Source organism: Nonomuraea sediminis (assembly GCF_018531495.1).
GTDB classification, from domain to species: domain Bacteria; phylum Actinomycetota; class Actinomycetes; order Streptosporangiales; family Streptosporangiaceae; genus Nonomuraea; species Nonomuraea sediminis.
Window position 1 is genome coordinate 169,846 of the sequence record NZ_JAHDTI010000010.1, and the last position, 57,066, is coordinate 226,911.

Annotated in this window: 50 protein-coding genes (2 of these 50 cut by a window edge); 26 read left to right on the forward strand and 24 right to left on the reverse strand. The window is 71.3% G+C overall.

Annotation, left to right across the window (positions count from 1 at the left end; translation table 11 throughout):
• The 4 genes from KIK09_RS35410 to KIK09_RS35425 form a co-directional block, all read left to right on the forward strand.
• Window positions 1-589, forward strand: partial view of an MFS transporter gene (locus KIK09_RS35410; protein ID WP_214323800.1) — the final stretch only. Its footprint begins 629 nt before the window's first position; only the last 589 of its 1,218 coding nucleotides appear in the window; its start codon lies off the left edge, out of view; it ends in the stop codon at window positions 587-589.
• 80 nt (window positions 590-669) lie between these two features.
• The gene (locus tag KIK09_RS35415) at window positions 670-1,077 is read left to right on the forward strand and encodes a YciI family protein (protein WP_214323801.1); all 408 of its coding nucleotides are present in this window, start codon (window positions 670-672) and stop codon (window positions 1,075-1,077) included.
• On the forward strand, window positions 1,074-2,219 hold the full coding sequence (locus tag KIK09_RS35420) for an RNA polymerase sigma factor (RefSeq protein ID WP_214323802.1): 1,146 nt from the start codon (window positions 1,074-1,076) through the stop codon (window positions 2,217-2,219). Before KIK09_RS35415 ends, KIK09_RS35420 begins: the two co-directional genes overlap by 4 nt.
• Before the next feature lie 326 nt (window positions 2,220-2,545).
• Window positions 2,546-2,782 (forward strand): cytochrome P450, encoded by a 237-nt coding sequence (locus tag KIK09_RS35425; RefSeq protein WP_214323803.1) that lies wholly within the window; start codon window positions 2,546-2,548, stop codon window positions 2,780-2,782.
• 4 nt (window positions 2,783-2,786) lie between these two features.
• Here the strand turns inward: KIK09_RS35425 and KIK09_RS35430 are convergent, their stop codons facing one another.
• The gene (locus tag KIK09_RS35430; RefSeq protein ID WP_214323804.1) at window positions 2,787-3,719 is read right to left on the reverse strand and encodes a LysR family transcriptional regulator; all 933 of its coding nucleotides are present in this window, start codon (window positions 3,717-3,719) and stop codon (window positions 2,787-2,789) included.
• A gap of 100 nt (window positions 3,720-3,819) precedes the next feature.
• Between KIK09_RS35430 and dnaE the strand changes: the two genes are divergently transcribed.
• Both dnaE and KIK09_RS35440 read left to right on the forward strand, forming a co-directional pair.
• Window positions 3,820-7,371, forward strand: coding sequence for a DNA polymerase III subunit alpha (gene dnaE, locus KIK09_RS35435; RefSeq protein ID WP_372455728.1), 3,552 nt, complete (start codon window positions 3,820-3,822; stop codon window positions 7,369-7,371).
• Entirely contained in the window at window positions 7,368-7,664 is a 297-nt protein-coding gene (locus KIK09_RS35440) for a DUF6300 family protein (protein ID WP_214323806.1), read from the forward strand. Before dnaE ends, KIK09_RS35440 begins: the two co-directional genes overlap by 4 nt.
• Window positions 7,665-7,667: 3 nt before the next feature.
• On the opposite strand, the gene KIK09_RS35445 is transcribed toward KIK09_RS35440, so the two are convergent.
• Window positions 7,668-8,252, reverse strand: coding sequence for a TetR/AcrR family transcriptional regulator (locus tag KIK09_RS35445; RefSeq protein WP_214323807.1), 585 nt, complete (start codon window positions 8,250-8,252; stop codon window positions 7,668-7,670).
• A gap of 116 nt (window positions 8,253-8,368) precedes the next feature.
• On the opposite strand from KIK09_RS35445, the gene KIK09_RS35450 reads away from it, so the two are divergent.
• Window positions 8,369-8,944, forward strand: a complete 576-nt coding sequence (locus KIK09_RS35450; RefSeq protein WP_214323808.1) for a TIGR03086 family metal-binding protein — start codon at window positions 8,369-8,371, stop codon at window positions 8,942-8,944.
• Here the strand turns inward: KIK09_RS35450 and KIK09_RS35455 are convergent.
• From KIK09_RS35455 to KIK09_RS35465, 3 genes are all read right to left on the reverse strand, one after another.
• Complete coding sequence (locus tag KIK09_RS35455; protein WP_214323809.1) at window positions 8,941-9,330, reverse strand: cupin domain-containing protein; 390 nt, start codon at window positions 9,328-9,330, stop codon at window positions 8,941-8,943. The genes KIK09_RS35450 and KIK09_RS35455 overlap by 4 nt on opposite strands.
• Window positions 9,331-9,344: 14 nt before the next feature.
• Window positions 9,345-10,490, reverse strand: a complete 1,146-nt coding sequence (locus KIK09_RS35460) for a serine hydrolase domain-containing protein (RefSeq protein ID WP_308164485.1) — start codon at window positions 10,488-10,490, stop codon at window positions 9,345-9,347.
• A 295-nt stretch (window positions 10,491-10,785) separates the two neighbouring features.
• A complete protein-coding gene (locus KIK09_RS35465; RefSeq protein WP_214323810.1) occupies window positions 10,786-11,754 on the reverse strand; it encodes a helix-turn-helix domain-containing protein in 969 nt (322 codons plus the stop codon).
• A gap of 101 nt (window positions 11,755-11,855) precedes the next feature.
• On the opposite strand from KIK09_RS35465, the gene KIK09_RS35470 reads away from it, so the two are divergent.
• Window positions 11,856-12,875 carry a saccharopine dehydrogenase family protein gene (locus KIK09_RS35470; RefSeq protein WP_214323811.1) on the forward strand — a complete coding sequence of 340 codons (1,020 nt, stop codon included), beginning with the start codon at window positions 11,856-11,858 and terminating at the stop codon, window positions 12,873-12,875.
• Between the two features lie 27 nt (window positions 12,876-12,902).
• On the opposite strand, the gene KIK09_RS35475 is transcribed toward KIK09_RS35470, so the two are convergent.
• From KIK09_RS35475 to KIK09_RS35505, 7 genes are all read right to left on the reverse strand, one after another.
• Window positions 12,903-13,616, reverse strand: a complete 714-nt coding sequence (locus KIK09_RS35475) for a TioE family transcriptional regulator (protein ID WP_214323812.1) — start codon at window positions 13,614-13,616, stop codon at window positions 12,903-12,905.
• A gap of 75 nt (window positions 13,617-13,691) precedes the next feature.
• Window positions 13,692-14,822, reverse strand: a complete 1,131-nt coding sequence (locus KIK09_RS35480; protein ID WP_214323813.1) for an ABC transporter ATP-binding protein — start codon at window positions 14,820-14,822, stop codon at window positions 13,692-13,694.
• Between the two features lie 10 nt (window positions 14,823-14,832).
• Complete coding sequence (locus tag KIK09_RS35485; RefSeq protein ID WP_214323814.1) at window positions 14,833-15,642, reverse strand: DeoR/GlpR family DNA-binding transcription regulator; 810 nt, start codon at window positions 15,640-15,642, stop codon at window positions 14,833-14,835.
• A gap of 4 nt (window positions 15,643-15,646) precedes the next feature.
• A complete protein-coding gene (locus KIK09_RS35490) occupies window positions 15,647-16,660 on the reverse strand; it encodes an NAD(P)-dependent alcohol dehydrogenase (protein ID WP_214323815.1) in 1,014 nt (337 codons plus the stop codon).
• A gap of 5 nt (window positions 16,661-16,665) precedes the next feature.
• The gene (locus KIK09_RS35495) at window positions 16,666-17,544 is read right to left on the reverse strand and encodes a carbohydrate ABC transporter permease (protein ID WP_214323816.1); all 879 of its coding nucleotides are present in this window, start codon (window positions 17,542-17,544) and stop codon (window positions 16,666-16,668) included.
• Window positions 17,541-18,473: a carbohydrate ABC transporter permease gene (locus KIK09_RS35500; RefSeq protein ID WP_214323817.1), complete on the reverse strand. Its 933-nt coding sequence runs from the start codon at window positions 18,471-18,473 to the stop codon at window positions 17,541-17,543. Before KIK09_RS35500 ends, KIK09_RS35495 begins: the two co-directional genes overlap by 4 nt.
• A complete protein-coding gene (locus KIK09_RS35505; protein WP_308164486.1) occupies window positions 18,474-19,931 on the reverse strand; it encodes an extracellular solute-binding protein in 1,458 nt (485 codons plus the stop codon). It lies immediately after the preceding gene.
• Between the two features lie 142 nt (window positions 19,932-20,073).
• On the opposite strand from KIK09_RS35505, the gene xylB reads away from it, so the two are divergent.
• Window positions 20,074-21,492, forward strand: a complete 1,419-nt coding sequence (gene xylB, locus KIK09_RS35510; RefSeq protein ID WP_214323819.1) for a xylulokinase — start codon at window positions 20,074-20,076, stop codon at window positions 21,490-21,492.
• On the opposite strand, the gene KIK09_RS35515 is transcribed toward xylB, so the two are convergent.
• The gene (locus tag KIK09_RS35515; RefSeq protein WP_214323820.1) at window positions 21,467-22,939 is read right to left on the reverse strand and encodes a mannitol dehydrogenase family protein; all 1,473 of its coding nucleotides are present in this window, start codon (window positions 22,937-22,939) and stop codon (window positions 21,467-21,469) included. The two genes, xylB and KIK09_RS35515, sit on opposite strands and share 26 nt — an antisense overlap.
• A gap of 38 nt (window positions 22,940-22,977) precedes the next feature.
• Entirely contained in the window at window positions 22,978-24,390 is a 1,413-nt protein-coding gene (locus KIK09_RS35520) for a serine/threonine-protein kinase (RefSeq protein WP_214323821.1), read from the reverse strand.
• 201 nt (window positions 24,391-24,591) lie between these two features.
• On the opposite strand from KIK09_RS35520, the gene KIK09_RS35525 reads away from it, so the two are divergent.
• Entirely contained in the window at window positions 24,592-26,160 is a 1,569-nt protein-coding gene (locus KIK09_RS35525) for a carboxylesterase/lipase family protein (protein WP_214323822.1), read from the forward strand.
• An 8-nt stretch (window positions 26,161-26,168) separates the two neighbouring features.
• On the opposite strand, the gene KIK09_RS35530 is transcribed toward KIK09_RS35525, so the two are convergent.
• The gene (locus tag KIK09_RS35530) at window positions 26,169-26,597 is read right to left on the reverse strand and encodes a VOC family protein (RefSeq protein WP_214323823.1); all 429 of its coding nucleotides are present in this window, start codon (window positions 26,595-26,597) and stop codon (window positions 26,169-26,171) included.
• A gap of 50 nt (window positions 26,598-26,647) precedes the next feature.
• Between KIK09_RS35530 and KIK09_RS35535 the strand changes: the two genes are divergently transcribed.
• Complete coding sequence (locus KIK09_RS35535) at window positions 26,648-27,307, forward strand: TetR/AcrR family transcriptional regulator (RefSeq protein WP_214323824.1); 660 nt, start codon at window positions 26,648-26,650, stop codon at window positions 27,305-27,307.
• Window positions 27,308-27,488: 181 nt separating this feature from the next.
• On the opposite strand, the gene KIK09_RS35540 is transcribed toward KIK09_RS35535, so the two are convergent.
• Complete coding sequence (locus KIK09_RS35540; protein WP_214323825.1) at window positions 27,489-31,877, reverse strand: cation-translocating P-type ATPase; 4,389 nt, start codon at window positions 31,875-31,877, stop codon at window positions 27,489-27,491.
• 83 nt (window positions 31,878-31,960) lie between these two features.
• Window positions 31,961-32,590: a hypothetical protein gene (locus tag KIK09_RS35545; RefSeq protein WP_214323826.1), complete on the reverse strand. Its 630-nt coding sequence runs from the start codon at window positions 32,588-32,590 to the stop codon at window positions 31,961-31,963.
• Between the two features lie 433 nt (window positions 32,591-33,023).
• Here KIK09_RS35545 and KIK09_RS35550 point away from each other — a divergent pair, with 433 nt between their 5' ends.
• Window positions 33,024-33,821, forward strand: a complete 798-nt coding sequence (locus tag KIK09_RS35550; protein WP_214323827.1) for an endo alpha-1,4 polygalactosaminidase — start codon at window positions 33,024-33,026, stop codon at window positions 33,819-33,821.
• Window positions 33,822-33,866: 45 nt separating this feature from the next.
• On the opposite strand, the gene KIK09_RS35555 is transcribed toward KIK09_RS35550, so the two are convergent.
• Window positions 33,867-34,658, reverse strand: a complete 792-nt coding sequence (locus tag KIK09_RS35555) for a class I SAM-dependent methyltransferase (protein WP_214323828.1) — start codon at window positions 34,656-34,658, stop codon at window positions 33,867-33,869.
• 129 nt (window positions 34,659-34,787) lie between these two features.
• On the opposite strand from KIK09_RS35555, the gene KIK09_RS35565 reads away from it, so the two are divergent.
• A complete protein-coding gene (locus tag KIK09_RS35565) occupies window positions 34,788-36,005 on the forward strand; it encodes a sensor histidine kinase (RefSeq protein WP_250574283.1) in 1,218 nt (405 codons plus the stop codon).
• Here the strand turns inward: KIK09_RS35565 and KIK09_RS35570 are convergent.
• Entirely contained in the window at window positions 35,980-36,621 is a 642-nt protein-coding gene (locus KIK09_RS35570; protein WP_275956376.1) for a response regulator, read from the reverse strand. The two genes, KIK09_RS35565 and KIK09_RS35570, sit on opposite strands and share 26 nt — an antisense overlap.
• 92 nt (window positions 36,622-36,713) lie before the next feature.
• Between KIK09_RS35570 and KIK09_RS35575 the strand changes: the two genes are divergently transcribed.
• The 7 genes from KIK09_RS35575 to KIK09_RS35605 are packed head-to-tail and all read left to right on the forward strand — an operon-like array spanning window position 36,714 to window position 46,193.
• Window positions 36,714-36,899, forward strand: a complete 186-nt coding sequence (locus KIK09_RS35575) for a DUF6229 family protein (RefSeq protein ID WP_214323832.1) — start codon at window positions 36,714-36,716, stop codon at window positions 36,897-36,899.
• Between the two features lie 16 nt (window positions 36,900-36,915).
• A complete protein-coding gene (locus KIK09_RS35580) occupies window positions 36,916-39,729 on the forward strand; it encodes a type 2 lanthipeptide synthetase LanM family protein (protein WP_214323833.1) in 2,814 nt (937 codons plus the stop codon).
• Window positions 39,730-39,734: 5 nt separating this feature from the next.
• A complete protein-coding gene (locus KIK09_RS35585; protein WP_214323834.1) occupies window positions 39,735-41,585 on the forward strand; it encodes an ABC transporter ATP-binding protein in 1,851 nt (616 codons plus the stop codon).
• On the forward strand, window positions 41,582-42,919 hold the full coding sequence (locus tag KIK09_RS35590; RefSeq protein ID WP_214323835.1) for an FAD-binding oxidoreductase: 1,338 nt from the start codon (window positions 41,582-41,584) through the stop codon (window positions 42,917-42,919). Before KIK09_RS35585 ends, KIK09_RS35590 begins: the two co-directional genes overlap by 4 nt.
• 44 nt (window positions 42,920-42,963) lie before the next feature.
• A complete protein-coding gene (locus KIK09_RS35595) occupies window positions 42,964-43,287 on the forward strand; it encodes a PadR family transcriptional regulator (RefSeq protein ID WP_214323836.1) in 324 nt (107 codons plus the stop codon).
• A complete protein-coding gene (locus KIK09_RS35600) occupies window positions 43,284-44,081 on the forward strand; it encodes a hypothetical protein (RefSeq protein WP_214323837.1) in 798 nt (265 codons plus the stop codon). Before KIK09_RS35595 ends, KIK09_RS35600 begins: the two co-directional genes overlap by 4 nt.
• A 33-nt stretch (window positions 44,082-44,114) precedes the next feature.
• The gene (locus KIK09_RS35605) at window positions 44,115-46,193 is read left to right on the forward strand and encodes an alpha/beta hydrolase (RefSeq protein ID WP_214323838.1); all 2,079 of its coding nucleotides are present in this window, start codon (window positions 44,115-44,117) and stop codon (window positions 46,191-46,193) included.
• Here the strand turns inward: KIK09_RS35605 and KIK09_RS35610 are convergent.
• From KIK09_RS35610 to KIK09_RS35625, 4 genes are all read right to left on the reverse strand, one after another.
• Window positions 46,183-47,457 carry an arginine deiminase gene (locus KIK09_RS35610; RefSeq protein WP_214323839.1) on the reverse strand — a complete coding sequence of 425 codons (1,275 nt, stop codon included), beginning with the start codon at window positions 47,455-47,457 and terminating at the stop codon, window positions 46,183-46,185. The two genes, KIK09_RS35605 and KIK09_RS35610, sit on opposite strands and share 11 nt — an antisense overlap.
• A 92-nt stretch (window positions 47,458-47,549) precedes the next feature.
• On the reverse strand, window positions 47,550-48,497 hold the full coding sequence (locus tag KIK09_RS35615) for an NAD(P)/FAD-dependent oxidoreductase (protein WP_214323840.1): 948 nt from the start codon (window positions 48,495-48,497) through the stop codon (window positions 47,550-47,552).
• A gap of 73 nt (window positions 48,498-48,570) precedes the next feature.
• Entirely contained in the window at window positions 48,571-50,220 is a 1,650-nt protein-coding gene (locus KIK09_RS35620) for an FAD-binding dehydrogenase (RefSeq protein ID WP_214323841.1), read from the reverse strand.
• A gap of 78 nt (window positions 50,221-50,298) precedes the next feature.
• Window positions 50,299-51,123 (reverse strand): alpha/beta hydrolase, encoded by an 825-nt coding sequence (locus tag KIK09_RS35625; RefSeq protein WP_214323842.1) that lies wholly within the window; start codon window positions 51,121-51,123, stop codon window positions 50,299-50,301.
• Window positions 51,124-51,200: 77 nt separating this feature from the next.
• Between KIK09_RS35625 and KIK09_RS35630 the strand changes: the two genes are divergently transcribed.
• The 5 genes from KIK09_RS35630 to KIK09_RS35650 all read left to right on the forward strand — a co-directional run bounded on the left by KIK09_RS35630 (window position 51,201) and on the right by KIK09_RS35650 (window position 55,737).
• Complete coding sequence (locus KIK09_RS35630) at window positions 51,201-52,028, forward strand: AraC family transcriptional regulator (protein WP_308164487.1); 828 nt, start codon at window positions 51,201-51,203, stop codon at window positions 52,026-52,028.
• A gap of 114 nt (window positions 52,029-52,142) precedes the next feature.
• On the forward strand, window positions 52,143-52,724 hold the full coding sequence (locus KIK09_RS35635) for an ArsR/SmtB family transcription factor (protein WP_214323843.1): 582 nt from the start codon (window positions 52,143-52,145) through the stop codon (window positions 52,722-52,724).
• The gene (locus tag KIK09_RS35640) at window positions 52,724-53,974 is read left to right on the forward strand and encodes an MFS transporter (protein WP_214323844.1); all 1,251 of its coding nucleotides are present in this window, start codon (window positions 52,724-52,726) and stop codon (window positions 53,972-53,974) included. Before KIK09_RS35635 ends, KIK09_RS35640 begins: the two co-directional genes overlap by 1 nt.
• Window positions 53,975-54,073: 99 nt before the next feature.
• A complete protein-coding gene (locus KIK09_RS35645) occupies window positions 54,074-54,493 on the forward strand; it encodes a YciI family protein (protein ID WP_214323845.1) in 420 nt (139 codons plus the stop codon).
• A gap of 5 nt (window positions 54,494-54,498) precedes the next feature.
• Window positions 54,499-55,737 carry an RNA polymerase sigma factor gene (locus KIK09_RS35650; RefSeq protein WP_214323846.1) on the forward strand — a complete coding sequence of 413 codons (1,239 nt, stop codon included), beginning with the start codon at window positions 54,499-54,501 and terminating at the stop codon, window positions 55,735-55,737.
• A gap of 54 nt (window positions 55,738-55,791) precedes the next feature.
• On the opposite strand, the gene KIK09_RS35655 is transcribed toward KIK09_RS35650, so the two are convergent.
• Window positions 55,792-56,394 carry a TetR/AcrR family transcriptional regulator gene (locus KIK09_RS35655; protein ID WP_214323847.1) on the reverse strand — a complete coding sequence of 201 codons (603 nt, stop codon included), beginning with the start codon at window positions 56,392-56,394 and terminating at the stop codon, window positions 55,792-55,794.
• An 82-nt stretch (window positions 56,395-56,476) separates the two neighbouring features.
• Here KIK09_RS35655 and KIK09_RS35660 point away from each other — a divergent pair, with 82 nt between their 5' ends.
• Window positions 56,477-57,066, forward strand: the 5' portion of a protein-coding gene (locus tag KIK09_RS35660) for an oxidoreductase (RefSeq protein WP_214323848.1). The gene runs 295 nt beyond the window's last position; only the first 590 of its 885 coding nucleotides appear in the window; the start codon lies at window positions 56,477-56,479; its stop codon lies beyond the right edge, outside the window.

Sequence of the window (57,066 nt, forward strand, 5' to 3'; positions counted from 1 at the left end):
GCTGTCCACTCCGGCCCGCCGGGCCGTCTACCTGTCGATGTGGGTACCCAACGGCCTGGTGGTCGGCTGCGAGGCGCTGTTCGTGCCCTACGCACCGCAGGCCGCAGCCGCGCTGTTCGTCGCGGCGGCGCTGGGCATGCTGTTCGGCGATCTGGCCGCCGGACGGTTCCTGTCGCCGGAGGCACGGCGGCGGTTCGTCACCCCGCTGCGGTTCTTGCTCGCGCTGCCGTACCTGCTGTTCGCGTTACCGCTCAGCACGCCGGTCGCGGTCGGCGCCGCGGCGGTGGCATCGATCGGCTTCGCGTCCACGCTGCTGCTGCAGGAGCGCCTGATCGCGCTGATCGGCGAGGACGTCCGCGGCCAGGCGCTGGGCCTGCACGTCACCGGGATGAAGGCGATGCAGGCGGTCGGCAGCACGCTGGCCGGTCTGATCGCGCAGCACCTGCCCGCAGGTGCGGCAATGGCCGTGATGGCGGTGGCATCGCTTGCCGCCACCGCCATGCTCAGTCGAGGTCTGCGGCTGTCGGATGGAGAACCGCTGCCTGAGCAAGCAGATGACCGGGTGGTCCGCGCGGCTGAACGCCGCTGATTCAGTGGATCTCGAGAAAGCTCCGTCCCGGGAGTGAACAAGGCCACAATGGGCCTGTACCACACCAAGGGAGAAACACGATGGCCAAGTACCTGCTGCTCAAGCACTACCGGGGCGCGCCGGCAGCGGTCAACGACGTGCCGATGGAGCAGTGGACGCCGGAGGAGTTCTCGGCCCACGTGCAGTACATGCGTGACTTCGCCGCCCGGCTAGTGGGCACCGGCGAGCTCGTCGACCATCAGGCGCTCCTGCCGGAGGGCACGTTCGTCCGCTACGACGGAGAGGGGCGGCCGCCGGTCACCGACGGCCCGTTCGCCGAGACCAAGGACCTGATCGCAGGCTGGATGGTGATCGACGTCGACACCTACGAGCGGGCGCTCGAGCTGGCCGGCGAGCTGTCCGCGGCTCCGGGCGCGGGTGGCAAGCCGATCCACGAGTGGCTCGAGGTGCGCCCGTTCATGGCCGAGCAGCTCACGGTGATCGAGTGAACGAGTCGCTGCTGCGGGAGCTGGTGCCCGCGGTGATCAGTGTTCTCGTCCGTCGTGGAGCCGACTTCGCGGCGGCCGAGGATGCCGTGCAGGACGCCCTGGTCGAGGCCGTGCGCGTGTGGCAGGACGACCCGCCGCGGGACGCCAAGGGCTGGCTGGTCACCGTTGCCTGGCGCAAGTTCCTCGACGCCGCCCGCGCAGAAACCTCGCGACGGCACCGCGAGCTACGCATCGAGAGCGAGCCCGCGCCCGGCCCGGGCGAGGCGGTGGACGACACGCTCCAGCTGTACTTCCTGTGCGCTCACCCGTCCCTGACACCGGCATCATCCGTCGCGCTGACGCTGCGGGCGGTCGGTGGTCTGACCACGCGTCAGATCGCGCAGGCCTATCTCGTGCCGGAGACGACCATGGCCCAGCGCATCAGCCGGGCCAAGCGCACCGTCTCGGGCGTACGGCTCAACCAGCCGGGTGACGTCGCCACCGTGCTGCGCGTCCTCTACCTCGTCTTCAACGAGGGCTACTCCGGCGACGTCGACCTCGCTGCCGAGGCGATCCGGCTCACTCGCCAGCTGGCCGTAATGACCAAGCATGAGGAGGTCGCGGGCCTGCTCGCGCTCATGCTGCTCCACCACGCCCGGCGTCCGGCACGGACGGGCCCCGACGGCAGGCTCGTGCCTCTTGCCGAGCAGGACCGCGGCCTGTGGGACACCTGCCTGATCGCCGAGGGCGTCGACGTGCTCCAGGCAGCCCTCGCCCGCGACCGGCTGGGCGAGTTCCAGGCCCAGGCGGCCATCGCCGCGCTCCACGCCGACGCCCGCACGGCCGGGGAGACCGACTGGGTGCAGATCGTCGAGTGGTACGACGAACTGGTGCGCCTCACCGACAACCCGGTGGCCCGCCTCAACCGGGCCGTCGCGGTCGGCGAGGCCGACGGCCCGCGGGCCGGGCTGTCCGCCCTGGCGGAGCTCGACCCCGACCTGCCCCGGCACACCGCCGCCGCGGCGTACCTGCACGAGCGTGACGGTGACCCGGTGACCGCGGCCCGGCTCTACGCCGAGGCCGCCCGATCAGCGCCCAACCTTCCCGAACGCGACCACCTCACGCGACAGGCCGCACGGCTCAACGCCCAACTGCGCGGTTGAGCGAACGGCTGTCGCCGCGCGCCGTACAGGCCGAGGATCGTCAGGACAGCAGGGAAGGCGGCTCGAGTGGTGGGACGATCTCCCGCGTCGAGCGCGTGAGGAGACGGTGGCGTCCCCGAGACGGAGCGCGGTCCGGACAACGAACGGAAGAAGATCTACGCTTCGGCGACCACGCCAGACCTCTCCGCGACCAAGTACGCCCCCAAGGTCCGCGGCTTCCTCGCCCGGCTCTTCGCCGATTCCAACGCCGGCAAGCCGTTGATGCACGAGTACTACCAGAACTACTTCGACCTCTACTGGGACCTCCACCTTGGTTCGAGCGGACGATGACGAACAGCCCGGACACGGCGGACGGCGGCCCGTTCACGCCACTCGACCGCTACGTGATGGAGCTCTTCCGTACGGTTTCCCCGAACGGAGGCAGCCTGTCGACCGTGAGCACCGAACGTGGCGCCGAGCCCGGCCTGGGCAGTGTCATCACCCCGCACCCTCCGGCGAGCCGGGACCCCCGGCACTGGCTCGACCCGGAGGGGTTCGATCCCGGCTTCCGGCAGGGGCCGTGAACCTTCAGGTGAACGCGGTGCGGTCGGGGGCCGGGAGCCACTGGCGGTCCGGGTCGAAGGGGCGGAAGTTGTCGGCGACGAAGCGGATGAGCCGGGCCAGCACCGGGTGATGGTTCTGCTGGTGGTAGATCAGCGAGCACGGGTACACGGGCACGGGGTCGACGATCGGGATCTGGACGGTGCGCGGATGCCAGGGCAACCGGCACCCGACCCCGACGAGCGCGACGCGTTCACCGGAGCCGATCTTCTCGACGAAGTACTCCCAGCCGAAGTCGGGCCCCGAGGTGTCGATCCGGATGTCGAACTCCTCACCCAGGAAGGCGTAGAACTCGGCCCACTCGCTGTCAGGGACGTTGCCCGGCATCCACATGGTCGATCCGGCCAGCCGTACCATCTCGACCTCCCGCAGGCCGGCGAGAGGGTGATCGCGGTCGACCAGCAGGTGCACCGGCTCCAGGCACGAGGGCACGGACCGGAGGTCCTCCTCCAGGGTCCCGCTGACGCGGGCGAAGGCGGCGTCGATGGACCCGCGGGAGAGCGCGCCGCGCGCGGATCTGAGCCCGTTGGAGGTGATGACGTCGATGTCGACGTCCTCGACGGCCTGATGGAAGGAGCGGATCAGCTCGACGGAGATGAGCCGGGTGTCGAGCACGTCGACCCTGAGCGAGCGGCGCCGGCCGCGTAGCACGTCGAGCGCCTGGTCGGCGATGCCGACGAGGGCGCGCGCGTGGTGCAGGAACGCCCTGCCGTCCTCGGTGAGGTCTGCCCCGTTGCGCGAGCGGAAGAACAGCCGGACGCCGAGATCGGACTCCAGCTTCGCGATCCGCTTGGAGACGGCCTGCTGGCTGATCCCCAACTGGGCCGCGGCCTCGCTGAAGGAGCGGTCCTCGGTGACGGCCACGAAGGCGCGTATCGCTCCCAGGTCCAGATCTGGCACAACCGGTGGTTGTGAGCCGTCGGCGTGTTGATTGTTGGACAACCCTGCCTGCTCTCGGGTCGAATGCTCGGGTTCCCGAGGGAGCCTACAACTGGGAGTGGTGGTTTCGGTGGGGTCATTCGTGCATCTCCACGTGCACACCGAGTACAGCATGCTCGACGGCGCCGCCAAGGTCGGCCTGCTGATGGACGAGGTCTCCCGGCTGGGGATGCCGGCCGTGGCGATGACCGACCACGGCAACGTGCACGGGGCGTACGAGTTCTACCAGACGGCACGCAGGACGGGCGTCAAGCCGATCATCGGCATCGAGAGCTACGTCGCCCCCGCCTCGCGGCACCACCGGCAGCCGGTGTACTACAGCGACGACCTCGCGCTGCGCCGGTCGGACGACGAGACCGGCGCGGGCGGTGACGTGTCCGGGCGCGGCCTGTACACGCACATGACCATGTGGGCGGCGGACGCGCGCGGCCTGCGCAACCTGTTCCGCCTGCAGTCGAGGGCGTGGCTGGAAGGGCATGTCCAGAAATATCCGCGCATGGATGATGAATTGCTCGCCGAGCACGGCCAGGGCGTCATCGCCACGACCGGCTGCCCGTCAGGCGAGGTGCAGACCAGGCTGCGCCTCGGCCAGTACGGCCAGGCCGTCGAGGCCGCCGCCCGATATCGCGACATCTTCGGCGCCGAGAACTATTTCCTGGAACTGATGGACCACGGCCTGGCCATCGAACGACGCGTCCGCGACGACCTCCTCAGGCTGGGCAAGCAGCTCGGCCTCCCACCGCTGGCCACCAACGACTCGCACTACGTCACCGAGGACCAGGCCAGGGCGCACGACGTGCTGCTGTGCGTGGGCACGGGCAAGCGGCTCGAGGACGCCAACCGGTTCCGCTTCAGCGGCAGCGGCTACTACCTCCAACCCGCCGATCGGATGCGCGCGCTCTGGGACGAGGAGGTGCCGGGTGCCTGCGACAACACGCTGCTGATCGCCGAGCGGATCGGCGACTACGGTGACGTGTTCGCCCACCGGGACCTGACCCCGCGCTTCCCCGTTCCCGAGGGCGAGACCGAGTCGAGCTGGCTGCGCATGCAGACCCTGGAAGGGGCGCGGAAGCGCTACGGCGCGCAGCCGCCGCGCGAGGTGCTCGACCGCATCGACTACGAACTGTCGGTCATCGACACCATGGGCTTCCCCGGCTACTTCCTGGTCGTGGCCGACATCTGCGGGTACGCCAGGGACCACGGCATCGGCCTCGGCCCCGGCCGCGGCTCGGCCACCGGGTCGATCGTCGCCTACTGCACGGGGATCACCCAGCTCGACCCGATCGAGCACAAACTGATCTTCGAGCGCTTCCTCAACCCCGAGCGCATCTCCATGCCCGACGTCGACCTCGACTTCGACGACCGGCGGCGCGACGAGATGATCGACTACGTCACCCGCAAGTACGGCGACGACCGGGTCTGCCAGATCGTCACATTCGGCACCATCAAGGCCAAGGCCGCCATCAAGGACTCGTGTCGCGTGCTCGGCCTGCCGTACGCCCTGGGCGACCGGATCACCAAGGCCTTCCCCGCGGCGGTGGGCGGCAAGGAGATCCCGCTGGCCGCGATCCACGACGGGCAGCACCCCCGCCATGGCGAGGCGGCCGAGCTGCGGCAGATGTACGAGCAGGATCCCGAGGTCAAAGGGGTGATCGACACCGCGGCCGGCATCGAGGGGCTCACCCGCGGCACCGGGATCCACGCCGCGGGCGTGATCCTGTCCAGCGAACCGCTCATCGACGTGATCCCGCTGGTCAAGCCCAAGGCCGACGGCCCGGTCATCACCGGGTTCCCGTTCACCCAGGCCGAGGACATGGGCCTGCTCAAGATGGACTTCCTCGGCCTGCGCAACCTCACCGTGATCGGCGACGCGATCGCGGGCGTCCGCGCCAACAAGGGCGTCGACATCGACATCTTCGACGTCCCGATCGACGACGCCACGACCTACGAACTGCTGGCCCGCGGTGACACGCTCGGCGTCTTCCAACTGGACAGCGGCGGCATGCGGGTCCTGCTGAAGCTGATGCAGCCGACCACGTTCACCGACATCGCCGCGGTGAACGCGCTGTACAGGCCCGGCCCGATGGAGATGAACGCGCACACCAACTACGCGCTGCGCAAGACCGGCAAGCAGCCGGTCGAGCCCATCCACCCCGAGCTCGGGGAGGCGCTCGAGCCGATCCTGGGCGACACCTACCACCTGGTCGTCTTCCAGGAGCAGGTCATGGCCATCGCCCAGCAACTGGCCGGCTACTCCCTCGGCGCCGCCGACATGCTGCGCCGCGCGATGGGCAAGAAGAAGAAGGAGGTCCTGGACGCCGAATGGGACCGCTTCTCCACGGGGATGCGCGAGCGCGGCTTCTCCGCCGGGGCGATCCGGGCGGTCTGGGACGTCCTGGTCCCCTTCAGCGGCTACGGCTTCAACAAGTCGCACACCGCCGGGTACGGCCTGGTCTCGTACTGGACCGCCTACCTCAAGGCCAACCACCCCTGCGAGTACCTGGCCGCGCTGCTCACCTCGGTCGGCGACGACAAGGACAAGATGGCCGTTTACCTGGCCGACTGCCGGCGGCTCGGCATCAAGGTGCTGCCTCCCGACGTCAACGCCAGCCTGCTGAACTTCGCCGCCGTCGACTCCGACATCCGCTTCGGGCTGGGCGCCGTGCGCAACGTCGGCGCCGGCGTGGTGGACGCCATCGTCGCCACCCGGGAGGCCGAAGGCGCCTACACCGACTTCAACGACTTCCTGGCCAAGGTCCCCTCCGCCGTCTGCAACAAGCGCGTCATCGAGTCCCTGGCCAAGGCCGGCGCCTTCGACAGTCTGGGCCACCACCGCAAGGCCCTGGTCGCGATCCACGAGCAGGCCGTCGACGCCGTCATCGACGTCAAGCGCAACGAGGCTCGTGGCCAGGACTCGCTGTTCGGCGAGCCCGCCCACAGCAGCGCCTTCTCGATCGCGATCCCCGAGGGAGAGTGGGACAAGGCCACCCTGCTGACCTACGAGCGCGACCTGCTCGGCCTGTACGTTTCCAGTCACCCGCTCGACGGCGCGGAACGCGTCCTGGAGGCCAACCGCGACACCACCATCGCCGGCCTGCTGGCCTCCGGGAGGCAGGAAGGCGCGACCCGCCTCAGCGGCATCATCTCCGGCCTGCAACGCAAGGTCACCAAGCAGGGCAGCCCGTGGGCGATCATCACCCTCGAGGATCACGACGCCGCCGTCGAGTGCCTGATCTTCCCCAAGACCTACACGCTGTACGGCGAGGCCCTGGCGCAGGACCGGGTGATCTCCGTACGGGGACGCATCAACGTACGCGACGAGTCGTTGAGCGTCTACGGCGAGGAGATCACCCTCCTCGACGTCTCCCAGCCCGACACCGAGCCACCCGTGGTGATCTCGATCAGGGAAACCCAGCTGAACCGGCGCCTCGTCCGCGAGTTCAAACACATCCTGGCCACCCATCCCGGCCGGGCGCCCGTCCACGTGCACCTGCACCGCCCCGGCACCACCGGCCTCCTGCTGGACCTCCAGCCGTTCCGGATCGCGCCGGAACCAGCGTTCTACGGCGACGTCAAGGCCCTGCTCGGCCCCGGCGCGATCGGCCACGCATGACCGGCGACTGGCCATGCCCCCGCTGCCACACCGACAGCGTCCTCGCCGTCCTACGCCTCCCCCACACCTGGACGAACAAGGTCCAGTGCATCAGCGAAATCCTCCTGTGCGCCCGCTGCGACGCGAACGACCCCCTGGTCACCTTCTTCACCGTCCACGGCACCGCCCGGCCGGACAACGCCCTCCAACTGGCCCGCGCCCTGCAGAACTGGGCCGCTAACGCCCGACCCCCGAAGCCGGACGAGAACGCCCTGGTAGCCGAAACCGAGGCCTGGCACCGCGGCGACCTGTGAACCTCACGGAATCCGTTCGGGAGTGAGTAGGCGGGTGACCAGGCTGTTGACGTAGGCGGGGGTGAGGGGGCCGGTGCCGAACAGGATGCGGACGTACATCGGGGCCAGGAGGTGGTCGAGGATGTCCAGGCCTTCCGGGGGGTGTTCGCCTCGGGTGCGGGCGCGGTCGAGCATGACCTGGAGTTGGCGTCCGCGTTCGGCGAGGAAGGCGTCGCGTGCCTGGACCCCGGCGTCTCCCGCCGTGGACAGGGCGATGACCAGGCGGAGTACTGCCAGGCCGTCGGGGCCGCTGACGTCGCGGGCGACGTTGGCGGCGTAGGTGCGCAGGTCGGTGTCCAGGCTGCCGGTGTCGGGGATGGGCGAGGTCGTGGTGAGCCAGGTGATCGCGACGTCCGTGAGCAGGGCTTCGAGGTTGCCCCAGCGGCGGTAGACGCTGGTGTCGGCCACGCCTGCGCGGGCGGCGACGTCGCCCACAGTGAAGTTGCCGTAGCCGCGTTCGGCGATCAGGCCGGTGACCGCTTGGTGGACGGCGGCGCGGACGCGGGCGCTGCGTCCGCCTGGGCGACGGGCTCGCTCCTGTTCCTGCATGCGGCCACCTTAACGCAGTCATGACTTGCGTTTGCGTGAGCGCGCCCCCTACAGTCCTCCTAATGCAGCCCTTGACTGCTTTATGAGGTTCCTGAACACAGATGTGGAGTATCGAGATGAGCAGCGTGATCGACCGGATCGACCAGGCCATCGCCATGACGGCCGGCATCGTCAAGGGCATCACCGACGATCGGCTCGCCGCCCCCACGCCCTGCCCGGAGTGGGACGTGCGCACCGAACTCAACCATCTGGTCGGCGGCATGCGGATCTTCGCCGCCGAGCTCACGGGCACCGATCCCGCCGGCGCGCACGAGGACGACTGGCTGGGCGGCGACCCGCACGCCGCCTTCGCCGTCGCCGCCGACCTCGATCGCGCGGCCTGGCACCGCCCCGGCGCCCTGGAGACGACCGTGCGCCTGGGGTTCGGTGCCGTCCCCGGGCCGATGGCCGCGCTGATCCACCTCACCGAAGTCCTGGTGCACGGCGTGGACCTGGCCGTCGCCACCGACCAGGAACACCTCGTCGACGAGCAGGCCTGCGAGCACCTGCTCACCACCATGCGCGGCATGGACTTCGACGCCTTCCGCCGCCCCGGCATGTTCGCCGCCGAAGCACCGGCCCCCGCCGGCGCCCCGGCCCATCGACGCCTCCTGGCCTTCCTCGGGCGCGACCTCCAACCAGCCGCCTCCTAAGGTCCGGTTCGCTTCTGGAGTCGGGTGCCGTGGGGCAGGGTGATGGTCAGGATGTTGCTGGGGACGTCCAGTTCGATGCGGTGCCAGCGTCCGCGCGGGACGATGGCGGCGGTTCCGGCCGTCAGCCTGATCACTTCCTCTTCCTGTCCGGGCAGCTCCGGGCGGAGGTAGAGGCGGATCTTCCCGATCAGGCAGGACACGATCTTCTCGGCCTCGGGGTGGATCTCCCAGTGATCGGCGTGGACGTCGGCGTCGGTCTTCGCGTGGAAGGCCGTGAGCTGCCAGGCGTCCTGGTCGGGGTCCTTTGCCGGCTTCCTGGCGTGGATCGTGCCGCCTTGGCGAAGGTGGATGGAGGAGGCGAAGAGATCGATCGGGACGACGGTCATGTCATCACCGCAGTTCAGCCCTCGTAGAGCGCTTGCCGGGTGAAGGCCGACAGCGCGTCGTCGATGGGGTGGCGTTGCGGCCTGCCCGAGGAGTCCGGCTCGTTCCACCTGGCGAGGTTCAGCGCGACGGACAGCTGCCGCTTGCCGTCGGCGCTTGCCAGGGACATCGTCACGGCTCCCCAGGCCGTGCCCTCGTGGCCCCAGAAGGTGCCGCAACCCGGGATCTCGACCTTCTGGAGACCGAGGCCGTACTCGATCGTGCGCTGCCCGTCCTGGGTCCGGACCGGGACCGTACGCCGCATCTGCGCCAGCGAGGAAGAGTTGACGATCTCGCCGCCGAAGAGCATCCCGTAGAAACGGTTGAGATCCTCCGGGGTCGACACCAGGGCGGCCCCCGGCCCCACCCAGGACATGTCGTAGACGCTGTAGTCGCGCGGCGGGTCGATCAGGCCGTACATCGCCTCGTACATCCGCGGGTGCGGCCCCTCGAGACGCGGCCCGTCAGGGAACGTGGTGTGCCTGAGCCCGGCGCGGTCGATGACGTTCTGAGTGATGCACTGCTCGGCAGTGGTTCCGGTCACCTGCTCCAGGAGCAAGCCGAGGATCAGGTAGTTGGTGTTGGAGTACACCCCCGGCGAGCTTCCGGGCTCGCCTACGGCGGGCGCCGTGAGCCCCATCTCGATCAGCTCGGCCGGGCTGAAGCTCCTGAGCCGGTTGTCGTCCAGGCTCTCGGGCGAAATGTCCGGCAGGGAAGGAAGCTTCGCGAGGGACGGGAACGCGTAGGGCAGGTACTCGGCGAGGCCGCTGGTGTGGTTGAGCAGCATCCGAACCGTGATCTTCTCCCCGCGCTCCCCCGGCACCAGCCACGGAAGGTGGTCGCCGATCGGCGCGTCGAGCCGGATCCGCCCCTTCTCGACCTCCTGCAGGATCGCGGCGGCGGTGAAGGTCTTGGTGATGCTGCCGACGCGCTGCAGCATGTCGGGCGTGACGGGCTCTCCGGTCCTGACATCGGCGACGCCCGAAGCGCCGCGCCATACCCGGTCGCCATCGCGCACCTCGGCGTACACGCCCGGCATCCCCGCGCGGTGGACGCCGTCCAAGGCGGACTTCAGCGCCGCGGGATCGAAACCGGTCGTCGAGCTCGGGCCGGCGGCCGGCACAGCACTCGTCTCCTCAGGTGCGGGAACTGCCGCCACCAACCCCGCGCTCGCGGACGTCTCCACTCGGTTCTTCAAGACAGCGGTCCTCTCGTGATCAATCCACGGGTACGGCAGGCCCCGTGGATCCGCATGACCGCAATCGTCGTCCAGGCGCTGCTCAGGGGCGTCGCACAGGCGAAGTCATCTGCCGCTACTGCCCCGGGATCAACGACCGGCCTGCCTACGACGCCGGGAGTACTCACCTACGCCGCAGGCATGACCGGGCACGGCGACACCGACCAGGGCAGCCGCCGGCTCATGGGCGGTCGTACGGTGACCCGCCGGCGGTCCTGGCGCGGAAGGTGCGGCGGTAGGTGTCCGGTGGCACGCCGACCGTCCGGCTGAAGTGGCGGCGCAGCGTCGTGGCGGTGCCCATGCCGGTGGCCGTCGCGATGGCGTCGACGCCGTCGTCGGTCGTCTCCAGCAGCTCCTGGGCGTGGCGGATCCGCTGGGTCAGCAACCATTGCAGCGGCGTCGTCCCGGTCACCGACCTGAAGTGGCGGCCCAGGTTGCGCGCGCTCATGCCCGCCTGCCTGGCCAGGTCCTCCACGGTCAGCGGCTGACCCAGCCGTTCGATCACCCAGGGGAAGAGCCCGGCGAGCGGGTGGTTGCCCGGGGCGGGCACGGGAGTGGTGACGAACTGGGCCTGGCCGCCGTCCCTGTGCGGCGGCACGACCAGGCGGCGGGCGACCGCGTTGGCGACCGACGAGCCGCGGTCGAGCCGGACGAGGTGCAGGCACAGATCCATGGCGGCCGCCTTGCCCGCGGAGGTGAGCACGCTGCCGTTGTCCACGTAGAGGACGTCCGGATCCACCTCCACCTGCGGATAGCGGGCGGCCAGGACGCGGGTGTGCGCCCAGTGGGTGGTCGCCCGCCTGCCGTTCAGCAGCCCCGCGGCGGCCAGCACGAACGCGCCCGTGCAGAGGGACACCACCCGCGCGCCTGCCTCGTGGGCCGCGCGCACCGCGTCGACCAGGTCGGCGGGCGGATCGACGTCGACGTCGGCCCAGCCGGGAATGATCACGGTGTCCGCACGCGCGAGCCTGTCCAGGCCGTGGTCGGGCTCCAGCAGGAACCGCCCGGCTCGCACGGTGCCTGGCCCGCAGACGACGAGGCTGTACCAGGGGTCCGCCACGCCGTCCGGGGCGGTGCCGAAGACCTCGTATGCCATGGACAGTTCGAGGTGCAGCATCCCGTCGGTGACGGCCAGCGCGACAGCGACCATGTCCGGAATTGTATGCATCATGGCGTTCCAGACGCTCACGGTGAGATGCCCGCCTTCGCCAGGATGGCGGCGGCACATCATGCGAGCGCGGGGAGAAACCCATGAAGTCGGTGGCGGTATTCGGTGCTTACGGGCACACAGGGCGGTTCGTGGTGGCGCGGCTGCGGGAGCGCGGCTTCCTCCCGGTGGTCTCCGGCCGCGACGCCGGCAAGCTCGCGGCGGCGCACCCCGGACTCGACGCCCGCCCCGCGTCCGCCGACGACCCGGCCTCGCTCGACCGCGCACTGGCCGGTACGGTCGCCGTGATCAACTGCGCCGGGCCCTTCGCCACGACGGCCGCTCCCGTGATCGAGGCGGCACTGCGCGCCGGGATCCCGTACGTGGACGTGGCGGCCGAGATCGAGGCCAACCTCGACACGTTCGCGCACTTCGCCGACCGGGCCCGCGCCGCCGGCACGGTGGTCGTCCCCGCGATGGCCTTCTACGGCGGGCTCGGCGACCTGATGGTCACCGCCGCGATGGGCGACTGGACGGAGGCCGACGAGGCGCACATCGCGTACGGGCTGAACAGCTGGCACCCCACCGAGGGGACCCGAACCGCGGGGGCGGTCTCCCGCCGGCGGCGGGACGGCCGGCGCGTCCGCTACACCGGCGGGCGGCTGGAGTACCGCCACGACGACCCGCCGGCCCTGGAGTGGACCTTCCCCGCTCCGATGGGTCCGCGGGCGGTCATCGGCGAGTTCACGATGGCCGACGTCGTCACCGTCCCCAGCCACCTGCCCATCCCCGAGGTGCGCACCTACATGACGGTCGAGGCGGCCAGGGACGTGTCGGCCCAGGACACGCCGGCGCCGGTCGCGGCCGACGAGCACGGCCGGTCCGCGCAGACGTTCCTCGTCGACGTCGTCGTACGCTCGGGCTCGCGTGAACGGCGAGCCGTGGCGAGCGGCCAGGACATCTACGCCGTCACCGCGCCGCTCGCGGTCGAAGCGGTCGAACGCATCCTCACGGGACGCACCAGGACGACCGGCGTCGCCTCCGCCGGTGAGATGTTCGACGCGGCCGACTTCCTCCGCGCGCTGTCCTCACACCTCTCCCTGGAACTCCTCGCGACCGCCTGAGCAGGTCACGCGGGCGTGGAGGCCGGGTCATGCCGGTCGGTCGGTGAGGTAGGCCTCCAGAGCGGCGGCGGCGGTGAGCATGGCGCGACTCCTGGTGGCGAGACGGGCGTGCCAGTTGCGCAGGGTCGACTCCAGCGGTGCGACGCCTCCGGCGGAGCGGACCTGGGCGATCAGCGGGGCGATCTGCTCCAGCAGGTAGCCGCCCCGTCTGAGCTGGTGGGCCAGCCGGGCGTCGCGTACGTCGGACGCGCTGTAGACCCGGTAGCCCGTCAGCGGGTCGCGGCGCGGCTGGACCAGGCCGGCGTGTTCCCATTTGCGCAGCGTGGCCGGGCGAAGACCGAGCCTCTTCGCCAGGGGGCCGATGAAGGTGTCGCCGCGTTCCTGCGGCACGGGGGCCAGGTCGCGGAGCGCGGCTTCGACGGCCTGCAGGGTGCGGCGGTCGTCGAGGAGCTGGGCGTGGCTCTCGTCGATGATCCGCAGCGCGTCCTCTGTCACGTCCCGGTTGATCGCCTGCATGATCGACGTGGCGGTCGCGTGGCCGTGTCCTGGCACGAGGGCGAGGAAGGCGCGCAGGGCTTGTGCGTGCAGCGGCGTGTAGGTCCGATAGCCGTGAGGGGTGCGTTCGGCGGCGGGCAGGATGCCCGCCTCCTCGTAATTCCTGACCGCCTGCGTGGACAGACCGTGCTCGCGCGCCAGGTCGACCGGCCTGAGGCGCTTGACGTATTGAAGGTTTCGTCCCATGACCCTGCCGATATCGCGGAAAAGCTTACAAAGCAGTTCCACGATACCGTCACAGGGCTGCAACCTCGTCGGCGATCAGGTGTCGTGGTCTCCGGCGGGCAGTCGCTGGCCGGTGACCGCGGAGAACAGGCGCTCCTTCCCGGGACGGATGCGCAGCCGTACCCGCTCGCCCTTGGCCGGCGGCGCGTTCGGGTCGACCCGCGCGATGACGGTCTGGTCCCGCAGCGCCGGATCGTCGGTGTCGACGTACTGGCCGTACAGGAAGGCGTCCGAGCCGAGCTCCTCGACGACCGTGACGACGACGGGGAAGGTCGACTCGCTGGTGTCGCCCTCGCCGACCACGTCGACGCCCTCGGGCCTGAAGCCCAGGATGACCCGGTCGCTGCCTTCGTGCTTGAGCGCCTGCAGCGTCTCGCGCGGCAGCAGGATCCGCATGTCGCCGAGGACGGCGTGCTCGCCGTCGACGCGGTACTCCGCGAGGTTCATCGCCGGAGAGCCGATGAAGCCGGCCACGAACACGTTCTCCGGGTGCTGGTACAGCTGCAGCGGCGTGTTGACCTGCTGGAGCAGGCCGTCCTTGAGCACGGCCACCCTGTCGCCCATCGTCATGGCCTCGACCTGGTCGTGGGTCACGTAGACCGTCGTCGTCCCGAGCCGGCGCTGCAGGGCCGCGACCTGGGTGCGGGTCTGCACGCGCAACTTGGCGTCCAGGTTGGACAGCGGCTCGTCCATCAGGAACACCTTCGGCTCGCGCACGATCGCCCGGCCCATGGCCACGCGCTGGCGCTGCCCTCCGGACAGCTCCTTCGGCTTGCGGTCCAGGAACTCCTCCAGGTCGAGCAGGCGCGCGGCCTCGCGGACCCGGCGGTCGCGCTCCTCCTTCGGCGCCTTGATCACTCGCAGCGCGAATCCCATGTTGTCGGCCACGGACATGTGCGGGTAGAGCGCGTAGTTCTGGAACACCATCGCGATGTCCCTGTCGCGGGGCGCCAGATGGGTGACGTCACGCTCGCCGATGCTGATCCGGCCGCCGTCGACCCGTTCGAGCCCTGCCAGCATGCGCAGCGACGTGGACTTCCCGCAGCCCGACGGCCCCACGAGGACCAGGAACTCGCCGTCGGTGATGTCGAGGTCGAGCGCGTCCACCGCGGGTCGTACCGTTCCCGGGTAGACGCGAGTCGCCTGGTCGTAAGTGACTTTCGCCATCGGTCTCTCCTTACATTCGCGGCCGGCCGTACGGGACGTCGACGAGCAGCAGGCGGGCGCCGAGCCTGCGGACGGCCCGCTCCTCGTCCTGCGGTACGCCCCGATCGGTGATCACGGCGTCGTAGGCGCTGACGTCGCGGTGGCTGAAGGGCGCGTGGCGGCCGAACTTGGTGGAGTCCACGAGCAGCAGGTGCTGCCCGGACGCGTCGAGCATCGCCTCCTTGACCGCGGCGTGGCCCCGGATCGGGTGGTAGAGGCGGCCGCGGGTGATGGCGACCGCCGACATGAGCGCCAGGTCTGCGTGCAGCCGCTGCAGGGCGCGTGACACCTCGGGCCCGACCGTCGAGTCGAAGACGCTCTGGTAGTCGCCGCCCAGCAGCACCGCTTCGCTGCGCTCGGTGGCGGCCACGATGCGCGCGATCAAGACGGAGTTGGTGACCACCGTGTAGGCGCCGCGCTCGTCGAGCCGCCGGGCCAGGGGGAACAGCGTCGTGGAGTCGTCCATGAGGATCACTCCTCTGGGCGGCAGCAGCCCCAGGGCGGCCTCGGCGATCGCTTCCTTCTCCGCCAGCCGGACCTGCCTGCGCAGTTCCGCGGGGACCTCGGTGGTGACGGCCGCGACGATCACCGCGCGGCCGCGGTACTTGCGCAGCAGGGAACGGCCGGCCAGCGCGTCCAGGTCCCGATGCATGGTCATCAGGCTGACGCCGAACTCCCCCGCCAGCTCGGCGATGCCCGCCTCCCCCGCTGCGGCGACGCGCGTGAGCACCGCCCGCCGTCGCTCCTCGAGGCCTGCGGTCGTGGTCCTGGCTCTCGCCATGCCATCACTCCAGGGGTCGTACAACGGTCTTGACCACCTCGGGATGTCGGCTACCTGCCCTGAGCGCGTGTTCCACCTCGTCCAGGCCGTGGTGGCCGGTGACGAGGGCGTCCAGCGTGACGCGTCCTGAAGCGGCGAGCGCGATGGCCTGCGGCCAGGTGTTGGCGTAGCGGAAGGTGCCCGTGACCTCGAGCTCGCGGGTCTGCACGTGAGCCAGAGGCAGCGGGATCTCCTCGCCGCCCATGCCGACCAGGACGACGCGTCCCGCCCGGCCGACGGCACGGATGGCCTCGCCGACGGCGGCCGGATGGCCCGAGCACTCGAGCAGCACGTCGGGCTCGAACCCGGCGTCGGACAGGCTGTTCTCGCGCACGTCGAGGGTCTCGCTCGCGCCGAGCTCGCGTGCCAGGCGCAGGCGGGCCATGTTGATGTCGGTGATCATGACGTCGGTGGCGCCGAAGGCGAGCGCAGCCTGCATGCACAGCAGCCCGACCGGGCCGGCGCCGGTGACGAGCACGCGGCTGCCCGGCTCGACCCGCGCCTTCCTGCAGGCCCACACGCCCACCGACAGCGGCTCGATCAGGGCGGCCGCGTCGTCGGACAGGCTGTCGGGAACCGGATGGGCGAACTCCTCGTGCAGCGTGACGTATTCGCAGAAGGCGCCGTCGATCGGCGGCGTGCCGAAGAACCGCATCCCGGGGCAGAGGTTGTACCTGCCGGCCCGGCACTGCACGCAGGTGAAGTCGGGCACCCCGGGCTCCAGCGACACGCGCTGCCCCCGCCGGTGGCGGGTGACGTCGGAGCCGTCGGCGACCACGGTCCCCGACGGCTCGTGCCCGAGCACCAGTGGCGATTCGACCACGAAGTCGCCGATCCGGCCGTGCTCGTAGTAGTGCACGTCGGAACCGCACGTTCCGACGGAGGCGACCTGGACGAGCACCTCCCGCGGGCCCGGCTCGGGCCTGGGCCGCTCCTCCAGCACGATCTTGCCGACGCCATGCAGTACGGCCGCGCGCATGCGTCCTACTCTCCGGTCACGGCACCGAGGGTGAGCCCGGTGACCAGCCATTTGCGCACGGCGAGGCCGGCCAGCATCATCGGCACGACCACGATCGTCCCGATGGCGGCGAGCTGGCCCCAGTCGACACCGGTCTGGGTGACCAGCTGGGAGGCGGCGATGGGCAGCGTCTGCGAGTTCGGCCCGGAGAAGACCACCGCGAAGGCGTAGTCGTTCCAGGCGAAGACCAGGCACAGGATGAAGGTGGTGACCAGTCCCGACTTGGTCAGCGGCAGGATGACCGTCCAGAAGGCCTGCCAGCGGGTGCAGCCCGCGACGAGCGCCGACTCCTCAAGCGACGGCGGCACCTCGGCGAAGAACGCGCTCATCAACCAGATGGCGAACGGCAGGTTGAAGGTGAGGTAGGCGAGCACCAGCCCGGGAATGGAGTCGATCAGCCCGAGCCCGCGGAAGATGAGGAACAGCGGGAGCACGATGGCGGCGATGGGCGCCATACGGGTGGAGATGATCCAGAACGACACGTGCCGCTTCCCGTGCATCGTGGTCCGTGCCAGGCCGTATCCGGCGAGCGCGCCCAGGCTGACCGCCAGGATCGCGGAGATCCCGGCGGCGAGCACGCTGTGCCAGATGTAGGGCCACAGGTTGTTCGCCCCGGTGAACAGGTTGCGGTAGTTGTCTATCACCGGCTGGAACAGGAACACCGGCGTGGACGCGGTGACATCCTTGGAGTTCTTGAAGGACGACATCACCATCCAGATGAGCGGGACCAGCGTCCAGAGCAGGGCCAGGACGAGGAGGATCGCCACGATCCAGCGCGAGCGGCGGCTGCTCTCCTCCAGCGGTGACTGCGGCACCCCTCGCGGAGCGGCGGTAACGGTGGTCATCGGGTCAACCCCCTCACGTCCAGGATCCGGACGAAGGTGCGGGCGATGAAGATCGAGAAGGCCAGCATCGCGAGACCCATGGCCGCGGCGTAGCCGAGGTTGAAGAAGCGGAACGCGGTCTCGTACAGCAGCACCGGCACGATCTTGGTCGCGTCGGCGGGCCCGCCGCCGGTGGTGACCCAGATGATGTCGAAGTAGCGCACCGCGTCCATCGAGCGGATGAGCAGCGCGACGAGCAGCACGTTGGCGATCGCGGGGAAGATGATGTACCGCAGCGTCAACCATCCCCTGGCGCCGTCGACGGCGGCGGCCTCGCGCACCGACTGGGACACGCCGGTCAGCCCCGCGAGCGTGATCAGGGCGATCAGCGGCGTCCACTCCCAGACGTCCATCAGCACGACGGCGGCGAAGGCGCTGATGGGCGTGCCGAGGATGTCCCCCGAATAGCCGAAGCCGTGCAGTATCCAGGCGTAGAGCCCGAAGGTCGAGTCGGTGAGATAGCGCCCCAGCAGGCCGACGATCGAGGGCGCGGCGAACATCGGCAGCAGCAGCAGGCTGAGCAGGATGCTGCGGCCACGCAGCACCCGCCACAGCAGCAGTGCCAGGCCGACGCCCAGGCACATCTCCAGCCCGACCGTGAGCACGAAGTAGACGATCGTGCGGAGCCAGGCCATCCACAGATCGCCGTCGGTGAAGAAGCGAACCCAGTTGCCCAGGCCGATCCAGTTGAGATTCACCCCGCCCAGCAGCCGCACCCGGGAGAAGCTCATCGCGATCAGCGCGAGGAAGGGCAGGATCGACAGCGAGGCCAGCAGGATCAGGCCGGGCGTCATCATCTTGCCTTCGAAGCCGATCCGCCTCTTCGGAGCGTGGACCTCGGGCTTGGCGTATTGGCCGACCATCGGGGTCGACACCGCACGGTGAGCCATCTAAGCCACCCACCCTCGCGCCACGATCGTGTCCACCCGCCCCTTGATCGAGCGCATCGTCTCCTCCGGCGACGCGCCTCCGGTGAGCATCCGGGACAGCCCGGTGAAGATCGCGGTGTTGCACTCGTTCCACATCGGGATCTTGGGTCGCAGGCCGATCTTGTCGGGCTGCCAGGCCTGCCGTACGGCGGCGGCGGTGAGCATGTTGGGCATCTGCGACGGCCGGTGCTCGGCGGCGCGTACCTCGGGGAGCTCGTAGACGGACGTGCGTGTCGGTGTGCCGCCGCCCGCCTTGCTCTTGAGGTTGGCCAGCTGCGTCTGCGGCGCGGTGGCCCACACGATGAACAGCCAGGCCGCGCCCCGCTCGTGGGGCAGCGTGTTCGCGCTGATGCCCACGCCGGTGCCGCCGTACATGTTCGCGGTGCCCGCCGGGCCCTTGGGCAGCGGCGCGTAGCCGGCCTTGCCCGGCATCACCTGCTCGTTGCTGGCCGCGAACTCATGCCAGTTCGGGCACATCGCCAGCCGGCCGCCGCGGAAGGCGGCACCTACGCCGTCCCAGTCCCACGTCTTGGAGGCGGGGTCGGCGATGGCGAGCAGGCGGTTGTAGAACTCCGCGCCCGCGATCGCGGCCTCGGAGTCGAGGCGGCACGGGCCCGGGTCGACCGCTCCCAGCCGGCCGACCTCCTTGCCATGGTCGAAGTAGGCGCCGCCGTAGGACCACAGCACGTTGCTGAAGTCGTTCATCAGCGAGTCGTGCTGGCGTGCCTGGTGTCCGGTGCCGTACTTGACGTCCGCCGTCGCGTTCTTGCCGAACCAGTCGGCGATCTTGTAGTACTCCTCCCACGTCCGCTCGCCGCCCGGGGTCGGATCGAACCCGAGGTCGTTGGCCATGCGGTCGTGGTACTTGGTGAACAGGTCCTGCCGGAACTGCCAGATCATCGTCGGCGCGTCGTACGGCAGCGTGTAGATCGGCTCAGGCTCGACGAACTTGCCGGCGGCGTCCAGCTGGGCGGGGATGAAGTCACCCCAGCCGCCGGGCAGGTCGGGCAGGTTCGGATCGGCCTGCATCGTGCGCAGGTTCACCAGCCCTTTGTGGTATGGCGCGAGCACCTGGTAGGGGTCGGCGTAGATCACCTGGTACTGGGCCCGGCCGGAGGCCAGGTCCAGGGCGACCCGCTGGACCAGCGCGGTCAGCTCGAGCGTCACGATGTTGACGTTGATCCCGGTCAGCTTGGTGAACGGGCTGAGGTCGGCGGCGATGGCCGCGGTCGGAGCGGTGTTCTCCGAGATGAAGTTCAAGGTGGCGCCCTGGAACTGGCGCCACTGGTCGCCGCCGCTCATGGTGCGCGGCGCGTCGGGGCGTGCTCCGCAGGAGCTGAGGCTCCCGGTGAGGCTCAGCGCGGCCCCCGCCGCCAGAGCGCCACGGAGGACGTCACGTCTGCTGGGTTGTTCGTCCACTGTCCACTGCACCCCCTCGCTGTGCAGTAGGTAAAGCAATGAAAACAGGTTTTCTCGTATAAACATCAAAGTAAACGTATATGTGAGATTTTCTCCTTAATAATATGATATTTTGGTTTTCGCAGGTCAGGAGCGTTGAGCGATGACATTGGTCGCGGGCGTCGACTCGTCGACCCAGAACTGCAAGGTCGTGATTCGGGACGCCGAAACCGGGCGGCTCGTCCGCTCCGGCAGGGCCGGTCACCCGCCAGGCACCGAGGTGGATCCCGCGCGATGGTGGGAGGCTCTGCGGGCCGCGATCGCCGAAGCCGGCGGGCTCGACGACGTCGCGGCGATCGCGATTGCCGGCCAGCAGCACGGCCTCGTCGCTCTCGACGCCGGCGGCCGCGTCATCAGGCCGGCGCTGCTGTGGAACGACACCCGATCGGCCGCCGCCGCCCGCGACCTGGCGTCAGAGGTCGGCGCCGAGGACTACGCCCGGCGGACCGGCACCGTGCCCGTTGCCTCGTTCACGGCCAGCAAGCTGCGCTGGCTGCGCGACCGCGAGCCGGACCACGCCGCCGCGGTGGCCGCCGTCGCGCTGCCGCACGACTGGCTGACCTGGCGGCTGCGCGGCCACGGTCCGGCCGGCTCGCCTCTCGGGCCGGATCTCGACGCGCTCGTGACCGACCGCTCCGACGCGAGCGGCACCGCCTACTGGAACCCGGCCACCGGCGACTACGACCTCGAGCTCTTCGAGCGGGCGCTGGGCCACCCGGCCATCCTGCCGCGTGTCCTCGGGCCTTGCGATCGTGCCGGTACGGTCGCCGGCACCTCGACCGTGGTCGGCCCGGGCGCGGGCGACAACGCGGGCGGGGCGCTCGGCCTGGGCGCGGGCAGCGGCGACGTCGTGGTCTCCATCGGCACCAGCGGCACCGTCTTCGCCGTGACCGGTCACCCCACGCGCGACGAGAGCGGCACCGTCGCCGGATTCGCGGACGCGAGCGGCCTGTTCCTGCCGCTGATCGCCACGTTGAACGCGGCCCGCGTCCTCGACGCCGTGGCCCGGGTCCTCGACGTCGACCACGAGGAGCTCGGCAGGCTGGCGCTCGAGGCCCCGCCAGGCTCCAATGGCCTGGTGCTCCTGCCGTACTTCGAAGGGGAGCGCACGCCCAACCTGCCCGACGCCACGGCCACGCTCTTCGGGCTCACGCTCGCCTCGACGAACCGGCCGTCGCTGGCGCGCGCGGCGATCGAGGGCATGCTGTGCGGCCTGACCGACGGGTTCGAAGCCGTCCGCGGCCAGGGGGTCGAGAGCGACCGCGTGCTGCTGATCGGCGGGGCGGCACAGAACACCGCGGTGCAGCGCATCGCCGCCCAGACCTTCGCGTTGCCGGTCGTCGTCCCCGAGCCCGGCGAGTACGTCGCGGACGGCGCGGCCGTCCAGGCGGCGTGGGTGCTCACCGGGGAGCGCCCGTCCTGGAAGGTGTCCATCGCGGCCGAACCCACGCCCGACCACCGCCTGGTCATCAGGGAGCAGTACGCCAGGTACGCGGTCAGCCCGCGAGCTGACGCACCGTAGCGCGGGCGCCGTTCGTGTGCAGCGACTCGAGCGCCCGCAGGTACGGCTCGACGAACCGCTCGTCGTCGACGAGGTCGCCGAACAGCTCGCGGTTCTCGATGAAGGCCGTGGGGTGCCGGCGCTGGGTGCGCGCGGCGGCCATCAGCTGGTCCTTCAGCGGGTCGACGACCGTGATCGGCTCGCCGGCCTCGTCGACGCCCTCCGCGTACCGCGCCCAGCTGGCCACCACGGCGGCCGCGCGGGTCACCGTACCGCCGCGGGACAGTTGCTCGCGCACCACAGGAAGCAGAAATTTCGGGATGCGGTCCGACGACTCGGCGCACAGCCTCGCCAGCGTGTCGCGCACCTCGGGGTTCGCGAACCGCTCGATGAGGGTCCGCTTGTACGCCTCGAGGTCCACGCCGGGCACCGGGCGCAGCGTCGGCGTCGCCTCGATGTCCATGTAGTCAAGCAGGAACCGGGCGATCGCGGGGTCGGCAGCGGCCTCGTGGGCGTACCGGTAGCCGCTGAGGTAGCCGAAGTAGCACAGCGCCTGATGGCCGGCGTTGAGCAGGCGCAGCTTCATCAGCTCGTACGGCTCGACGTCCGCCACGACCTGGACCCCTGCCTCCTCGTACGGCGGGCGTCCGCCGGGGAAGTGCTCCTCCAGCGCCCACTGCGTGAACGGCTCGCAGACGACGGGCCAGGCGTCCCTGATGCCGAACCGCTGGGTCAGATCCTCGCGGTCCTCGCCGGTGGTGACCGGGGTGATGCGATCGACCATCGAGTTGGGGAAGGCGACGGTGTTCTCGACCCAGTCTCCGAGACCGGGGTCGACCAGGTGGGCGAACGCCGAGAACGAACGCCGGGCGACGTCCCCGTTGCCCGGGATGTTGTCGCACGACATCACCGTGAACGGCGTGATCCCGCGGTCCTTCCTGCGGCGCAGGGCCTCGGCGACCAGCCCGAAGACCGTGGCGGGCAGCGCGCCGGGCGCCAGGTCCGCCTGGATCGCCGGGGACTCCGCGTCGAAGGCGCCGGTGACGGGATGGATGTTGTAGCCGCCTTCGGTGATGGTGAGCGACACGATGCGCACCGCCGGGTCCGCCATCTTCTCGATGACCGCTTCAGGGTCGTCGGGGGCGAAGAGATACTCCGTGATCGAGCCGATGACGCGGGCCTCGCGGGTTCCGTCCGGATGCTTGAGGACGAGCGTGTACAGGTCGTCCTGGGCGGCCAGGGCATCGCGCATCCGCGCGTCGCCCGGCAGCACGCCGACGCCGCAGATCGCCCAGTCGTGCGCCTTTCCCTCGTTCATCAGCCCGTCGAGGTACATCGCCTGGTGGGCGCGGTGGAAGCCGCCCACGCCGAAGTGCACGATGCCGACCGTGAGCCGTGACCGGTCATAGGAGGGCACCGCCACGCTCTCGGGCAGGGTGGCGAGGGTCTCCTCTGTCAATGCTGTCACGCAGAGAGCATGGCCAGCTCACGGACCTTCAAACGTGATCAGTTCTGGCCGGTGTACTTGGCGAGGTAAGGAGAGTACTGGCAGCTCGCGGAGGCGAAGCGGCCGCGGCTGGAGTGGTCCTGGACCACCTTGCCGTCGACGATGATGCTGCAACGGATGGTCCCGTCCGCGAGCCCGGTGTTCGCACCGATGGTCAGGAAGGTGAACGTGCGCGCCTTGAGCTTCATCGTCCATGGCAGCTTCGTCGTCTGGGAGGACGAGCCACCGTCCGGGTGCGAGTAGAAGATCGTGCCCGTCGGCACGGTCCCGGTCACCTTGTAGACGATCTGGTGGACCTCCGGCTTGGTGGGCGAGGGCGTGGGAGTGGGAATGGACAGCGGGGATATCGCGATCCCACCCAAGGGTCTTCGAAGCCACCACTGGTCGACCACGATGTAGGCGACGGATGCGAGCACGACCACCGCGAGGACCGCCGCGCCCGCGATGACCAGTCCTTTCGAACCGCGCTTGCCGGACTGAACCTGCGTCGGCGCAGCGACGTCCACCCGGGTAGGCGGAGCGGTGTCGACCCTGGTAGACGGCGCGGGCGGGAGCAGGACGGTGCCCGCGGGGGCGTTCCTCCGCAGGAAGGACGCCACCGCGGCCGCGCTCGCCGGACGATGCTCCATCGCCTTGGCCAGGAGGTCGAAGACGAGCCGCTCGAGCTCAGGAGGCGCATCCGGCCGCCGCTCCCGGACCGAGGGCGGGGCCTCGTTGAGGTGTGCGTAGAGCAGGCCGGGCAGCCCCGAGGGGGAACGGAAGGGAGGAGAGCCCGTGAGGAGTTCCTGCAGGACGCAGCCCAGGGCGTAGAGGTCGGACCGGGGGTCGGCCGGCTCGCCGCGGAACTGCTCGGGAGCCATGTAGAGCGGGGTGCCGATGGAGCCGCCGTCCTGGGTGATCCTGGTCGCGGCGTCGGCGAGCCCGGCTATGCCGAAGTCGCAGAGCTTGAGGCGGCCGTCGCGGAGGACGAAGACATTCGCGGGCTTGATGTCACGGTGGACGATTCCCCGCGAATGGGCCGCGGCCAAGGCCTCGGCCAGCTGGACGGTCAGGCTGACGACCTGGTCCGCCGGGAGGCCGTTCGGGTTGCGCTGGATGAGCGCGCCCAGGTCCTCGCCTTCGAGCAGCTCCATCACCAGGTAGGTGAGGCCGCCCTCCTGGCCGATGTCGAAGACGACGGTGATGCCGGGATGCTGGAGCGCGGCCGCGGCCTCAGCCTCACGCGTGAACCGCGCCACGCTCTCCTGGTCGGCCGCGAGTTCCGCAGGCAGCACCTTCACCGCCACCGGGCGGCGTAACCGCTGGTCGACGGCGCGCCACACCTCACCCATGCCGCCGCGCCCGATCAGGACCTCCAAGCGGTATCTCCCGCCGAGTTCCATCCCGCCGACGAGCCTGGGCTCATCCCTCACAAAAGCCCCCAGCGCCACACAGATATGATCAAACAACAGACCGTAGTGATTCCACCAAAGATGGTCTTGGCGCGTCCACTTATCCCGGAAATTGCGCCTCAGACCTTTCGACTTTCGGCTGTGGCGGCGTTCTCCAAAGACTGGCCAGGCAGAGACGGATGGGCGCTGCGCGGGCCGGGGCGGCCTCGAGACGCTGGCGGCATGGCTACGAAAGAAGCGATCCAGGGCGCTGCGGCGGCCGCGCTGATCTTCGGCGCGGGCCTGTCCGCCGCGCCGTCACCCGCGGCCGCCGACGCTGCGCCGTACGGGCTGACGGTGATCACCGACAGGGGCGGGATCCGTGGGGTCGCCGAGGAAGGGGTGCGGAGATTCCGGGGAATCCCGTACGCCAAGCCGCCGGTGGGCGGACTGCGCTGGCGACTGCCCCAGGAGCCGGCCGCGTGGCAGGGAGTACGGCAGGCCAAGGCTCCCGGGCCGAGCTGCCCGCAAACCGGCGAACTGGCCGGGCACTCCTCGGAGGACTGCCTGTATCTGAACGTGACCGCCCCGGCAGCAGGGCCGGGGAAGCTGCCGGTGGTGGTGTGGCTGCACGGGGGCGGGTTCAGCTCGGGCTCGGGCGCCGACTACGACCCGGCACGCATGGTCAAGGGCGGCCGCGTGGTGGTGGTGACGGTGAACTCGCGCCTGGGCGTGTTCGGGTTCTTCGGCCACCCGGACCTCCCCGATTCCGGCACCTACGGCCTGGCCGACCAGCAGGCGGCGTTGCGGTGGGTGCGCGGGAACATCACCGCGTTCGGCGGGGACCCGTCGCGTGTCCTGCTCGCCGGGGAGTCCTCCGGCGGGATCAGCGTGTGCGGGCAGCTGGCCTCGCCCGCGGCGGCGGGGCTGTTCCAGCGCGCTGCCATCCAGAGCGGCTCGTGCAAGCCCGACTGGACCGGTGAACTGTCGGCACCCGGTGACGGGGCTTCCCAACTGTGGATCGACCGCCAGACACTGCAGCGGCGGGGCCGCACGGCCGCCAAGCTGCTGCCCAAGCCGCCCAAGTGCGCCGACGCCGAGAGTCTGGCCTGTCTGCGCGGCGTCTCGGCCAAGAGCCTGCTCGCGCTGAACGGCCCCTTCCACTCCCCCGCCTTCCACACCCCGCTGGTGCCCCAGGCGCCGTGGACCAGCTTCGCCAAGGGCCGCTTCACCAAGGTCCCAGTGATCGAGGGCGCCACCCGCGACGAGCACACGCTCTTCGCCGCGCTGTTCGACCTGAAGGACGAGGCCGCCTACCGCGCCCAGCTCGCCAAGGCCTTCGGAGCCGCCAAGGCCGTCAGGATCGCCGCGGAGTACCCGGTCTCCCGCTACAGGTCGCCGGCGCTGGCGTTCGCGGCCGTGGGCACCGACTTCACCGCCGCCTGCCCCGCCGCCCACGAGGCGCGGCTGCTGGCCGAGCACGTGCCGGTCTACGCCTACGAGTTCGCCGACCCCAATCCGCCCGGCCCGGACCTCGGCATGCCCCTTGCCGCCTACCACGGTTCCGAGCTGCTGTCGCTGTTCGACATGGGACAGTCCTACAGGGAGCTCAAGCCCGCACAGCGCACCCTGGCCGCCCAGATGATCCGCTACTGGACCGACTTCGCCGCCACCGGCGACCCCAACGCCCGCGGGCTGCCGAAGTGGGAGAAGTTCGACGGCGACAGCGCGCTGTCACTCGCCCCCGGCGCCATCTCCCCCACCGACTACACCAAGAACCACAACTGCCGGTTCTGGGCGACGCTCGAGTAGACCAGAGGTCACGAGCTCTTCTCTGCTGCGGACGGGGCGTCCAGGGTCTCGGTGGTGTAGAAGCGGACCTCGTGGCCGTCGGGGTCGTGCAGGTACGGCAGGATCCAGCCGATGGTGGCCCTGTGCACGCCGGCGTGGGTGTCGCCGAGCCCGGTCAGGCGGGCGGCCAGCTCCTCGATGGCCTGCTTGTCCGGGACGCCGATGCTGAAGTAGTCGAACCCGGCCGCCGCGGCGGCGCGGTCGGGGTCCAGGCGCAGGGACAGCATGGGGCCACCTGCCGGATGGGCCAGGGCGTAGCCCTTCAGTACGCCCTGCTCGACGAACTCGAGGTCGATCTGGTAGCCGAACCTGCTCCGGTACCACTCCAGGGAGCGTTGCAGGTCGGCGACCGGGAGCTTGAGGTGGTGCACGCCGTCCAGGCGGGGGATGTCCGACACGATGACCCTCCTTGCAGTCCAACTGCATCGATACAGTTATACTGCAATCTATGCAGGACCCCGTCAAGCGTGACTTGCGCGCCGCCCGCGTCGCCGAGACCGAGACCAAACTCCTGACCGCCGCCGTCGAGTTGTTCCTGCGGCACGGCTACGCCGCCACCACCCTGACCGCCGTCGCCGAGCACGCCGGCGTCGGCCACCGGACCGTCTACGTCCGCTTCGGCACCAAGGCCGCCCTGCTCAAACGCGCCGTCGACGTCGCCGTCGCGGGCGACACCGAACCCGTCGACGTGGCGGGCAGGCCGTGGTTCACCCTCGCCCGCACCGCCCTCACCAGCGCCGAACGCATCGCTGCCCTGGCCTCGGGCACCCGCCAGATGATGGAACGCGCCGCCGACATCCTGGCGGTCGCCCTGCAGGCGGCTGCCGTCGAACCCGGCCTGGCCGCCGCCGGCCAGGCCGGCCGCGAGGCCACCCGCGAGAACATGCGCCAGTTCTGGACCCAGATGGCCGACGACGGTCTGCTACCCGGCGGCCTCGACCTGGACTGGCTCACCGACACCGCCACCGTCCTCGTGCACGCCGAGACGTACCTGCTGGCACGCCAGATGATCGGGTGGGACGCCGACGGCTACGAACGCTGGCTGAACACCACCCTCACACGGCTCCTGGCATCAGGCGAGGCGGAGACCGGCGGGCTTCATCATTGACGCGATCAGGGACTGGACGAAACGCATGATCAGCGCCTCCAGCAGCATGATGGCCGCTTTGGCAAGGAGGGATGCCAAGAACTCGGACATCTTTTACCTTTCAGGCTGAAATTTGTCGTTATAGACATATTTCGGGATAAAGGGTCGCGCTGGAGTGTAGCGCAGATGACGGTCCGATGAACTATTCGCGACTTGTCTGACGCTGACGCTCGATCCAGGTCGCCAGCAGGACCGCGACAGCGCCGCAGCCGAGCCCGATGCTCCAGCCCACCGGCCCGATCGGCCGGTTGCCGAAGAACTGGCTGAGACCCGGCACCGAGACGATCACCCCCAGCGCGGCCAGGGACGACAGCGACGCGAGCACCACCATCCGGTCCCTGCTCCCGAGCACCAGGGTCTGCATCAGCTGGCCCCCCACCAGGCCGACGAGCCCGACCGTGTCCGCGCGGCCCCGGGTGCCGGTCATGCGCGCGAGAAGCCAGGCCGCGCCCGCGGCCGCGGCGGTGGTGACGGCACGCAGGTAGATGTCCCGCGTCAGCGCGGCTCCGAGCGAGGCCTCGGGCCCTTCGGCCAGGAGCGCTTCGGGGCTGGCCGAGCTGGGCGGCCTGATCGCCACCGCCATCGCGGGCAGCATGTCGGTGAGCAGGTTGACCAGCAGCAGCTGGCGCGCGTTCAACGCGCTGCGCCGGGTGAGCAGGCTGGACCCGAGCGTGAAGGCGATCTCCCCGATGTTGCCGCCGAGCAGGATGCCCAGCGAGTCACGGACAGAGCCCCACATGCCTCTCCCCTCGACGATCGCATCGATGATCGTTTCGATGCGGTCGTCGATCACCACGATGTCGGCGGCGGCCCGGGCCGCCGGGGTGGCCCGGGGTCCGAGGGCGACGCCCACGTCGGCGAGCCGGATCGCCGGCACGTCGTTGGCGCCGTCGCCGGTCACGGCCACCACGCTCCCGGTGCCGCGCAGACTGGTCACGATCCGCGCCTTGTGCTCGGGAGTGACCCGGGCGAAGACCGACACGTCCGGCAGCGCCATGCCGAGTGCCTCGTCGTCCAGGTCCTCGAGCTCGGGGCCCGTCATCACGCGGCCGCCGTTGAGTACGTTGATCTCGGCGGCGATGGCCTCGGCCGTGCTGGGGTGATCCCCGGTGATCATGACGACCCGGACGCCCGCCCGCATCAGCCCTTCCACGCTGTGCTTGGCCGTCGGCCGCACGGGATCGGCCAGGCCGAGGAAGCCGAGGAAGCAGAGCCTTTCGATGCGGGACTCATCGAGGTCGGCCCGGCTGGAGGCCGGCCGTTCGGCGACCGCGAGCACGCGGTAGCCCTGCAGCGCGAGCCTGTCCACTTCCAGCTCCAGTTCCCGCCTGGCCTGCTGGTTCAACCGGACCCTCCGGCCGTCGCGGACTCGGTGGGTGCAGCGGGTGAGCACGACCTCGGGAGCGCCCTTGACGCTCAGCAGGTGGCCCGCTTCCGACAGGCCGAGGACCGCATGGTAGCCGCGCGCGGGTTCGAAGGGCAGCTCGTCGACCCGCTGCCACCGCTCGAGCCCGTTCCTCGCGGTGATCCCGAGGCCAGCGGCTCCCTCCACCACGGCGCGATCCGTGGGATGGGGAATGGACTGCCCGCTCTCGGACCGCGGTCCGGCGCGGAGCGCGGCGGCGACGATTTCCCTCAGCATCGGCGTCGCCTCCTCCAACGCCTCCTCGGACCAGCCGTTCGACACCCTGCGCAGGCTGATGTGCCCCTCGGTCAGGGTCCCCGTCTTGTCGAAGCAGAGCACGTCGACCCGGCCCAGGGCCTCGATCGTCGACGGGTTGCGGACGAGCGTGTTGCGCGTCGACAGCCGCTTGGCCGAGGCGAGTTCTGCCACGGTGGCGATGAACGGGAGCCCTTCGGGGACCGCGGCCACCATCATGCTCACCGCGGGTGCGACCGCCTGCGCCAGCCCTGAGCCACGCACCAGGTCGATCACCATCAGCAGCACGCCTGATCCGACGGCGGCAGGCAGGATCTTGCTGCTCAGCTCGCGAAGCCGCAGCTCCACCCCGCTCGGCGGCGGCCGCTCCTGCGTCAGCCTGGCGGTCCTGCCCGCCTCGGTCGCCTCGCCCGTGGCCACGACCACGGCCACGCCGTGCCCGGCCGCGACGGTCGTCTCCTGGTACACCATCGAGCTGCGGTCCGCGATGGCCCCCGCCGCGGTCGGGGCCACCGTCTTGGAGACGAGCTGCGACTCGCCGGTGAGGACCGACTCGTCCACCTCGAGGCCGACCGCCTGGATCAGCCGGCAATCGGCTGGTACGGCATCGCCGGCACGCAGTTCGATCACGTCTCCCAGCACCAGGTCGTCGGCGACGCCCGCCGTACCTCCGCTGGGGCGGCGCAGCCGTACGCGCACGGCGGTGGCCGCGGTGAGGCGGTGCAGGGCCCGGTCGGTGCCCTGCCGCTGGGCACCGCCGAGCAGCGCGTCGACGATCATCACGCCGCCGATCAGCACGCTGTCCAGGGCCGAGCCGACCACGGCCGACAGGCCGGCGCCCGCGGCCAGGACCGGAGTCAGCGGGTTGGCCAGCTCTTCCAGCGACGCGCCCACCAGGGATATCGGTCCGTCCGCCTGCCGCGGCGGCGCCTTGCCCCGGCGGCGTGCCGCTTCCGCGGCGGTCAGTCCGTTGGGCGTGGTGCGCAGCCGTGTCAGCACGTCACGCACCGCCATGGCGTGCCAGGGCGTGTGGTCGGCCTGGATCGGTGGCAGCCCGCGTCCCGTCCGGCGTCCCACCCACTCGCCGGCCACGAGAGCGGCCAGCGAGGTGGCGTCGCGCACCAGATGGGCCTGCCGGATGGCGAGCCGTTGCGGCACCAGGAACGCCATCCCCGCCCCCGCGATCGCCCCCGCCGCGGCCACCTGCACGCTGCGCGTGCTCGCCTTCCTGGCGGACGGCAGGCTGCGCAGGAGCAGGTGCACCCCGTCGAGCTCGCCGATCACGTCCGCGTCCCACGGGACCCGGTGCAGGTGCCCGAGCACGCCGATGCCCAGGTCGGCCTGGTTCAGCGCGCGCCGCGCGCGTTGCGACACCACGGCCACGCCGTGGCCCTCGGACTGGAGCGCGCGGACCGAGGCCGCCAGCCGGGGCCCGCCCGTGACCATCCGCTCCACGCCGAGCCGGCGGCCCAGTCCCGCGTCCCCACCGGCCAGGACCACCGCGCAGGCGCCGTCAGGCGCCGCGACCACGGCCTGGGCCAGCGGATGGAGCCCCCTGGCCAGGCCGACCAGGGCGATCGGCACCCCTTCCGCGGCCACCACGACGACCTGGATCCCCTGCTCGCCCCACTCGGACAGCCGATCCGCCTCGACCAGCCCCGCTGCTTCCTCGTACGGCTCGGCCGTCCACCCGTCGGCCTCGCACCTGGCCGCGGGATCAGCGAGATCGAGCAGGGAGTAGAGCCTGGCGTGCAGCTCGTCCGGATCCACCTGCGGGGCGAGCGGGACGACGCTGTCGATCGTCCACGCGTCCGAGGTGAGGACGTCGGCGTCGAGGACGACCACGTCGATGCGGTCCATGTGACGCAGGGCATGGCGGTCCAGGACGATCATGTCGCGGGCAGCGAGAGCGCGCAGGGTGGCGCTGGTGAAGGCGTCCCTGCCCACGCGCGCGGCCTTGGGGGCTCCGGTGATGAGCACGGCCAGGCCCCGCTGGTGGTCCTGGGCGATGGCGGTGGTGGCGCTCTGCGCGACCACGGAGGCGATGGTGGCCGCGTCGGCGTAGCGCTCGACGGGCCCGTTGGGGATCGGAACCGGGCGTGGTTTCGTCGCGACCCGCGTCTGACGGTAGGCACCGTGCTCGGCGGCGAACTCCTCCTCGCGCTGCGCCCACGCCTGGCACCCGGCACGCGAGTCGACGTATCTGCCCGCTGCGGCGACGGCGTCGACCAGGAGGGTCACGGGCCGCATGGCCAGCGTCTGCGCGGCGACCCTGGATACCGTCAGCGCTGCGTCCGCCGCGTGCCTGCCCATGCGCTCCTCGAGCTCCCGGCGGATCCGTGGAGTGTCCTCGGCCAGCGCCACGAAGCTCGGCACCGCCGCGTGCAGCCTCGGCAGGCGCGCGGCCTGACCTGCCAGCGCCACCCCGGCACCGACGAGGTGCAGGCCGAGGCTGACCACGGCGCGCGCCTGCTGTTGCACGCCGTCGAGTACGCGGGACTCCTCCGGGCTCTCCTCCTCCTCCTCCTCGGAGTACTCCTCGTCCGAGCTCTCGTCGGAGGTCTCGTCCGACTGGTCGAGCTCGTCCACGATCGCGACGAGCTTGTCCATGTCGACCGTACTGATGTCGCACCCGACGAACACGGCGCTGAGCGCCCCGTTCACCTCGGCGCGGCCCACGCCCGCCGCGCGCAGCCGGTCCTCGAGGGCGCGGGCGAGCCGATCCGTTCCCGGCCCGCCGATGTTCCGCAGCTCGATGCGGGCCCCGCCCGCGCACGGCTGTATCCGGCGAGGTCGTGGGATGAAGCTGCGCACCGGTTCCGGGACCAGGTCCAGCAACGTGTCAATCGAGGGCAGGTCGAACCATGCCATGTACCCTCCCGGCAACGGCGCCTGTGCACAGGCGGGTCCGCCGAGCCGCGAGAGCGCGCGGCCCGTTCAGTTCAGGTGGCGGCTCATCCGCTGGAGCGCGTACTCCTGGCCGCACTCTTCCGCCTGGGCGTTGCGCTTGAGGCCGACGTGCTCCTCTTCCGCGTGGTGGACGTGCTCTTCTTCCCCGCGGTGGTCGAAGCCGACGTGGTCTTCTTGCGCGTGGCAGTGGAAGCCGAGGTGCTCTTCGTTCGCGCGGTGGTCGAAGCCGCAGGGCGTGCCTTCTGCGTGGCGGTGGTGGAAGCACTCTTGCCCGGTGTGGTGGAGGTGGAGGTCTCCTTCTTGCTCTCGATGGGCAGGACCTCCGCCAGTTTCTGGAGCGGGTGGAAGGACTCCCCCGCCCCTTCGCGCCGCGCGATCATCGTCCCCACGCCGATCGCGGCCGCGACGGGCCACTCGATCACTCCCAGCGCGGCGAGCGCGCCGAGCGCGCCGTAGTAGGCGATGCGCTCAGGCGGGGGAAGGAACGATCGGGCGACATCGACGGCGTGGCCCATCTCCTGCTTGGTGAGGTGAGGCATCTCGAGGTGCGGCATCTCCAGGTGCGGCATCCGCAGGTCGGGAGCACGCATCTGGACGGTGACCATGGGCAGCTCCAGCGTGAACCCCTTCTTGGAAGGGCTCCCGCGAGCAGAGCGGGTCTGGGTGACGGCCATCGTTCCTCCTCCCGGATCCCCGGCACGGAGCCGGGGGCGGTGGTCCTTCTTATCTCCCGTTCCTTCCCATACCCACACATTTCGGTCATAGGTGACCGTTTCCCCCGCCAGGGTCATCAGGCACGGAGGCGACGGGCGCGGACTTTCAAACGTCCGGCAAATGATCGCGACAGCTGGGCGCGGCAGCTAAAGGCGAGACACAGATTTGTCCGTGGTGGGTCAAAACCCGCGCCCATGCACTGACCGAAATTCGTCGGTCCCGCTCGCGACCGCGCGCAGCCAGGCCGTCACGCTGGGCCGCACGCCCGATCATGCTCGCGACGAGATGTGCTTTTCGGCATGCGGAAGGCCGATCCGACTGGCAGAATTTGGCCTCGCTCCATGATCAGCACGTGGCCGCAAAGGGGCTGCGACCCGGAGATGAGGAGAAGGCATGAGATTATTCGGTGCCGCACTGGCGAGCATGGCGGTGGTGGCGGGGGTGGTGACGCCCGCGGCGGCGGCCACCACGACCTCGGCCGGCGACTGGTGGCACCCCAAGGCAGGGCTGAGCTGGCAGTGGCAGCTCAGCGGCAAGATCGACACCTCGGTGAAGGCGGACGTCTACGACGTCGACATGTTCAACACCTCCGCCGCGACGGTGTCGGCCCTGCACGGCCTGGGACGCAAGGTCGTCTGCTACATCGACATCGGCGCGGCCGAGCAGGGACGTCCCGACTACAAGGACTTCCCGAAGTCCGTCCTGGGCAACCAGGTCGACGGATGGCCGCAGGAGCGGTGGGTCGACATCAGGCAGCTCGACGTGATCAAGCGCATCTGGTCCGCCCGCCTCGACCAGTGCAAGGCCAAGGGCTTCGACGGCGTCGAGGCCGACCTGGTGGACGCCTACCAGGCGGACTCCGGCTTCCCTGTCACCGCCAAGCACCAGCTCGCCTTCAACCGCATGCTCGCCCAGGGCGCCCACGAGCACGGCCTGGCGATCGGTCTGAAGAACGACCTCGACCAGGTCCCGCAGCTGGTCGGCGACTTCGACTTCGCGGTGAACGAGCAGTGCGCCGAGTACCACGAGTGCTCCACGCTCACGCCGTTCATCAAGGCGGGCAAGCCGGTCTTCCACGCCGAGTACACGGTGCCGCTGAGCAAGTTCTGCCCTGAGTCCAAGCGGCTCGGGCTGAGCTCCATCAAGAAGACCCTGGAGCTCACCGCCAAGCGCGAGACCTGCCCCGCCTGACGGGAACGTCCTCGGACCACCGCTCACCGCGACCGTGAGCGGTGGTCACCGGCGGGGTGTGACGCCGCGCACTGCCCAGGCGCGGGCAGGCAGGGTGATCGATCCGTCCGGCGCCGCCGGAAGGCGCTCGCGGAGCCGGTCCCGCAGCGCCGCGCGGCGCTCCTCGGGCAGTGACACGGCATAGGCCGGGGCCGGGCCCTGGCCGCCGAGGAACGGCCGCCAGTAGTCCTCGAAATCCCGGAACACCGCGGCCACCTCGATCGGCTCGACCAGGACCTCGCCCATCCCGCCCCACAACCCGCGCAACGGCTCCGGCCGGCACAACGGGAACCGGACCCCTTCGTCCAGCTCCTCCGCGTCCGGATCGAGCTCGGCGGCGACCGCCCAGAAGGTGCGGATGATCCCCATCCGGCCGGCGTAGTCCCAGACGAACGCCGCGACCGTCCCTCCCGGCGCGGCCACCCTGGCCAGCTCGGCCACCGCCGCCCGCGCGTCCGGCACGAAGTTCAGCACCAGCCCGCTGACCACGGCGTCGAACCGGCCGTCCTGGAAAGGCAGCGCTCCCGCCTCGGCGGTCTCGAACCGGACCCGCGGATCGGCGCCCAGCCGCCGCGCGTGCGCCAGGAATCCGTCCGACGGATCGACCCCGACCACCTCGGCGGGCTCGGCCGCGTCCAGCACCGCGGCGGTCAGCGCGCCGGTGCCGCACCCGACGTCCAGCCAGCGCCGTCCGGCCGGTACGGCGAGCCAGGACACGAACGCCGCGGCCACCGACCGGCTCCACCGGCCGATGTAGTCCTCGTACGCGCCGCCGACCTCCCAGATCTCTCCGCCCATGCCCCGACGGTACGCCGCAGGAGCGTGCGCTATTGCGGCAACTCGGGCGTCCGTTTCAGGGCTTCGCTTGAGATCGCGTCGAGGTCGATGGATCTTTGAAGCCGGCTCGTCAGAAGGGCATGACTCCAGATGCAGCCATCACCCGCCCGCGGCCCCGGGCGGACCTCTCTGGGCTGGCGAGATCCGCTGTTCCTGGCCTCCAGGCCCAGCGGTGAGCGCGTGCGCAGGTTCGTGGCGATGTTGCTGATGCTGCAGCGGCTCAGCTACCTGCTGCCCGCGTGCGCGAGCCTGTTCGCCGACGAGGTGCTCTTCTCCGACCGGTGCCGCAACGCGGTCCTGCTCGCGCTGGCCCTGGCTTGGAACGTGACGCTGTTCCAGTGGGTCGCGCGGCGCGGCTGGTTCACGCCCCTGGCCGTGGTGATCGACGCCCTGGCCACCTGCGTCTTCATGGTCGGGGTCACGGGTGTCTGCCTGCCGGAGTCGGGCACGTGCGAGTCCAACTGGTCCTCGCACGCCCTGCTGGCGACCGGGGCGCTGATCGGCGCGGTCAGCGAGCGCGCGATCCAGTTCGCCGCCCTGCTGCCGGCGATCGTGGTCTACGCGATCGCGCACGCCGACGATCTCGGCCTGCACACCCCGTTCGTGCTGGAGCTGGCCGTACGGGTCAATAGCTATGTCTGGTTCGCGGTCATCGTCTTCTTCATCCGCCGCTACCTGGCCGCCCAGGCCATGCGGCTGGACGGGCTGACCGAGCAGCGGCTGACGGCCGAGGCGGAGCGGGTCGCCGAACAGGCCAGGCTCGCGCACTATCGGCAGTTGCACGACACGGTCCTGGCCACGCTGACCGCGATCGCCCGGGGCGGGCTGGATCACCGCACGGAGGAGGTGCGGCGGCGGTGCGCCGCGGACGCGGCCTACGTGCGGGCGCTGATCAGGCAGGACGCCGCCGGCCCCGCCACCGGACTGGGCAACGGCCTGGCCCGGGCCGTGGCCAGGGCGGCGGGGCTGGGCCTGTGCGTGCGCTTCGCCGACGAGGCGCTGCCGGAGGATCTGCCCGCCGGTGTGGCCGCGGCCATGACGGAGGCCGCCGAGGAGGCGCTCAACAACGTGGCCAGGCACTCCGGGGAGCGTGATGCCTGGCTCACCGCCATCGCGGTGGACGGTGTGGTCACCGTCCGCGTGGTCGACCGCGGCAGCGGTTTCGATCCGGGCCGGGTCGAGCTCGGCTACGGATTACGCTCCTCGGTCATCGACCGCATGCGCGAGGTCGGCGGCCGCGCGGAGATCATCACCGCTGCCGGTGAAGGGGTGTGCGTGGAGCTCAGGTGGCCAGACCGTCCTCCCTGACGCGGGCGGCGAGCTCCAGCTTGGTGTAGGCGGGCCGGCCCGCCTTGCGGTACTTGTCCTTGACGCGTTGCAGGTAGTTCTTGGCGGTCCCCGGCTGCACCCCGGCGCTGCGGGCCGCCGCGGTGAGCGTCATGCCGGAGGCGTAGGCGAGCAGGATGGCACGTTCCTGTGGAGACAGGACGGGCCGGTCGTCGTCGCGGTCGGCGAGCCAGCCGAGCGCCAGTTCCGGGGAGATGGCCACCTCCTCCTTGGCCACCTCCCTGATCTTCGCCACCAGGGCCGCCAGGTCGTGGTCCTTGGTGAGGTACCCGCCCGCTCCGGCGCCGATCATCCGCCTGGCCATGTCGCACGAGGTCACCACGCTGACCACGAGCACCCGCCGGCACAGCCGTACCAGTGTGCGCACGTTGTCCACGGGGTCGGAGCCGTCGGCCAGCAGCAGGTCGAGCAGCACCACGTCGGCCGGCGACGGCTCGGTCCTGAGCAGCTCGGCGACGGTGGCGGCCCGCCCGGTCAGCCGGACGTCGGGGACACCGGCCAGCCACGCGGCCAGTCCCTCGATCAGCATCCGGTCATCGTCTACGACGGAAACGGTGATCACGCCTGTCTTTCCCATATCCGGAATGTCATGTCAAGTGCGCAGTTATGGCGGCTATCCGCCACGGATCCGGCAACGGAACATGGCGCCATCTGGAGAAGGGAGCCAGCATGACCATCACCCTCGAAAGAGCCGAGGAGATCGTCGCCGCCTGGAGGGCGGGCGAGGAGGACAGCCCGGTAGGCCCGATGCTGCCCGGCACGTACGTCGAGTCCGAGATCACCATGACCGGGCCGGGTTACTCCGGCAGGTGCGGGACCGCCTGCTCGGGTTCCTACACCCGTTACTGCTGCTGAGCGGGGACGGGAGCACATGGCCGGTGAGTTCGACCCTCCGCTGGACCCGCTGATCGGACCGATCCTGGCCGACCTGGAGACCGGGCTGGGGTCGCTCACCGGCCTCACCCCGGCCGAGCGACGCGCCATCCTGGCGGGCGCCGCGACCTCCGTCGAGGAGGACGTCCGCCGCAAGATCACCAGGGTGCTGGTGCTGGAGCTGAACGCCGCCCGGCTGTCCGGGCGTCTGACGGCCGCCGACCCCGCCGCTCGATGGGAGGAATGGAAGCAAAGTGTGGCGGAACCGGCATTCTGGTCCGGCTTGGCGGTGCCGTACCCCAGCATGACGGCCAGGCTCGCGACGGTGATCCGCCACCGGTGCGAGGCCGCCTACCGTTTCGCCGAACGCTACGCCGCGGACCGCGCGGCGCTGGCCACCCTCCCGGGAGCACCTTCAGGTGCGCTCGAACGCGTCGAGTTCGGCGCGGGAGACAGCCACCGGGGCGGGCAGACCGTCGTCGCGGTGCACGGCGAGGACGGCCGGGTGGTCTACAAACCGCGCTCGCTGGCGGTGGACGCGGCGCTCGCCGAGCTGCTCACGCACCTCGGCGTCTCCACGATGCGGGTGCCCGCGGTGGTGATCGGGCAAGGGTACGGCTGGGCCGAGCACATCGAGCACCGCTACTGCGCCGACACGGCGGAGCTGCGGGCCTTCTACCGCGGCATGGGCCACTGGCTGGCGCTCATGCGCCTGCTCGGCGGCAGCGACCTGCACTCCGAGAACCTCATCGCCGCAGGGCCCCACCCCGTGGTCGTCGACTGCGAGAGCCTGTTCACCCCGCACGCCAGGGCACGTCCCTCGGGGTACGGCCAGGCCGTCGACCTGGCGGTGCAACTGGTGGACACCTCGGTCATGCGCACCGGGCTGCTCCCCGGGCGAGGGGTGGCGCTGGGCTGGCGCGGTGTGGACATGTCGGCGGCAGGCGCGCTGCCCGGCCAGCAACCGGAGGTCGAACTGCCGGTGGTGCTCGGCGCGGGCACCGACAGCCCCCGGATGGGCACCGAGCGGGTGAAGCTGCCCCCGTCGGCCAACCATCCCAGCCCGGAGCCGGTGCTCGGCAGCTACTGGGACTCGATCATCGCCGGATTCGACGAGCTCGACGAGCGGCTGACCGAACTGGACCGGTCGGGCAAGCTCGAGCCGCTGCTGGCGGGCTTCGCCGACTGCCCGGTCCGCGCGGTGCTGCGCTCCACCGAGTCCTACGCCGAGCTGGGCCGCATGCTCTGGCACCCCGCCGCGCTGCACGACGAGGCGCCCGCCCGCGCGAAGGCCGCCGCGTTGCTGGCCAAGATGTCGGAGAACGTGCCCGGCGCTCCCGGCGACGCCGCCATCATCGCCGCCGAGGTCGACGAGCTGTGCCACGGCGACATCCCGATGTTCGACACCACCCCGCGCGTCGGCGTGCTCAACGGCCCGGCGGGCACCAGGTGCGGCCCGGAGCTCGACCTGGTCGCCGACGCCGTGACCCGCTGGCGGGGGCGCGACCACGGCCTGGACCGCAGGGTGGCGCAGGCGGCGCTGGTCAGCGCCTACCTCAACGAGGGCTGGATGCCGGAGGACATGGGGCTCTCGCCCGGCGTCATCCGCACCGAACGCCTGGCCCCCCGGCGGCGGCAGGTCGCGGTCGGCATCATGCGCGGCGTGCTCGACCACGCCGTGCGCGGCGCGGACGGCACGGTCACCTGGATCACCCCGGTGCTCAACCCCACCGGCTGGGCCGTACAACCGCTGTCCGCCGACCTGTACAACGGAGCCCACGGCGTGGCGATCCTGCTGACCTCCTACATCCGGGAGGCCGCCGAAGGCAGGGCCGAGCCGGTCGAGGAGCTGCCCGGCCTCCTGGAGGCGGTCCTGCGCACGATCCGCATCACGGAGGATCGCGACGCCGCCAAGCGGCAGGAGGACATACGGCTGCGGCCGGAGCCTCCCGGCGCCTACCTCGGCATCGCCTCGCAGGTGTGGGGCTGGCTGCTGCTGCGGAGACTCGGCGCGGCCGGAGAGGAGGCGCTGGTACGCGCTCGCGCGCTGGCGGAGCTGCTGCCCGAGTCGATCGAGGCCGACGACAGCTACGACCTCCTCTCCGGGATGGCGGGAGCGATCGTCCCGCTGCTGCGGCTGGGCGAGCAGACCGGCGAACCCCGATGGGCGGAACTGGCCCACGCGATCGGACACCGCCTGGAGACCCTGGCCGAGCGCCGTCCCGGCGGCCTGTGCTGGCCCAGCGCGCGCTTCCCCCAGGGCCTCGGTGGGCTGGCCCACGGCGCCACCGGCATCGGCTGGGCCCTGTCCCGGCTGGGCGCGCACGAACAGGCAGAGGCCGCCTTCGCCTACGAGGACACCCTCTACGACCCCGATCAGCGCGGCTGGGTGGACCTGCGCGGCGACGGGTTCACCGCCGCCGCGTGGTGCCACGGCGCGGGCGGCGTCGGCATCGTCGCCGCCGACCAGCTCGCCCGCGGGGGCGGCGCCCTGTGGCGTGACAGGCTGGCGCGGGCCGCAGCCTCCTGCTGGGCCGACGGCACCGGCTGGAACCACACGCTCTGCCACGGCGATCTCGGCTCATGGGAGGTGATCGAGCACGCGCGGGCGGCAGGCGTCGCTCCGGTGGAACGCGCGCGGCTTGACGCCCACATCCTGGGCAGCCTGGAGACCAACGGCCCGATCAGCGGCCTGGCCAGGGACGCCTTCGCACCGGGGCTGCTGCCCGGCCTGGGCGGGGTGGCCTACCAGCTGCTGCGCATGCACCCGGACTGCGCGCTGCCTTCCGTCCTGCTGCCGGACCTGGAGTGAGCGACATGGAGGAGGAACTCGCCACTCCGTACTGGCACCTGGACCGGCCGGACGGGCCTCGGCGCACCCTGCGGCGGCTGCCGGCGATCACCGCGCCCGTGCTGCGGCTCATCTGGCAATGCGGGCGCCGGCCCGCGCTGACGATCCTCGTCCTGCAGGTCGCCTCGGGTGTCGCGACAGCCAGCGGGCTGCTGGCGACCGCGGCCGTGCTGGACGAACTGCTGGCCGCGGGAGCGGCGCCCGATCGGCTCGTGGCGGCGATACCCAGCCTGATCCTGGTCGCCTCGATCGTGGCGCTGCGCGGGGCGGCCGAGGCGGCGGTGGAGCTGGCCAGGGCGCGGCTGGAGCCCGCGCTGCGCCGGGCGGCGGAGGAACGGCTGTTCGCCGCCGCGCTCGGCGTGCAGCTGTCCGACTTCGACGACGTGGACTTCTTCGACGGCCTGCACCGGGCGCGCGACCGCGGGCTGTTCCATCTCGAGCGCGCGCTGGGCAACACCGTCGACCTGCTCGGCGCCACCTGCGGGGTGGCGGCGGCCGCCGCGGGGCTGGCCGTGCTGCACCCGCTGCTGGTGCCGCTGCTCGTGGTCAGCGTGGTCCCGGAGGCGTGGGCGGTGCTGAAGGCCGCGCGGTACGGCTACGCGGGCATGCGGGGCATGGTCACGCTGAACCGGCGGGTGGACCTGCTCGCCGATCTGGCCACCGAGCGCGAACCGGCGGCCGAGCTGCGGGCCTGCCAGGCTCAGCCGTACCTGCTTGCCGAGTACCGCCAGGTGGCGGACGTGCTGAAGCAGACCGAGACGCGGGTCGGGGTGTCGATGGCGCGGGTCAGGGCCGCGGGGCGTGCCGCGGGCGGTCTCGCCATGGCCGCGGTGCTGGCCGTACTCGGGCTGATGCTACATTCGGGCTGGATCGCGCTGGCGGCCGCGGGCACCGCGGTGATCGCGGTCAGGGTGGCGGCCGCGGCGCTGAGGCAGCTCGCCCAGGCCGCCAACCAGCTGTTCGAGCAGTTCATGTACGTCTCCGACTACCACGACTTCCTCGCCGACGCCGAGGCTCGGCGACTGCCTTCCGGCGGTACGGCGGCGCCGCGCTCACCCGAACGCATCACGCTGCACAGCGTCGGCTTCACCTACCCCGGCAGCCCGCGCCCCGCGCTGCGGGACATCGATCTGACCATCCACGCGGGCCAGACGATCGCGCTGGTCGGCGAGAACGGTTCGGGCAAGACCACGCTGGCCAGGGTGCTGGCCGGGCTCTACCGGCCCACGACGGGCACCCTGCGGTGGGACGGGGTCGACAGCTCCGAACTGGACCCGGACACCCTGGCCGACCGGGTGGTCCTGGTGCCGCAGCAGCCGGTCCGCTGGCCGCACGACGCCAGGACCAACGTCCGCCTGGGCCGCCACGACCGCCCCGACCCGGGAGATCTGGCCCTGCACGAGGCCGCCTCGCTGGCCGCGGCCGACGACGTGGTGGCCGGTCTTCCCGCCGGGTGGCAGACCCTGCTGTCCAAGCAGTTCAGGGGCGGTCACGAGCTGTCGGCGGGCCAGTGGCAACGCCTGGCCGTGGCCCGCGGGCTGTTCCGCGACGGCCCGCTGCTCATCTGGGACGAGCCGACGGCGCCGCTGGACGCCAAGGCCGAGTACGCGGTCTACGAGACGCTCCGCAAGATCGCGGGCGAGCGGACCGTCCTGCTGATCACGCATCGGCTGACGAGCGTACGGCACGCCGACCGCATCTACCTGCTGCACCGTGGGCGCGTCGTCGAGGAGGGCACGCACGAGGAGCTGCTGGCGCTGCACGGGCGCTACGCCGAGCTGTACGCGCTGCAGACAGGGAAGGCGGCGCGCAGATGAGGCTGATCCACCCCGGCGAGCCCGGCTACCAGACCAGGCGCAAGGCGTTCCTCGGCACGCTCACCGAGGAGCTCCCTGCCCTGGTGGCCTGCTGCGCCTCGGAAACGGACGTGCTCAGCGTCCTGGAACTCGCCCGCGCCCGCGGTCTGCCGTTCGTCCTGCGCGGCGGCGGCCACAGCTTCGCCGAGCACTCCTCCACGACCGGCCTGCTGGTCGACCTCGGCGCGATGAAGACGATCGACGTCGGCGTGGAAAGCGTGCGGGTGGGCCCCGGCGTCCAGATCGGCGAGCTGGCCCGCCGCCTGGCCGAGCACGGGCGCACGGTGCCCTGCGGCTGGTGCCCCACCGTCGGCGTCGTCGGGGCCGTGCTCGGCGGCGGCTACGGCGTGCTCAGCCGCCTGTACGGGTTGGGCGCCGACCACGTGCTGGCGGCACGCGTCATCCTGGCCAACGGGCGGAGCGTCGAAGCGCAGGACGACCTCCTCTGGGCGCTGCGCGGAGCCGGCGCAGGCAACTTCGGCGTGGTCACCGAGCTGACGCTGCGCACCAGGCCCATCGTGCCGATCACCGCCGTCCAGGCGATCTGCGAGTACGGCCGGGCCGCCGACCTCGTCGACGCCTGGCAGCACTGGGCCCCGGAGGCGCCGGACGAGGTCAACCTGGAGATCGCCGTCATCTGCGGCGACGAGCCCGAGGAGCCGCCCTACGCCGTGCTCTTCGGCGTCGTCGCGGGCCCGGAGGAGTGGGCGGCCAAGCTGGTCGCCGATCTCGCGCCGCTGGACCAGGTCAGCCTCACCCGCCTGGAAGGCGCCGCGGCCGCCTGCCACCACGCCTACGCCGACGACGGGGGGAGCGCCGTCACGGACCTCCCGTACGGCGAGCGGCCGGGACTCCGCCTGAACAAATCCGCCTTCTTCGACGGCCACCTGCCCCGGGCGGCCATCGAGGACCTCCTGGAACGGCTGGCCGCCGACCGCGTCCGCGGAGAGATCCGTGACCTGGAGTTCGTGCCCTGGGCGGGCGCGATCGCCCGCCACTCCCCCGGCGCGAGCGCCTTCGTCCACCGCGCCCCGCGCTTCCTGCTCAAGCAGTCCGTCCAGGTGGGGTTCCGCGCCACCGACGACCGCAGGCGGGACGCGCACGCGTGGCTGCGCCGGTCGTGGGCGCGGCTGTCGCCCTGGTCCTCCGGCGCCGTCTATCCCAACTATCCGGATGCCGACCTGGAGGACTGGGCTCGGGCCTACTACGGGAGCAATCTGCCACGGCTGCGCGAGGTGAAGGCCGCCTACGACCCCGACGGCCTGTTCACGTTCACCCAGTCCCTGCGCCCGTAGTATCGTTTGACGACCTATCGTCTGGCGTAGTAGAGGGGGCCGTCATGGCGCGACGCTCGGATCCGTTGGGGTGGGGGAATCCGCCGTTGCTGATCCTGGGGAGCCTCGCGGAGGGCCCGAAGCACGGCTACGCGATCGTCAAGGACGTCCAGGAGCAGGCGGGCATCACGCTGGGGCCAGGGACGCTGTATGCCGCGCTGTCCAGGCTGGAGGAGCAGGGGCTGGTGGAGGCGCTGCCCGGGGAGGAGCGGCGCCGGCCGTACCGGATCACCGCGGCGGGGGCGTCGGCGCTTTCCGAGCGGCTGACCGAGATGTCGCGCTTCGCCACCACCGGCCTGAGCCGCCTGTCGGCGGGCGTGGCGCGATGAGCGGCCCGGCCGTGCGGGTCGCGCTGGCCTGCTACCCGCCGTGGTTCCGCGAGCGTTACGGAGATGAGCTCGAGGCGCTGGTCGAGGACACGGGCGGCGGCCCCGGGGTGATGCTGGACCTGGCGGTGGGCGCCACGCGGGCCTGGCTGAGACCCGCGCTGGGCGATCAGGGGCGCCGCGCGCAGGCGACGCTGGCCACGACGTGGGTGGCCTGGTGTGCCGGGGTGTCGTCGGTGCCGGTGCTCGACCGGCTCCTGCTGGATCCGCCGGCGCCGGGCACTCCCGACACGGTGCGTGCGCTGGTCTCGGCGGCCTGGTGGCTGGTGCTGGCGGGATGCGCCGTGGCCGGCGCGGCGGCGTTGCTGATGACGTTGCGGGTGCTGGTGCCGGCGCGCGATCGGCGCCTGGTGGTGCCGCTGCTGCCCGGGGGTGTCCTGGCAGGTGTCGAGGTCGTGGGCGCCCTGCTGCTCGCGCGGCCGCACCAGCTGTCGGCGGGTTTCCTGGCCGGGGTGCTGGCGTGGACGGCCGGGCTGGCCGCCACGGTGCTCGCGGTCGCGGCCGGGCCGGTGGTCACGTTGCGGCGGGCCCGGCCGTCCGTCGCGGTGATGCGGCCGCCGGTGCTGCTGGCCGCGGCCGTGACGGTCCTGCTCTGCGCGGTCGCGGTGGTGAACGGCGTCGCGGCGGCGATGGCCGGCCGTACCCCGGTGACGCTGGCGGGCGTCGCGGTCGGCGCGGTGGCGGCGCTGTGCTCGTCGATCAGTGTCACGCGGACACTTCGCCACTATTACGTTTGACGGTATATCGTTTCGCGTACTAGCGTGCGGCGCGTGACCTTCACCAGAGCCCTGCGGTGGTGCATGGCGTCCGCGTCGGCCTTCACCGTGCTGATCCTGCTGACCACCCAGTCACGCGCCGTGCGTGTCTTCAGCCCGTGGCAGGACGATCCCTACGATGTCGTGATCTCCGCCACCGAACTGCTCGTTCCGGCCTTGGCGCTGGCGATCGCGATCCGCGCCCGGGTACGGCCCGCGTCCGGTGACCTGCTGCGCGGCGCGTGGGCGGTGCTGGTGGCCGTGGTGGCGACGGCGGTGACGTGCTGGGCGTCGGTCGCCGCGGGCGCGCACGCCGACGTGCGGGGGTGGCAGCAGCACCTGATGATCGCCGGGCTGGCCGTCGTCACAATGTCCGCTGTGCCGCTCGCCGTGTCCCTGCGCCGGGCCGGTCCCGCCACCAGGGGCGACACCGACTGGGTCGAGGACCTCCTCGCCGCCGCGGCACGCCTGCGGGTTCCCACCGGCTGGGCGCGCCGGGTCGCCGGCGTCCTGCGCGGGCACCGGATCGTGGCGACCGTCCTGCTCACGACCACCGTGTCCGGCTGGCTGGCGCTGGCCGAGGCGATGGGCGACGGCCTGGGCCCGCGACCCGTGCAGGCCGCCGCCTTCCGCGTCGTCGTCGGCGCCGTCCTGCTGACGGCGGTGCTCGTCCCGCTCAACGCCTATCTCGGGCTGCTGCGCTCGTCCCGGCCGCGCCGCCGCGTGCCGGTGCTCATGGCGGCGCTGTACGGCGCGGCCGCGAGCGTTCCCGTCACCCTCGCCTTCCGTGAAGGGATCGGTTACCTGCTGGACTACCAGCTCGGCACGCTGGGCGACATCACCAGGCTCGTCGCGTCACTGGCGGCCGTCGTCTTCCTGGTGACCCTCCTGGTGCAGGCCTTCAGAACTCGCAGGCGCCGGGTTTCCCGGATCCTGGTGGGGCTGCCGCTGGCGCTCGTCCTGCTGGTCGTCGGTTATCTGGGCGTGGTGACCGTACGGCGGGTGCTGCCGCAGGAACTACCCGCGCCGACCGGGGCGTACGGGGTCGGGCGCATGTTCCAGGAATGGACCGACCCCGGCCGCACCGACCCGCTCGCGCCGAGTCCCGGGCGGCCGCGCGAGCTGTCGGTGTGGATCTGGTACCCGGCCCCGCGGGACGCGGGCGGGCCGCGCGCCCCTTACACGCCGGGCGAGTGGGGGCGGCAGCACATCCCGACGCCGCTGCCGGGCCTGGGCGAGGGCAGCTTCGCGGCGGTGCGCACCCACGCGGTCGACGGCGCCGCCGTCGCGCAGGGCAGGTTCCCGCTGGTCGTACTCGCGCCCGGGCTGGGGCTCGACGCGCCGGTGTTCAGCACCCTGGCGCAGGAGCTGGCCGGCCACGGCTACGTCGTGGCGAGCCTGACCCCGACTTACAGCGCCAACGTCACGGTGCTGCACGGGCACGCGGTCGCCAGCACGCCGGCCGGCAAACCCGAGGCGTGGGACGACAAGACCGCCGACGGGCTGCTCGGCGTCTGGACGGCCGACGCCCGCTTCGTCGCGGCCCGCGCCGCCCGGCTCGACCGGGAATCACGGCTGGCCGGGCACGTCGACGCCGGCCATCCGCTCTACGTCGGGCACTCCTTCGGCGGCGCCACCGCCTTCCAGGCCTGCCATGACGACCCGTCCTGCGCGGGCGCGGTCGACCTGGACGGAGCTCTGCACGGCGACGTCGTCCGCACCGGGCTGCGGGCTCCCGCCCTGATCCTCGGCGGCGACGACTCGTGCGTCACCGGCACCTGCCGGGCAGCCGACGCGGAGAACCAGGGCATCCGCCGGCAGACCCTGCGCCTGCTGGCCGCCGGGGCGGGTCCCATCTGGCGCTACGAGATCGCCGGCACCGGCCATTTCGACTTCACCGACTACGCGGTCATCTACCTGGCGGCGCCGATCCGCGCCCTGTTCCCGCTGGGGTCCATCGACGGAGCCCGTGGCCTGCGCATCCAGAACGCCTACGTCACCCAGTTCGCCGACCAGGCGGTCCGCCACCTCCCCTCCCGGCTGCTGTCCGGCGACCACCCCTACCCCGAGGTGCGCGCGCTCCCTACGCGGTGACCGGGTCGCGCAGGATGGGGCACGTCATGCAGTGCCCGCCGCCACGGCCCTTGCCCAGTTCGAAGCCCTCGATCTCGACGACGTCGACGCCGTGCTCGCGCAGCTTGCGGTTGGTGAACTCGTTCTTGTCGTAGCCGACGACCACGCCAGGCTCCAGGGCGACGAAGTTGCTGCCCGAGTCCCACTGCTCGCGGGCCTGCTGGTAGTCGTCGCCGCCCGTGGGGATGATCTCGAGCCTGTCGATGCCGAGCGCGTCGGCGAACGCGGTGGCCAGGTTCTTGTCCCGGTGGACCTCGAGGGTGCCCTCCTTGTCGCCGGGCCGCAGCGACCAGACCGCCGCGTTGTCGACCACGGGCGGGTAGCCGGTGGCCTTGTCCACGTCCAGCAGCGTGAACACCGTGTCGAGGTGCATGTAGGAGCGGCTGGGCGGGATGTCCACGGCCAGCACCCGGGTGGCGGCCTGCTTGGCGAACAGCGCCCGGGCGACCTCCTCGATCATGCGCGCGGTGGTGCGCTCGCTGACGCCGATGGCGACGGCGCCGTTGCCGATCGGCATCATGTCGCCGCCTTCCATGGAGGCCTGCCCGAAGTCCTCCTCGTCGAAGCGGCCGTCGTCGCCCATGGGCGGGTACCAGTACTCGAGATCCTCGCGGGCGAACATCGGGTGGTGGTGGTAGACGATGCTCTGGTTGATCGTCTCCAGCCGCCTGGCGTGGAAGAACAGCGGGTTGAGCGTGAGCCCGCCGTACAGCCAGGCGACCGGGTCGCGCTGGTAGAGCGAGTTGGGCAGCGGCTGCAGCAGGTAGGTGCCCGACCCCGCCATGACAGCGACCAGCGACCGCTCGTCGATGCCCTCGCGGGCCTGGCGCGCCTCGTCCAGGTACTCGCCGACCGTGAGGCCGCCGATCAGGTACGTGGCCAGCTTCTCGCCCGGCCAGGACGCGAGCTCCTCGCGCACCTCGTCGACGAGGGCGGGCCCCACCGACAGGTGGGTGACCATGCGCTCGACGGCGTGCCATTTGGCCGCCTGGCCGGTGTCGAGGGCCTCGGCCAGCAGCCGCTGGTGGTAGAAGACCTCGATGCCGTGTTCGCGCATCATCGCCACGAACGCGTCGTGCTCGATCTGGGCCCGTCGTACCCACAGGACGTCGTCGTAGAGCAGTTCGTCCTTGTTCGCTGGGGTCAGTCGCTTCAGGCTCAGATCGGGCCGATGCACGATCACCTTGCGCAGCCGCCCGACCTCGGAATGCACGCCGTAGTTCATCCCTTGTCCCCTGGTAAAAGCGAAACCATCACCTTCGAACACGTCTGCCCGGTTTCGCCCCAGGCAACAGTCACTTCGGGGCAAGCGTTGGGTTATGAGGCTTCCAGCGCGTGGCGGGTGTCCTCGGCGACCAGGTCGGCGTTGATCTGCGCCGCCGCGATCACGCCCGCCGCCGCGCTGCCGCCGACCTGCGCCACCAGATCGGTCACGTTGCCCGCGACCCACACGCCGGGGACGTCCGTACGGCCGGCCGCATCGGCGGCGATGTGCTCCCCCACCCCCATCGGATGCTCGACCGGATGCAGCCCGAGCGAGGCCAGGAAGCCCGCGCGGGCGACCATCCGCGACGCCACCGCCAGGACCTGGCGGCCGACCACGGTGCCGTCGCTCAGCCTTACCCCGGCGAGGTGACCGTCGGCGATCTCCAGTGCCGCCACCTCGCCGGTCACCACCCGGATCCCCCGCGCCGCCAGCTGCTCGGCCTGCTCGCCCGCCGGCGCGGGCATCGTGTGGGTGAAGTACGTGACATCGGCGCTCAACTGCCGGAACAGCAACGCCTGGTGCACCGACAGCGGGCCACTGGCCAGCACGCCGATGGCCCGGTCGCGCACCTCCCACCCGTGGCAGTACGGGCAGTGGACCACGTCCCCGCCCCACAGGTCGCGCAGTCCCGGGATGTCCGGCAGCTCGTCGACCAGCCCGGCGGCCACCAGCAGGCGGCGCGCGCCGATCGTCCGGCCGTCGGCCAGCGCGACCTCGAACCCGTCGCCGTCACGGGTCACGCCGGCGACCTCGCCGGTCACCACGTGGCCGCCGTAGCCGCGGACCTCGGCGCGGCCCCGCTCCAGCAGCTCGCCAGGCCGGATCCCGTCGTGTCCCAGCAGCGCGTGCACACCGGAGGCCGGGGCGTTGCGCGGGGATCCCGCGTCGATCACCACCACCGAGCGGCGCGACCTGGCCAGCACCAGCGCCCCGCTCAACCCCGCGGCGCCGCCGCCCGCCACCACCACGTCATAGCTGTCACTCAGCTGATCGGTCATCTCGACCACCTCCGCGACAACCATGCGGGCCTGCTCGCCGTACGGGCAAACTCTCTTGCCGATACGGCAAGCCTCACGCCAGGGCGAGCCCGGCGGCGCGGCCGGAGAAGATGCAGCCGCCCAGGAAGGTCCCCTCGAGGGCGTTGTAGCCGTGGACGCCTCCGCCGCCGAAGCCCGCGACCTCACCCGCCGCGTACAGGCCGGGCATCGGGGTGCCGTCGGGGCGCAGGACCTGGGAGTCGAGGTTGGTCTGCAGGCCTCCCAGCGTCTTGCGCGTCAGGATGTTGAGGCGCACGGCGATCAGCGGCCCGTGGGCCGGGTCGAGGATCCGGTGCGGCTTGGCGACGCGGACCAGCCTGTCCCCCACGTACCTGCGGGCGTTGTTGACCGCCATGAGCTGCAGGTCCTTGGAGTAGCCGTTGATGACCTCCCCATCGCGGGCCAGGATCTGCCGCTCGAGCGCGGCGGGGTCGAGCTGCGGCCCGCGCGAGATCTTGTTCATCCCGGCCACGAGACTCCGCAGGTCGCCGGCGACGACGAAGTCGACGCCGTGCCGCTTGAAGGCCTCGACGGGTCCCGGCGCGCCCTTGGCGCGGCGGCTGGCCAGGGCGAGCTTGAGGTCCTTGCCGGTGATGTCCGGGTTCTGCTCCGAGCCCGAGAGCGCGAACTCCTTCTCGATGATCGTCTGCGTCAGCACGAACCAGGAGTAGTCATAGCCGGTGCTCAGGATCGCCTTCATCGTGGCGTTGGTGTCGAAGCCGGGGAAATTGGGCGCGGGCAGCCGCCGCCCGGTCGCGTCGAACCACAGCGACGACGGGCCGGGGATGATCCGGATGGCGTGATCGGGCCAGATGGGATCCCAGTTGTGGATGCCCTCGGTGTAGTGCCACATGCGGTCGCGGTTGACCACGTTGCCGCCCGCGCGCTCGGTGATCTCCAGCATGCGCCCGTCGACGTGCGCGGGCACGCCGGAGATCATCGTCTCGGGGCACGGGCCGAGCCGCTCGACCGGCCAGCTGCGGCGGATGAGTTCGTGGTTGTGCCCGACGCCGCCCGACGTCACGATCACCGCTCCCGCGCGCAGCTCGAACGCGCCGGCCTCGCCGCGCGGCGAGGCCTTGCCCCGCTCCAGGTCGGTCGGCTCCAGTACGGTGCCCCGCACGCCGACCACGGCGCCGTCCTCCACGAGCAGCTCGTCGACCTGGTGGCGGAAGCGGAAGGTGACCAGCCCGCGGCGCTCGCCCGCCAGCACCGGCTCGGCGAAGACGCGGACGACCTCCGGCCCGGTGCCCCAGGTCAGGTGGAAGCGCGGCACGGAGTTGCCGTGGCCGTCGGCCATGTTGCCGCCGCGCTCTGCCCAGCCCACCACGGGCGTCAGCCGCAGGCCCAGCTCGTGCAGGTAGGAGCGCTTCCTGGTGGCGGCGAACTCGACGTAGGCACGCGCCCACCGCCGCGCCCACAGGTCCTCCTCCCTGTCGAAGCCCGCGGAGCCCATCCAGTCCTGCACCGCCAGGGCCAAGGAGTCCTTGATACCGAGGCGGCGCTGCTCGGGGGTGTCGACCATGAACAGCCCGCCGAGCGACCAGAACGCCTGCCCGCCCAGGTTCGCGCGGTTCTCCTGCTCGACGATCAGGACCCTGCGCCCGGCCTTGACCAGCTCGTAGGTGGCCACGAGCCCGGCCAGACCGGCGCCGACCACGATCACATCCGCTTGTTCGCTCACGTACCAGGTGTACCAGGAGTTCTGCTGATCGAGGGTTCCCGGAGCGCGGCTGTACGGGCTGGGAGCGGGCCGTCTCGTTCAGTCGGCCCGGGCGGCGTGGATCGCGGTGAAGGCCAGCAGGGGTACGGCGGCCCGCGGCGGGTCCTCGAGGATGGGTGAGTGTCCGAGCCCGGGCAGCATCTCGACTTTCGCGCCCGGAACGGTGCGGTAGTCGGCGGCGGATGAGGATCGCCATCTGCGGTCGTCCTCGCCGAAGATCACCAGTAGCGGCTTGCCGAGGGCCGCCAGCCGATCCGGCAGCGCCCGCTGCCGCAGGTAAGCCGCGGTGGCCTGCATCGTCGCGGTGAGCGTGTGGTAGGTCATGGCGCGCACCTCGTCCAGGAGCTCCGGTGGGATCCGGTAGCCCGCGCGGCTGAAACCGGTGCTCGCGAACTGGCGGAGCTGCTCGTCGGTCGGGGGCCATTGCGAGGGGTCGATCGCGGCGGACTCCGGTGCGATGAAGGCGTCCAGGCTGGGTCCGGTGTTGACGAGTACGAGGGCGGTCACCAGATCGGGTCGCTGTTCGGCGAGGGCGGTGGCGGCCGCGCCGCCGCTGGAATGGCCGACCACGATGGCGTGCTCGACGCCGAGCCGGTCCAGCGCCGTGCCGACCCGGCGTGCCTGGTCCGGGAGCGCGTAGCTACGGTCGGCCGGTTTGGCCGACCGGCCGTGCCCGAGCAGGTCGATCCGGATGACGCGATGGAATCCGGTCAGCAGCGGAACCAGCGAGTCCCACGAGCGGGTCGAGGACGCGGAGCCGTGGATGAGCAGGAGTGCGGGGGCGTCGCGGGGGCCGTCCTGGCACACGTAGAGGTCGCCGTCGTCCAGAGGCAGCGTCGGCGTACCGCCGTCAGAAACAGTCATGAGCCCACCGTCGCCGCCGGACCGCGTCAGCGTCTTGGACGAATGTTCCCCTCAGCCGGCTTGCGTAGCATGGGGCCGTGCGGACGTTCGTGCACGGCGCGGCTGTGTGGCAGGTCGCATGCCCGCAGCGGCCCAGCCGGGTGGCCGGGATCACCATGGCCGGATTCCGCGTCCGTGACCTGGACGCGCTCCGGATGGTTCCGCACCCGGCCGTGACGCTGCTGCTGGAGTTCGGCACCGGTTCGCCCGTCATGGACCATGCCGGACGGCAACAGCGGGGAAGCGTCGTCGCCGGGCCCGGCGTCGGGTCGGGAGGCGCGGTCTGGGCGCGGGGGCAGAACGTCGAGTGCGTGCAGGTGCGCCTGTCCCCGGTGATCGCCCGCGCGGTTCTGGGCGCCTCCCCCGCCGACCTCGACGGCGCCGTGGTGGCCCTGGACGACCTGTGGGGCCGGGAGGCGTCACGCATCCGTGAGCGACTGGGCGAGGTCTCCTCCTGGGATGGTCGCTTCGCGTTGACCGACGCGCTGCTCGCCCGCCGGCATGAGGCGGGGGCGCCGGTGGACCCGGAGGTGGCCTGGGCCTGGGACCGGATCGCCGGAGGCCGCGGCCTGGTCCGCATCGACGGGCTGGCGGCCGAGGTCGGATGGAGCCGCAAGCGCCTGTGGTCCCGGTTCCGGTCGCAGCTCGGCCTGCCGCCCAAGCGCGCCGCGAAGCTGGTCCGCTTCGACCATGCCGCCCACCGCCTGGTCGCGGGCGAAGGCGCGGCCAGGGTCGCGGTGGAGGGCGGCTACGCCGACCAGTCCCACCTGCATCGGGACGTCATGGCGTTCACCGGGGTGACCCCGGCGAGCGTGGCCGGTGAGCCGTTCCTGGCGGTTGACGACATCGCGTGGCCCAGCGCGTAACCCCGGCCCAAGATCTGAAGTCACCTTCTCCGTGCCGGTGCCTGCGCGGAAATTGCAAACAGTTCTTCGCGAAGAAGTGTTTGCGAAGAAGTGTTGGTGGTTTATGTTCGGGACATGACGGATTCCCCTGAGAGCGTGGTCGTCCTCGACGCCGTCGGGTTGCGGGCGCTGGCCCACCCGGTGCGGGTGCAGTTGGTGGACCTGCTGCGCAAGCATGGCCCGTCCACCGCCACCCGGCTGGCCGAGCGGCTGGGGGTGAACTCGGGCACGGCCAGCTACCACCTGCGCAGGCTCGGCGCGGCGGGCTTCGTCGCAGAGGACACCGAGCGCGGCAACGCCCGCGAGCGCTGGTGGCGCTCGGTCCACCAGGGCACCCGGCTCACCGACGACGAGCTGTCCGAGCGGGAGCCTGAGGCGGTGCTGGCCTACATGCAGTCGATCGCGGCCCTGTACAACGTGCGCACGCAGCGGGCGCTGAACGAGCTGCAGACCATGCCGAAACAGTGGCGGCGCGTGCTCGACCTCAGCTCCTTCGCGCTGCGTCTCACGCCCGAGGAAGGCCTGCTGCTGCGCGAGGAGCTGGGCGAGGTCGTGGCGCGCTATCGGCGCGACGTGCCGGGCGAGGCGGCCCCCGAAGGCGCGGTACGGGTCTCGCTGATCACGCAGGTCCTGCCCGAGCCAACGACGGACTCGTGATGGCGGCGTTACGTCCGATGGCCGGGGTGCTCGCGGCCATGGCGGTGGCGCTGACCGGGACGCGGGTGTCGGCCATCGCGCTGCCCTGGTTCGTGCTGACGACCACGGGGAGCGCGGTGCAGACCGGGCTGGTGGCCTTCGCCGAGATGGCCCCGTACGTGCTGGTCAAAGCGCTGGCCGGGCCGCTGGTCGACCGGGTGGGGCCGCGCAGGATCTCGTGGACGGCCGACGTGAGCAGCGCCACGGCGGCCGCTGCCGTGGTCACGCTGCACGCGCTCGGCCTGCTGTCGCCAGGCGCGCTGATCGCCCTGGTCGCGGTGATCGGCGCGGCACGCGGACCGGGAGACCTGGCCAAGGAGATCATGGTCCCGGAGGCGGCCGAACGCGGGCGGATGCCGCTCGAGCGGGCCACGGGGCTGATGGGCGTGACCGAGCGGCTGGCCCAGACGGCGGGGCCCGCGGCGGGCGGCGCGGCGGTGGCGTTGCTCGGTCCACTGACGGCCCTGAGCATCAGCGCCTCCTGCTTCGCGCTCGGGTCCGTGGTCGTGGCGTGGGCGCTGCCGCGCGGCATGGGACGCCAGGCGCCGGGTCAGGGCGAGGACGAGGGGTACTGGCGGCGCTTCGGCCACGGTCTGGCGTTCCTGCGCGGCGACCGGTTGCTGCTCACCGTGGTCATCATGATCGGCGTCACGAACCTGCTGGATGCGGCTTTCAGTCAGGTGCTCGCGCCGGTGTGGGCCAAGGAGTCCGGCCACGGTCCCGCCGTGCAGGGGCTCAACAGCAGCGTGATGGGGCTGGCCGCGGTCGGCGGCAGCCTGGTCGCGGCGATGGTGGCGCACCGGATGCGGCGCCGGCCGGTGTTCTTCGTGGCCTTCCTGCTGGCCGGGGCGCCGAGGTTCATCGTCCTGGCGGTGGATTCGCCGGTGTGGGCGATGGTGGCGGTGTTCGCGATCAGCGGCTTCAGCTCCGGGTTCCTCAATCCGATCCTGGGAGCGGTCTCCTACGAGCGGGTTCCGCAGCAGCTCTTCGGCCGGGTGAACGCGCTGAAGGACGCGTTGGCCTGGGCAGGGATCCCGTTGGGCGGGCTGCTGGGCGGAGCGGCGGTGACGGCTGCGGGATTGTCGCCGGTGCTGCTGGGCTGCGGGGCCGCCTACGCCCTCACCACGAATCTGGCCGGGCTGCGGCCGGAATGGCGGGAGATGGACCGGCTGCGGGGCCGGCGCGCGCACGCCACGGCACCCGCGGATTGAGCTGCTTCAGCCATAGTTGTGATGTGCGTCACAGTACGGGGAGCTGGTGGCAGGATGGGGCGCGCGGCTCCGACGTCTCTGGCGAGAAGGAGGTTGAGCATGAAATACATGATCTTGCTCTACGCGTCGCAGCAGGACTACGACTCCATGACGGGCAAGGGCACCCCGGACAACCCGGCGTGGACCGCCGCGGACTTCGAGGCCATGGGCGCCTACATGGAGAAGTGGAACAAGGAGATCGCCGACTCCGGCGAGTTCGTCGACGCCCGCGGCCTGGCCGAGCCCGTGCACACGCGCCGCGTCCAGCTCGAGAACGGCGTGCCCGTCGTGACCGACGGCCCCTATCCCGAGACCGCCGAGGTGCTGGCGGGCTACACGATCGTCGAGTGCGACAGCTTCGACCGCGCCACCGAGATCGCCGCCCGCCTGGCCGCGTGCCCCGCGCCGGAGCACGCCCGCGGCAGGGCCAAGGCCGACGTCCGCCCCATCGTCGACAGCCGCACCGACCTCGAGGTCTAGTTCCCTTGCTCGACAGCGCCGTCGAGGGTCTGCTGCGCGAACTGGCGCCGCAGGTCCTCGGCGCGCTCGTGCGCCGCTACGGGCACTTCGACCTCGCCGAGGACGCCGTCCAGGAGGCCCTGATCGCGGCCGCCGCCCAGTGGCCGGGCGACGGCCTGCCGGACAACCCGCGCGCCTGGCTGATCACGGTGGCCTCGCGGCGGCTGACAGACCTGCTGCGCAGCGAGCAGGCCCGCCGGCGGCGCGAGGACCAGGTCGCCACGTGGACGCTGTCCGAGGACTGGCTGGCCCCGGCCGCCGACAGGGCGCCGCGCGAGTCGGACGACACGCTGATCCTGCTGTTCATGTGCTGCCACCCGGCGCTGTCACCGGCGCACCAGATCGCGCTCACCCTGCGCACGGTGGGCGGCCTGACCACCGCCGAGATCGCCCGCGCGTTCCTGGTGCCCGAGACGACGATGGGCCGGCGCATCAGCCGGGCCAAGCAGCGCATCAAGGCCAGTGGCGTCCCGTTCCGCCTGCCTGCCGAGCCCGAGCGCGCCGAGCGCCTGGCCGCCGTGCTCCACGTGCTCTACCTGATCTTCACCGAGGGCTACGCGAGCACCGCCGGCAGCCACCTCATCCGGGTGGAGCTGTCGGCCGAGGCGATCCGGCTGGCCCGCCTGCTGCGCCGGCTGCTGCCGCGCGACGGCGAGGTGTCCGGGCTGCTCGCGCTCATGCTGCTCACCGACGCCCGCGCCCCCGCCAGGGTCGGGCCCGACGGCGCGCTGATCCCGCTGGCGGAGCAGGACCGCGGCCTGTGGAAGCGCGATTACGTCACCGAGGGCGTGGCCCTGATCACCGAGGCCCTCCCGCGCGGCGCCACCGGCCCCTACCAGTTGCAGGCGGCCATCGCCGCCGTCCACGACGAGGCGGGCCGCGCCGAGGACACCGACTGGCCGCAGATCGCCGCCCTGTACGAGGTCCTGGTCCAGGTGTCGGACAACCCGATGGCCGCGCTCAACCACGCCGTCGCCGTGGCGATGGCCCAGGGTGCTCCGGCCGGGCTCGAACTGCTGGCCCGGCTGGAGTCCGACGCCCGCATCGCCGGGCACCACCGCCTGCTCGCCGTCCGCGCCCACCTGCTCGAGATGGCCGGGGACACCTCCGCCGCCCTGGCCGCCTACCGTGCCGCGGCCCAGCGCACCAGCAGCCTGCCCGAGCAGCGCTACCTCAACGGGCGGGCGGCGCGACTCGAGACCTGACTTTCGTCAAAGGGGCCACCGTCACCCGGCTCGGGCGAGTACGGCAGGCATCGGCTAACCCGGATCAGGCGCCGCGCAGCCGCGCAGGATGTACTCGATGACGTCGTCGAGGCCGGCTTCGACCTGATCGGCGGGGAGCGTGCCGTGCACGACGAGGCTCGCGTAACCGTGCAGCGTGGTGAAGGCCGGCATGCCGACGCGCTCGACCTGCCCCTGCCGGACCTCGCCCCGGCGCTGGCCCTCGGCGATCAATTCCATGGCCGAAGCCGCCATCCGGTGCGAGGCGTTGACGAGCGCTTCGGAGGCGGCGGGGTCGTGCTTGATGGAGTACATGAGGTCGAGCAGTTCGGCGTTGCCGATGGCGAAGGCCACGTAGGTGCGGGCCATGGCGGCGATGCGGTCGGTGAACGACTCGCCGGCGCCCTCCTGCGACTCCGACAGCTCCCGATGCAGGCGCTCGAAGCCGGCCAGGGCCAGCGCGTCAAGCAGCGCCTGCTTGTCCTTGAAGTGCCGGCTCGGCGCGGCGTGGCTGACGCCGATGTCACGGGCCAACTCCCGCAGAGACAGCGCCGCCGGACCCTTCTCGCGCAGGGTCTGCTCGGCCCGGGTCAGCAGCGCGGTGCGCAGGTCTCCGTGGTGGTAGCGACGAGTCTGCATGGGGGCCAGCCTAGCGCCAATGTGACCATCGCCAACATTGTAGGCGTTGACAACAATGTAGGCGTCGCCTACTTTGGCCGTCATGACTACTCTTCCCGAACAGACAGGACGGACCGCCGTCATCACCGGCGGCAACAGCGGGATCGGCCTGGCCGCCGCCGACGCGTTGGCGCGGGCGGGCGCGCATGTCGTGCTCGCCGTACGAGACGTCAAGCGCGGACAGGCCGCCGCGGACGGCATCCGGGGCAAGGTGGAGGTGCGGCGGCTGGATCTGGCCGACCTGAGCTCGGTGCGCGAGTTCGCCGCCGCCTGGCAGGGCGAACTCGACCTGCTGATCAACAACGCCGGGATCATGAACATCCCGGAATCGGTTACCAAGGACGGCTTCGAGACCCAGTTCGGCACCAACCATCTCGGGCACTTCGCCCTGACCAACCTGCTGCTGCCGCACATCACCGACCGCGTGGTCACCGTGTCGTCCGGCGCGCACAGGCTGCCCGGCGCCCGCATCCACTTCGACAACCTGAACCTGATCGGCGAGTATGCCCCGGTGAAGGCGTATGCCCAGTCCAAGCTGGCGAACCTGCTGTTCACCCTGGAACTGCAGCGCCGGCTCACGGCGGCCGGGTCCTCCGTGCGGGCGCTGGCCGCGCACCCCGGCTGGGCCGCCAC

Excerpts from the sequence above, each read along its gene's own strand:
- KIK09_RS35415 (WP_214323801.1), top strand. The coding sequence starts at position 670 with ATGGCCAAGTACCTGCTGCTCAAGCACTACCGGGGCGCGCCGGCAGCG.
- KIK09_RS35425 (WP_214323803.1), top strand. The coding sequence starts at position 2,546 with ATGACGAACAGCCCGGACACGGCGGACGGCGGCCCGTTCACGCCACTC.
- KIK09_RS35440 (WP_214323806.1), top strand. The coding sequence starts at position 7,368 with ATGACCGGCGACTGGCCATGCCCCCGCTGCCACACCGACAGCGTCCTC.
- KIK09_RS35445 (WP_214323807.1), bottom strand. The coding sequence starts at position 8,252 with ATGCAGGAACAGGAGCGAGCCCGTCGCCCAGGCGGACGCAGCGCCCGC.
- KIK09_RS35450 (WP_214323808.1), top strand. The coding sequence starts at position 8,369 with ATGAGCAGCGTGATCGACCGGATCGACCAGGCCATCGCCATGACGGCC.
- KIK09_RS35455 (WP_214323809.1), bottom strand. The coding sequence starts at position 9,330 with ATGACCGTCGTCCCGATCGATCTCTTCGCCTCCTCCATCCACCTTCGC.
- KIK09_RS35465 (WP_214323810.1), bottom strand. The coding sequence starts at position 11,754 with ATGGTCGCTGTCGCGCTGGCCGTCACCGACGGGATGCTGCACCTCGAA.
- KIK09_RS35470 (WP_214323811.1), top strand. The coding sequence starts at position 11,856 with ATGAAGTCGGTGGCGGTATTCGGTGCTTACGGGCACACAGGGCGGTTC.
- KIK09_RS35475 (WP_214323812.1), bottom strand. The coding sequence starts at position 13,616 with ATGGGACGAAACCTTCAATACGTCAAGCGCCTCAGGCCGGTCGACCTG.
- KIK09_RS35480 (WP_214323813.1), bottom strand. The coding sequence starts at position 14,822 with ATGGCGAAAGTCACTTACGACCAGGCGACTCGCGTCTACCCGGGAACG.
- KIK09_RS35485 (WP_214323814.1), bottom strand. The coding sequence starts at position 15,642 with ATGGCGAGAGCCAGGACCACGACCGCAGGCCTCGAGGAGCGACGGCGG.
- KIK09_RS35490 (WP_214323815.1), bottom strand. The coding sequence starts at position 16,660 with ATGCGCGCGGCCGTACTGCATGGCGTCGGCAAGATCGTGCTGGAGGAG.
- KIK09_RS35495 (WP_214323816.1), bottom strand. The coding sequence starts at position 17,544 with ATGACCACCGTTACCGCCGCTCCGCGAGGGGTGCCGCAGTCACCGCTG.
- KIK09_RS35500 (WP_214323817.1), bottom strand. The coding sequence starts at position 18,473 with ATGGCTCACCGTGCGGTGTCGACCCCGATGGTCGGCCAATACGCCAAG.
- xylB (WP_214323819.1), top strand. The coding sequence starts at position 20,074 with ATGACATTGGTCGCGGGCGTCGACTCGTCGACCCAGAACTGCAAGGTC.
- KIK09_RS35525 (WP_214323822.1), top strand. The coding sequence starts at position 24,592 with ATGGCTACGAAAGAAGCGATCCAGGGCGCTGCGGCGGCCGCGCTGATC.
- KIK09_RS35535 (WP_214323824.1), top strand. The coding sequence starts at position 26,648 with ATGCAGGACCCCGTCAAGCGTGACTTGCGCGCCGCCCGCGTCGCCGAG.
- KIK09_RS35540 (WP_214323825.1), bottom strand. The coding sequence starts at position 31,877 with ATGGCATGGTTCGACCTGCCCTCGATTGACACGTTGCTGGACCTGGTC.
- KIK09_RS35545 (WP_214323826.1), bottom strand. The coding sequence starts at position 32,590 with ATGGCCGTCACCCAGACCCGCTCTGCTCGCGGGAGCCCTTCCAAGAAG.
- KIK09_RS35550 (WP_214323827.1), top strand. The coding sequence starts at position 33,024 with ATGAGATTATTCGGTGCCGCACTGGCGAGCATGGCGGTGGTGGCGGGG.
- KIK09_RS35555 (WP_214323828.1), bottom strand. The coding sequence starts at position 34,658 with ATGGGCGGAGAGATCTGGGAGGTCGGCGGCGCGTACGAGGACTACATC.
- KIK09_RS35565 (WP_250574283.1), top strand. The coding sequence starts at position 34,788 with ATGCAGCCATCACCCGCCCGCGGCCCCGGGCGGACCTCTCTGGGCTGG.
- KIK09_RS35570 (WP_275956376.1), bottom strand. The coding sequence starts at position 36,621 with ATGGGAAAGACAGGCGTGATCACCGTTTCCGTCGTAGACGATGACCGG.
- KIK09_RS35575 (WP_214323832.1), top strand. The coding sequence starts at position 36,714 with ATGACCATCACCCTCGAAAGAGCCGAGGAGATCGTCGCCGCCTGGAGG.
- KIK09_RS35580 (WP_214323833.1), top strand. The coding sequence starts at position 36,916 with ATGGCCGGTGAGTTCGACCCTCCGCTGGACCCGCTGATCGGACCGATC.
- KIK09_RS35585 (WP_214323834.1), top strand. The coding sequence starts at position 39,735 with ATGGAGGAGGAACTCGCCACTCCGTACTGGCACCTGGACCGGCCGGAC.
- KIK09_RS35590 (WP_214323835.1), top strand. The coding sequence starts at position 41,582 with ATGAGGCTGATCCACCCCGGCGAGCCCGGCTACCAGACCAGGCGCAAG.
- KIK09_RS35595 (WP_214323836.1), top strand. The coding sequence starts at position 42,964 with ATGGCGCGACGCTCGGATCCGTTGGGGTGGGGGAATCCGCCGTTGCTG.
- KIK09_RS35600 (WP_214323837.1), top strand. The coding sequence starts at position 43,284 with ATGAGCGGCCCGGCCGTGCGGGTCGCGCTGGCCTGCTACCCGCCGTGG.
- KIK09_RS35610 (WP_214323839.1), bottom strand. The coding sequence starts at position 47,457 with ATGAACTACGGCGTGCATTCCGAGGTCGGGCGGCTGCGCAAGGTGATC.
- KIK09_RS35615 (WP_214323840.1), bottom strand. The coding sequence starts at position 48,497 with ATGACCGATCAGCTGAGTGACAGCTATGACGTGGTGGTGGCGGGCGGC.
- KIK09_RS35625 (WP_214323842.1), bottom strand. The coding sequence starts at position 51,123 with ATGACTGTTTCTGACGGCGGTACGCCGACGCTGCCTCTGGACGACGGC.
- KIK09_RS35635 (WP_214323843.1), top strand. The coding sequence starts at position 52,143 with ATGACGGATTCCCCTGAGAGCGTGGTCGTCCTCGACGCCGTCGGGTTG.
- KIK09_RS35640 (WP_214323844.1), top strand. The coding sequence starts at position 52,724 with ATGGCGGCGTTACGTCCGATGGCCGGGGTGCTCGCGGCCATGGCGGTG.
- KIK09_RS35645 (WP_214323845.1), top strand. The coding sequence starts at position 54,074 with ATGAAATACATGATCTTGCTCTACGCGTCGCAGCAGGACTACGACTCC.
- KIK09_RS35655 (WP_214323847.1), bottom strand. The coding sequence starts at position 56,394 with ATGCAGACTCGTCGCTACCACCACGGAGACCTGCGCACCGCGCTGCTG.